This window comes from Paenarthrobacter nitroguajacolicus (assembly GCF_029952445.1).
Lineage (GTDB): Bacteria > Actinomycetota > Actinomycetes > Actinomycetales > Micrococcaceae > Arthrobacter > Arthrobacter nitroguajacolicus_B.
In genome coordinates this window covers 54,408-110,375 of sequence record NZ_JAQPPK010000008.1, presented here as the reverse complement: position 1 = coordinate 110,375, position 55,968 = coordinate 54,408, and the positions used below count along the sequence as shown (strand labels likewise).

General features: G+C 63.0%; 54 protein-coding genes, 4 tRNA genes, 1 pseudogene and 1 riboswitch (2 of these 60 running past the window's edge). Of the genes and pseudogenes, 31 read left to right on the top strand and 28 right to left on the bottom strand.

The window, feature by feature from the left end; genetic code table 11:
* From PJL15_RS07650 to PJL15_RS07620, 7 genes and pseudogenes are all read left to right on the top strand, one after another.
* Positions 1–1,757 carry the 3' portion of an FdhF/YdeP family oxidoreductase gene (locus tag PJL15_RS07650; RefSeq protein ID WP_281450580.1) on the top strand. It extends 562 nt beyond the left edge of the window, so only the last 1,757 of its 2,319 coding nucleotides appear in the window; its start codon lies beyond the left edge, outside the window; it ends in the stop codon at positions 1,755–1,757.
* Between the two features lie 179 nt (positions 1,758–1,936).
* Positions 1,937–3,154: a formaldehyde dehydrogenase, glutathione-independent gene (fdhA, locus tag PJL15_RS07645; protein ID WP_281450579.1), complete on the top strand. Its 1,218-nt coding sequence runs from the start codon at positions 1,937–1,939 to the stop codon at positions 3,152–3,154.
* A gap of 121 nt (positions 3,155–3,275) precedes the next feature.
* The gene (locus tag PJL15_RS07640; RefSeq protein ID WP_281450578.1) at positions 3,276–4,550 is read left to right on the top strand and encodes a molybdopterin molybdotransferase MoeA; all 1,275 of its coding nucleotides are present in this window, start codon (positions 3,276–3,278) and stop codon (positions 4,548–4,550) included.
* Positions 4,538–5,415 (top strand): annotated as a pseudogene (gene fdhD / locus PJL15_RS07635) (formate dehydrogenase accessory sulfurtransferase FdhD). Before PJL15_RS07640 ends, fdhD begins: the two are co-directional and overlap by 13 nt.
* Before the next feature lie 129 nt (positions 5,416–5,544).
* On the top strand, positions 5,545–6,351 hold the full coding sequence (locus PJL15_RS07630) for an IclR family transcriptional regulator (RefSeq protein ID WP_281450577.1): 807 nt from the start codon (positions 5,545–5,547) through the stop codon (positions 6,349–6,351).
* 372 nt (positions 6,352–6,723) lie between these two features.
* The gene (locus tag PJL15_RS07625) at positions 6,724–8,607 is read left to right on the top strand and encodes a BCCT family transporter (protein ID WP_281450645.1); all 1,884 of its coding nucleotides are present in this window, start codon (positions 6,724–6,726) and stop codon (positions 8,605–8,607) included.
* 53 nt (positions 8,608–8,660) lie between these two features.
* On the top strand, positions 8,661–8,837 hold the full coding sequence (locus tag PJL15_RS07620; protein WP_281450576.1) for a hypothetical protein: 177 nt from the start codon (positions 8,661–8,663) through the stop codon (positions 8,835–8,837).
* Between the two features lie 94 nt (positions 8,838–8,931).
* Here the strand turns inward: PJL15_RS07620 and PJL15_RS07615 are convergent, their stop codons facing one another.
* Positions 8,932–9,624 carry a fasciclin domain-containing protein gene (locus PJL15_RS07615; protein ID WP_281450575.1) on the bottom strand — a complete coding sequence of 231 codons (693 nt, stop codon included), beginning with the start codon at positions 9,622–9,624 and terminating at the stop codon, positions 8,932–8,934.
* Positions 9,625–9,852: 228 nt separating this feature from the next.
* Entirely contained in the window at positions 9,853–10,227 is a 375-nt protein-coding gene (locus PJL15_RS07610; protein WP_281450574.1) for a VOC family protein, read from the bottom strand.
* Positions 10,228–10,412: 185 nt separating this feature from the next.
* Between PJL15_RS07610 and PJL15_RS07605 the strand changes: the two genes are divergently transcribed.
* Complete coding sequence (locus PJL15_RS07605; RefSeq protein ID WP_281450573.1) at positions 10,413–10,985, top strand: GNAT family N-acetyltransferase; 573 nt, start codon at positions 10,413–10,415, stop codon at positions 10,983–10,985.
* Here the strand turns inward: PJL15_RS07605 and PJL15_RS07600 are convergent.
* Positions 10,982–11,743, bottom strand: coding sequence for an IclR family transcriptional regulator (locus tag PJL15_RS07600; RefSeq protein ID WP_281450572.1), 762 nt, complete (start codon positions 11,741–11,743; stop codon positions 10,982–10,984). The genes PJL15_RS07605 and PJL15_RS07600 overlap by 4 nt on opposite strands.
* A 178-nt stretch (positions 11,744–11,921) precedes the next feature.
* Between PJL15_RS07600 and PJL15_RS07595 the strand changes: the two genes are divergently transcribed.
* Genes PJL15_RS07595 through PJL15_RS07585 form a run of 3 tightly spaced genes read left to right on the top strand, consistent with a single transcriptional unit; the run spans position 11,922 to position 14,572 of the window.
* On the top strand, positions 11,922–12,638 hold the full coding sequence (locus tag PJL15_RS07595) for a CoA transferase subunit A (protein ID WP_281450571.1): 717 nt from the start codon (positions 11,922–11,924) through the stop codon (positions 12,636–12,638).
* A 21-nt stretch (positions 12,639–12,659) separates the two neighbouring features.
* Positions 12,660–13,358 (top strand): CoA transferase subunit B, encoded by a 699-nt coding sequence (locus PJL15_RS07590; protein WP_281450570.1) that lies wholly within the window; start codon positions 12,660–12,662, stop codon positions 13,356–13,358.
* Entirely contained in the window at positions 13,355–14,572 is a 1,218-nt protein-coding gene (locus tag PJL15_RS07585) for an acetyl-CoA acetyltransferase (RefSeq protein ID WP_281450569.1), read from the top strand. The genes PJL15_RS07590 and PJL15_RS07585 overlap by 4 nt, the downstream gene beginning before the upstream one ends.
* A gap of 78 nt (positions 14,573–14,650) precedes the next feature.
* On the opposite strand, the gene PJL15_RS07580 is transcribed toward PJL15_RS07585, so the two are convergent.
* Both PJL15_RS07580 and PJL15_RS07575 read right to left on the bottom strand, forming a co-directional pair.
* Complete coding sequence (locus PJL15_RS07580) at positions 14,651–15,418, bottom strand: ankyrin repeat domain-containing protein (protein ID WP_281450568.1); 768 nt, start codon at positions 15,416–15,418, stop codon at positions 14,651–14,653.
* A gap of 32 nt (positions 15,419–15,450) precedes the next feature.
* A complete protein-coding gene (locus tag PJL15_RS07575) occupies positions 15,451–16,044 on the bottom strand; it encodes a GlcG/HbpS family heme-binding protein (RefSeq protein ID WP_281450567.1) in 594 nt (197 codons plus the stop codon).
* Positions 16,045–16,238: 194 nt separating this feature from the next.
* Between PJL15_RS07575 and PJL15_RS07570 the strand changes: the two genes are divergently transcribed.
* The 5 genes from PJL15_RS07570 (at position 16,239) to PJL15_RS07550 (ending at position 20,407) form a co-directional block, all read left to right on the top strand.
* Positions 16,239–17,399, top strand: a complete 1,161-nt coding sequence (locus PJL15_RS07570; protein WP_281450566.1) for a sensor histidine kinase — start codon at positions 16,239–16,241, stop codon at positions 17,397–17,399.
* The gene (locus PJL15_RS07565) at positions 17,396–18,022 is read left to right on the top strand and encodes a response regulator (protein ID WP_281450565.1); all 627 of its coding nucleotides are present in this window, start codon (positions 17,396–17,398) and stop codon (positions 18,020–18,022) included. The genes PJL15_RS07570 and PJL15_RS07565 overlap by 4 nt, the downstream gene beginning before the upstream one ends.
* Positions 18,023–18,049: 27 nt before the next feature.
* Positions 18,050–18,616, top strand: coding sequence for an HdeD family acid-resistance protein (locus tag PJL15_RS07560; RefSeq protein ID WP_281450564.1), 567 nt, complete (start codon positions 18,050–18,052; stop codon positions 18,614–18,616).
* Positions 18,617–18,679: 63 nt separating this feature from the next.
* The gene (locus tag PJL15_RS07555) at positions 18,680–19,486 is read left to right on the top strand and encodes an exodeoxyribonuclease III (protein WP_281450563.1); all 807 of its coding nucleotides are present in this window, start codon (positions 18,680–18,682) and stop codon (positions 19,484–19,486) included.
* Positions 19,487–19,522: 36 nt separating this feature from the next.
* The gene (locus tag PJL15_RS07550; RefSeq protein ID WP_281450562.1) at positions 19,523–20,407 is read left to right on the top strand and encodes a hypothetical protein; all 885 of its coding nucleotides are present in this window, start codon (positions 19,523–19,525) and stop codon (positions 20,405–20,407) included.
* Positions 20,408–20,431: 24 nt separating this feature from the next.
* Here PJL15_RS07550 and PJL15_RS07545 read toward each other — a convergent pair whose 3' ends face one another.
* The 5 genes from PJL15_RS07545 to PJL15_RS07525 form a co-directional block, all read right to left on the bottom strand.
* Complete coding sequence (locus tag PJL15_RS07545) at positions 20,432–21,505, bottom strand: LacI family DNA-binding transcriptional regulator (protein WP_281450561.1); 1,074 nt, start codon at positions 21,503–21,505, stop codon at positions 20,432–20,434.
* Between the two features lie 144 nt (positions 21,506–21,649).
* Positions 21,650–21,856, bottom strand: a complete 207-nt coding sequence (locus PJL15_RS07540) for a hypothetical protein (protein ID WP_281450560.1) — start codon at positions 21,854–21,856, stop codon at positions 21,650–21,652.
* Between the two features lie 86 nt (positions 21,857–21,942).
* Positions 21,943–22,827 carry a carbohydrate ABC transporter permease gene (locus PJL15_RS07535; RefSeq protein ID WP_281450559.1) on the bottom strand — a complete coding sequence of 295 codons (885 nt, stop codon included), beginning with the start codon at positions 22,825–22,827 and terminating at the stop codon, positions 21,943–21,945.
* Between the two features lies 1 nt (position 22,828).
* Positions 22,829–23,848, bottom strand: coding sequence for a carbohydrate ABC transporter permease (locus tag PJL15_RS07530; protein WP_432443804.1), 1,020 nt, complete (start codon positions 23,846–23,848; stop codon positions 22,829–22,831).
* A gap of 88 nt (positions 23,849–23,936) precedes the next feature.
* A complete protein-coding gene (locus tag PJL15_RS07525) occupies positions 23,937–25,229 on the bottom strand; it encodes an ABC transporter substrate-binding protein (protein WP_281450558.1) in 1,293 nt (430 codons plus the stop codon).
* A 290-nt stretch (positions 25,230–25,519) separates the two neighbouring features.
* Here PJL15_RS07525 and PJL15_RS07520 point away from each other — a divergent pair, with 290 nt between their 5' ends.
* Positions 25,520–25,921 carry a helix-turn-helix domain-containing protein gene (locus tag PJL15_RS07520; RefSeq protein WP_281450557.1) on the top strand — a complete coding sequence of 134 codons (402 nt, stop codon included), beginning with the start codon at positions 25,520–25,522 and terminating at the stop codon, positions 25,919–25,921.
* Between the two features lie 5 nt (positions 25,922–25,926).
* Here the strand turns inward: PJL15_RS07520 and PJL15_RS07515 are convergent, their stop codons facing one another.
* From PJL15_RS07515 to PJL15_RS07480, 8 genes are all read right to left on the bottom strand, one after another.
* Positions 25,927–26,616, bottom strand: coding sequence for a DNA alkylation repair protein (locus PJL15_RS07515; RefSeq protein ID WP_281450556.1), 690 nt, complete (start codon positions 26,614–26,616; stop codon positions 25,927–25,929).
* A gap of 36 nt (positions 26,617–26,652) precedes the next feature.
* Positions 26,653–26,955, bottom strand: coding sequence for a hypothetical protein (locus tag PJL15_RS07510; RefSeq protein WP_281450555.1), 303 nt, complete (start codon positions 26,953–26,955; stop codon positions 26,653–26,655).
* A gap of 88 nt (positions 26,956–27,043) precedes the next feature.
* On the bottom strand, positions 27,044–27,655 hold the full coding sequence (locus tag PJL15_RS07505; RefSeq protein ID WP_281450554.1) for a hypothetical protein: 612 nt from the start codon (positions 27,653–27,655) through the stop codon (positions 27,044–27,046).
* The gene (locus PJL15_RS07500) at positions 27,652–28,299 is read right to left on the bottom strand and encodes a DUF6286 domain-containing protein (protein ID WP_281450553.1); all 648 of its coding nucleotides are present in this window, start codon (positions 28,297–28,299) and stop codon (positions 27,652–27,654) included. The genes PJL15_RS07505 and PJL15_RS07500 overlap by 4 nt, the downstream gene beginning before the upstream one ends.
* Positions 28,296–28,676, bottom strand: a complete 381-nt coding sequence (locus PJL15_RS07495) for a hypothetical protein (protein WP_281450552.1) — start codon at positions 28,674–28,676, stop codon at positions 28,296–28,298. Before PJL15_RS07495 ends, PJL15_RS07500 begins: the two co-directional genes overlap by 4 nt.
* On the bottom strand, positions 28,673–28,864 hold the full coding sequence (locus tag PJL15_RS07490; protein WP_144661797.1) for a DUF2273 domain-containing protein: 192 nt from the start codon (positions 28,862–28,864) through the stop codon (positions 28,673–28,675). The genes PJL15_RS07495 and PJL15_RS07490 overlap by 4 nt, the downstream gene beginning before the upstream one ends.
* Complete coding sequence (locus tag PJL15_RS07485) at positions 28,861–29,307, bottom strand: Asp23/Gls24 family envelope stress response protein (RefSeq protein ID WP_281450551.1); 447 nt, start codon at positions 29,305–29,307, stop codon at positions 28,861–28,863. Before PJL15_RS07485 ends, PJL15_RS07490 begins: the two co-directional genes overlap by 4 nt.
* A gap of 136 nt (positions 29,308–29,443) precedes the next feature.
* Complete coding sequence (locus tag PJL15_RS07480; RefSeq protein ID WP_281450550.1) at positions 29,444–29,947, bottom strand: hypothetical protein; 504 nt, start codon at positions 29,945–29,947, stop codon at positions 29,444–29,446.
* 184 nt (positions 29,948–30,131) lie between these two features.
* Here PJL15_RS07480 and PJL15_RS07475 point away from each other — a divergent pair, with 184 nt between their 5' ends.
* Complete coding sequence (locus PJL15_RS07475) at positions 30,132–30,806, top strand: DUF6318 family protein (RefSeq protein WP_348651478.1); 675 nt, start codon at positions 30,132–30,134, stop codon at positions 30,804–30,806.
* 218 nt (positions 30,807–31,024) lie between these two features.
* Entirely contained in the window at positions 31,025–31,750 is a 726-nt protein-coding gene (locus PJL15_RS07470; protein ID WP_281450549.1) for a hypothetical protein, read from the top strand.
* 25 nt (positions 31,751–31,775) lie between these two features.
* Here the strand turns inward: PJL15_RS07470 and PJL15_RS07465 are convergent, their stop codons facing one another.
* Together PJL15_RS07465 and PJL15_RS07460 are read right to left on the bottom strand one after the other, a co-directional pair.
* Positions 31,776–32,645, bottom strand: coding sequence for a glycerophosphodiester phosphodiesterase (locus PJL15_RS07465; RefSeq protein WP_281450548.1), 870 nt, complete (start codon positions 32,643–32,645; stop codon positions 31,776–31,778).
* Positions 32,646–32,672: 27 nt separating this feature from the next.
* Positions 32,673–33,422: an MgtC/SapB family protein gene (locus PJL15_RS07460; RefSeq protein ID WP_281450547.1), complete on the bottom strand. Its 750-nt coding sequence runs from the start codon at positions 33,420–33,422 to the stop codon at positions 32,673–32,675.
* 551 nt (positions 33,423–33,973) lie between these two features.
* On the opposite strand from PJL15_RS07460, the gene PJL15_RS07455 reads away from it, so the two are divergent.
* The 3 genes from PJL15_RS07455 to PJL15_RS07445 are packed head-to-tail and all read left to right on the top strand — an operon-like array spanning position 33,974 to position 37,107.
* Positions 33,974–34,816 carry a carbohydrate ABC transporter permease gene (locus PJL15_RS07455; protein WP_281450546.1) on the top strand — a complete coding sequence of 281 codons (843 nt, stop codon included), beginning with the start codon at positions 33,974–33,976 and terminating at the stop codon, positions 34,814–34,816.
* Positions 34,813–35,694, top strand: a complete 882-nt coding sequence (locus PJL15_RS07450) for a carbohydrate ABC transporter permease (RefSeq protein ID WP_281450545.1) — start codon at positions 34,813–34,815, stop codon at positions 35,692–35,694. Before PJL15_RS07455 ends, PJL15_RS07450 begins: the two co-directional genes overlap by 4 nt.
* A gap of 48 nt (positions 35,695–35,742) precedes the next feature.
* Complete coding sequence (locus PJL15_RS07445) at positions 35,743–37,107, top strand: ABC transporter substrate-binding protein (RefSeq protein ID WP_281450544.1); 1,365 nt, start codon at positions 35,743–35,745, stop codon at positions 37,105–37,107.
* Positions 37,108–37,240: 133 nt separating this feature from the next.
* Here the strand turns inward: PJL15_RS07445 and PJL15_RS07440 are convergent.
* The 3 genes from PJL15_RS07440 to PJL15_RS07430 form a co-directional block, all read right to left on the bottom strand.
* Positions 37,241–37,316, bottom strand: a tRNA-Phe gene (locus tag PJL15_RS07440).
* A gap of 46 nt (positions 37,317–37,362) precedes the next feature.
* A tRNA-Asp gene (locus PJL15_RS07435) sits at positions 37,363–37,436 on the bottom strand.
* A gap of 84 nt (positions 37,437–37,520) precedes the next feature.
* Positions 37,521–37,593 (bottom strand) — tRNA-Glu (locus PJL15_RS07430).
* A gap of 315 nt (positions 37,594–37,908) precedes the next feature.
* On the opposite strand from PJL15_RS07430, the gene PJL15_RS07425 reads away from it, so the two are divergent.
* Positions 37,909–38,850, top strand: a complete 942-nt coding sequence (locus tag PJL15_RS07425) for a DMT family transporter (RefSeq protein ID WP_281450543.1) — start codon at positions 37,909–37,911, stop codon at positions 38,848–38,850.
* Positions 38,851–38,911: 61 nt separating this feature from the next.
* Here PJL15_RS07425 and PJL15_RS07420 read toward each other — a convergent pair whose 3' ends face one another.
* Positions 38,912–39,835: a PfkB family carbohydrate kinase gene (locus tag PJL15_RS07420; protein WP_189019644.1), complete on the bottom strand. Its 924-nt coding sequence runs from the start codon at positions 39,833–39,835 to the stop codon at positions 38,912–38,914.
* Between the two features lie 90 nt (positions 39,836–39,925).
* Between PJL15_RS07420 and PJL15_RS07415 the strand changes: the two genes are divergently transcribed.
* Together PJL15_RS07415 and PJL15_RS07410 are read left to right on the top strand one after the other, a co-directional pair.
* The gene (locus PJL15_RS07415) at positions 39,926–40,387 is read left to right on the top strand and encodes a metallopeptidase family protein (RefSeq protein WP_281450542.1); all 462 of its coding nucleotides are present in this window, start codon (positions 39,926–39,928) and stop codon (positions 40,385–40,387) included.
* Between the two features lie 10 nt (positions 40,388–40,397).
* Positions 40,398–41,318, top strand: a complete 921-nt coding sequence (locus tag PJL15_RS07410) for a cation diffusion facilitator family transporter (RefSeq protein WP_281450541.1) — start codon at positions 40,398–40,400, stop codon at positions 41,316–41,318.
* On the opposite strand, the gene PJL15_RS07405 is transcribed toward PJL15_RS07410, so the two are convergent.
* Positions 41,315–43,990: a PEP/pyruvate-binding domain-containing protein gene (locus PJL15_RS07405; protein WP_281450642.1), complete on the bottom strand. Its 2,676-nt coding sequence runs from the start codon at positions 43,988–43,990 to the stop codon at positions 41,315–41,317. The two genes, PJL15_RS07410 and PJL15_RS07405, sit on opposite strands and share 4 nt — an antisense overlap.
* 50 nt (positions 43,991–44,040) lie before the next feature.
* On the bottom strand, positions 44,041–45,078 hold the full coding sequence (locus PJL15_RS07400) for a universal stress protein (protein ID WP_281450540.1): 1,038 nt from the start codon (positions 45,076–45,078) through the stop codon (positions 44,041–44,043).
* 417 nt (positions 45,079–45,495) lie between these two features.
* Between PJL15_RS07400 and PJL15_RS07395 the strand changes: the two genes are divergently transcribed.
* A complete protein-coding gene (locus PJL15_RS07395) occupies positions 45,496–46,173 on the top strand; it encodes an FAD-dependent monooxygenase (protein ID WP_281450539.1) in 678 nt (225 codons plus the stop codon).
* 85 nt (positions 46,174–46,258) lie between these two features.
* On the opposite strand, the gene PJL15_RS07390 is transcribed toward PJL15_RS07395, so the two are convergent.
* Positions 46,259–47,044 (bottom strand): NlpC/P60 family protein, encoded by a 786-nt coding sequence (locus PJL15_RS07390; RefSeq protein ID WP_281450538.1) that lies wholly within the window; start codon positions 47,042–47,044, stop codon positions 46,259–46,261.
* 3 nt (positions 47,045–47,047) lie between these two features.
* Positions 47,048–47,215, bottom strand: a riboswitch (cyclic di-AMP (ydaO/yuaA leader).
* Between the two features lie 174 nt (positions 47,216–47,389).
* Entirely contained in the window at positions 47,390–48,025 is a 636-nt protein-coding gene (locus tag PJL15_RS07385; RefSeq protein ID WP_281450537.1) for a copper resistance CopC family protein, read from the bottom strand.
* 115 nt (positions 48,026–48,140) lie between these two features.
* Between PJL15_RS07385 and PJL15_RS07380 the strand changes: the two genes are divergently transcribed.
* The 5 genes from PJL15_RS07380 to PJL15_RS07360 form a co-directional block, all read left to right on the top strand.
* Positions 48,141–49,583 carry an NCS2 family permease gene (locus tag PJL15_RS07380; RefSeq protein WP_281450536.1) on the top strand — a complete coding sequence of 481 codons (1,443 nt, stop codon included), beginning with the start codon at positions 48,141–48,143 and terminating at the stop codon, positions 49,581–49,583.
* An 89-nt stretch (positions 49,584–49,672) separates the two neighbouring features.
* Positions 49,673–50,620 (top strand): formimidoylglutamase, encoded by a 948-nt coding sequence (hutG, locus tag PJL15_RS07375; RefSeq protein ID WP_281450535.1) that lies wholly within the window; start codon positions 49,673–49,675, stop codon positions 50,618–50,620.
* Positions 50,621–50,674: 54 nt separating this feature from the next.
* The gene (locus PJL15_RS07370; RefSeq protein ID WP_281450534.1) at positions 50,675–51,136 is read left to right on the top strand and encodes a hypothetical protein; all 462 of its coding nucleotides are present in this window, start codon (positions 50,675–50,677) and stop codon (positions 51,134–51,136) included.
* 63 nt (positions 51,137–51,199) lie between these two features.
* Positions 51,200–51,270: transfer RNA gene (locus tag PJL15_RS07365), tRNA-Cys, on the top strand.
* Positions 51,271–51,436: 166 nt separating this feature from the next.
* Positions 51,437–55,968, top strand: the 5' portion of a protein-coding gene (locus PJL15_RS07360) for an NAD-glutamate dehydrogenase (protein WP_281450533.1). The gene runs 385 nt beyond the window's last position; 4,532 of the gene's 4,917 nt are visible here — the first part of the coding sequence; it begins with the start codon at positions 51,437–51,439; the stop codon falls past the right edge of the window.

Below are 55,968 nucleotides of genomic sequence, written 5' to 3'. Positions count from 1 at the left end.
CGGACTGCTCCAACATGTGCCACGAGTCCTCGGGTTCCGCTCTGGTGGAAACCATCGGCATCGGCAAGGGCTCCGTAAGCCTGACGGATCTGGAAACGGCGTCGTTGATCTTCGTCGCGGGGCAGAATCCGGGCACCAACCACCCCCGCATGCTCAGTGCGCTGGAGAAGGCCAAGAAGAACGGCGCGGTCATTGTCTCCGTGAACCCCCTTCCTGAAGCCGGGCTCCTGCACTTTGAAAACCCCCAGCACGTGGCTGGCATGGTAGTGGGAACCCAGCTGACCGACGACTTCCTCCAGATCCGCGCCGGCGGCGACCAAGCCCTCTTCCAAGGCCTGGGCAAGTACCTCCTGGAAGCCGAGGCAGCGGGCCGCAAGACCCCTGGACTGGATACTGTCCTGGACCACGCCTTCATCAATGACCACACCGTGGGCATCGACGACTACCTCCGGTTCCTGGAAAAGGTGGAGTGGGACGACATCGTCGAAGCCACCGGCCTCACCTTGGAGCAGCTCCACGCGACCGGTGAACGCCTTCTGGCCTCCAATGCCACGATCGTCTGCTGGGCCATGGGCCTTACGCAGCACAAGCACTCCGTTCCCACGCTCCGGGACGTGGTGAACGTCCTGCTGCTCCAAGGCAACATCGGCAAGCCCGGCGCAGGTGTCTGCCCCGTACGCGGACATTCGAACGTCCAGGGTGACCGCACCATGGGCATTTTCGAGAAGATGCCGGAGACCTTCCACGACCGCCTGGACCAGGAATTCGAGTTCCGCTCACCCCGTGACCACGGCTTTGACACCGTGGCAGCCATCCGCGCCATGCGGGATGGACACGTCCGTTTCTTCATGGGGATGGGCGGCAACTTTGTCCGGGCCGCCCCTGATTCGGAGGTGACCGAGCAAGCCTTGGCCAACGCTGGGCTGACTGTCCAGATCTCCACCAAGCTGAACCACTCGCATCTGTCCACGGGCCGGCGGGCGTTGATCCTGCCCACCCTGGGACGCACCGAGAAGGACACCCAACGGACGGGTGACCAGCGGGTCACCGTGGAAGATTCCATGAGTGCCGTCCACGCCTCGCGGGGCCGGCTCAAACCTGCAAGCGAGCACCTCCACTCCGAAGTAGCGATCGTCTGCAACCTCGCCCACAAGCTGTTCACCGACGGCCACAGCCGCCTGCCGAACACGCCGAAAGCCTCCTGGCTTGCCATGCGGGACGACTACACCCTGATCAGGAAGCACATCGAAGGAGTCTTTGATGGCTTTGAAGACTTCGAAGCCCGGATCCAGCACCCCGGCGGCTTCGTGCTGCCACACCCGCCCCGCGATGCCAGGAAGTTCGACACCACCTCCGGGAAAGCACACTTCACAGGCAATGAGCTGGAGTACATCAAGGTCCCCCCGGGCAAGTTGGTCCTGCAAACCCTGCGTTCCCACGACCAGTACAACACCACCATCTACGGCAAGGACGACCGGTACCGCGGCATCCACGGTGGCCGGCGGGTGGTGCTCATCAACGCCCAGGACATCAGCGAACTCGGTTTCGCCGACGGAGAGATGGTGGATCTCATCTCCGAATTCCAGGGAGTGGACCGCCGCGCCCCGAACTTCCGCATCGTGTCCTACTCGACGCCGAAGGGTTGCGCTGCCGCGTACTACCCCGAAACCAACGTCCTGGTGCCGCTGGATTCCGTGGCCGACACCAGCGGCACGCCAACGTCGAAATCCGTGATCGTCCGGCTGGAAAAGGCCTAGATCCCCAGCAAATTCGTCCAAATATCGGTTTATCCATCTATGTCCAATGGTCCGTGAATGGTGCTTCGGTGGCCTGAAACCTGGGGAGGTATTTCCCATCGAAGCACCACTTTCGGACCGTTGGGCAGCGCAGTCCAACAGCAGCCCAGTCCAACAACAGCAAGGAACAGGGAGTAACCATGTCAGGAAACAGAGCAGTCGCCTACAAGGAACCCGGTGTCGTTGAAATCATCGACACCGACTACCCAACGTTTGAGCTCAAGGACGGGCCGGGCGTCAACCCGGCCAATGTCGGCAGGAAAGTCCCGCATGGGGCCATCCTGCGGACGGTGACCACCAACATCTGCGGCTCCGACCAGCACATGGTCCGCGGACGCACCACCGCTCCGCAGAACCTGGTCCTCGGCCACGAAATCACCGGCGAAGTGGTGGAGGTGGGGCCCGACGTCGAATTCATCAAGGTAGGCGACATCGTCTCGGTGCCGTTCAACATCTCCTGTGGCCGCTGCCGGAACTGCAAGGAACAGAAGACCGGCATCTGCCTCAACGTCAACCCCGACCGTCCCGGCAGCGCCTACGGCTACGTGGACATGGGCGGCTGGGTGGGCGGCCAGGCCGAGTACGTCCTGGTCCCGTACGCGGACTGGAACCTCCTACGCTTCCCGGACCGTGACCAGGCCCTGGAGAAGATCATGGACCTGACCATGCTCTCGGACATCTTCCCCACCGGCTTCCACGGTGCCGTCACGGCCGGCGTCGGCGTCGGTTCCACTGTGTACGTTGCCGGGGCCGGTCCCGTGGGCATCGCTGCCGCCGTCGGCGCCCAACTGTTGGGGGCCGCCGTCGTGATTGTGGGCGACATGAACGAAGACCGGCTGGCCCAGGCGCGTTCCTTCGGTTGCGAAACGGTCAACGTCTCCAAGGGTGACCCCAAGGACCAGATCGGGCAGATCCTGGGCGTGCCCGAAGTGGACTGCGGTGTGGACGCCGTGGGCTTTGAGGCACGCGGACACGGCAAGGATGCCTCCCACGAGGCCCCAGCCACCGTGCTGAACTCCCTGATGGACATCACCGCCGCCGGCGGTGCCCTGGGCATCCCGGGCCTGTATGTCACGGGCGATCCGGGCGGAATCGACGACGCCGCCAAGCACGGTTCGCTCTCGCTCTCCCTGGGCACGGGTTGGGCGAAATCGCTGTCCTTCACCACCGGTCAATGCCCCGTGATGAAGTACAACCGGCAGCTGATGATGGCCATCCTCCACGACAAGGTCCAGATCGCCAAGGCGGTCAACGCCACGGCCATCCCGCTCGAAGACGCGCCGCGCGGCTACGCGGAATTCGACGCCGGAGCGGCAACAAAGTTCGTACTCAACCCCAACGGCTACGTGAAGTCGTAGTAGCCACGGGTTAGGTACGCATCCAACAGAGGCCGGGGACGGCGCGGCAGGAATTACGGGAAGGCCGTGCAGTCCCCGGCATCTGTGTCCCATCAGAAAGAACCCCAGGAAGCGGACACCCATGCTTGCACAAGATGAGATAACGCACGAGGAGAAAACGGGCACACTCCAGCGGAACCATGCCCCCACGTGGGCCGAAGCGCGGCAGCTGGCCTTCCGCTGCGCCGCGCCACTTTCGTCGGTGGCTACCAGCCTGGACCAGGCAATCGGCTGCATCCTGGACCACGATGTCGCGGCCCGGCAGGACCTTCCCCACTACGCGTCATCGGCCATGGACGGCTGGGCCATCAATGGAGAAGGTCCTTGGAACCTCACCGTGGCAGGGCGCCGTCTTTACGCCGGTGAAGCCAGTGTCATCGCCACAGGCGGCCTGATTCCGGCTGGAGCCACCAGCGTGCTCCGCAAGGAAAGTGGATCCGTGTCCGGGGCTGGGTGCCTCTCGCTCAGAAGCGATGCGAAACCGGGTGAGACACTTCCTGGCCGTCACATCCGTCCGGCCGGTGAAGAAGCCACGGCCGGCGATATCCTCATTCCCGCCGGGACACTGATCAATCCGGCACACCTTGCCCTCGCCGCGGTGGCCGGCCACGATCAGCTGCACGTCCAACGCAAGCCGAGGGTCGCCGTCGTGATGACCGGCTCCGAAGTGGTCACCTCAGGTGAGCCCGCGCCGGGCCAGGTGCGGGACGCTTTCGGTCCGCAGCTCGACGCCGTCATCCCGCAGTTGGGAGGGGTGCCCACAGGGCAGCTGCGAATCGGCGACTCGTACCAGGAGTGGCTGACGGCGTTGGACGGCGACGGCGAGGGTCGGCGACCCGAGGTGACGATTACCACCGGGGGAACCGGGAAGTCCGGAACCGACCATTTCCGCGCCGCCGTGGTGGCGCTCGGCGGGCGGCTCCTGCTGGACGGGGTGGCTATGCGCCCCGGTCATCCTGCCGTGCTGGCCGCCCTTCCCGACGGCCACTTCATCATCGGGTTGCCGGGAAATCCCCTCGCCGCGATGCTTGCCCTCATGACCCTGGGCGAGCCGCTGCTGGCCGCGCTCGGAAACCGGACGCCGCAGGAACCCACACCCGTACTCTCCGGGGCAGACCTGGAACCCACCCCGGGAAAAACGCGCCTTGTACCCTGCAGCGTTGTCCATGGGCTGGTGTTCCCTGCCTCCCACACGGGTCCCGGAATGATGCGCGGACTGGCCTGGGCCGATGGCTATATGGCCGTCCCGCCGGAAGGCGCGGCAGCGGGCGAGCCGGTGCCCGTCCTGCCCCTGCCTTGGACTTCGCCTGTCAGTTCCACGATTCCGGACGGAAGGCGGCTCCCATGGCACGGATGACCCAGCGCCGGAAGATCCACCGCTTCGCCTTGGACGGGACGGGCTCCGAACATAGCGTGCGGTTCAAGGAAGACGTCCTGGCTGCCGAGGAACCGTTGGAAATCAGGATTGCAGGCACATCCTTTGCGGTGACCATGCGGACACCTGGAGATGACTTCGACCTCGTTGCGGGATTCCTGGTGTCCGAAGGCATCATCCGCAACCAGTCGGAGCTGATCTCCCTGCGGTTCTGCGCCGGGGAAAAGGACGGGACGAATACCTTCAACGTGGTAGATGCCCAACTGCGTCCGGATGTCCCCCTGCCGGACACCAAGCGCCACGTCTACACATCCAGCTCATGCGGGATCTGCGGCACGGATTCCATAGACGCCGTGCGCAAGACGATCCACTACGACGTGTCCCTGGATCGTTTGCAGGTGCCCGTCGATCTCCTGGCCGGGCTGCCGGAACGCCTTCGCGAAGCCCAGGCCGTCTCGACAGGACAGGCGGCGTGCACGCTGCCGGGCTCTTCAGGGTGGATGGTTCCGAACCGGAACTCCTGTGCCTGCGTGAGGACGTCGGCCGCCACAACGCCGTGGACAAGGTGGTGGGTTGGGCGCTCCGACAGGACCTGATGCCATTGACGGGCCTGGTCCTGCAGGTCTCGGGCAGGGCATCGTTCGAACTTATCCAGAAGGCCGCCTTGGCCGGGATCCCCGTATTGTCAGCGGTCAGCGCTCCCTCGAGCCTGGCTGTAGACCTCGCCGCCGGAACGGGCCTGACCCTGGTGGGCTTCAGCCGCGGATCCAGCTTGAATGTCTATGCCGGAAGGGAGCGGGTGGTGGCCCAGCGTTCCTGCTTGCCGGAGGTGGCCGCCAGCGCATAAATGACGTGTGCCCCATGATGTGAAAGGGTCCGTGGAAAACTCCGTCTAGGATGAGGAACGACGAGGGTGCAGGCCGTTCAGGGCTAAGAAAGCCGAGGGCCGCCTGCCTGGACAACGACACGAGGCACCATGGCCGCACGCAATAACCCGGACTTCGACAAGGACGCGGACGCCCAGGGCGGAGGCGTCCAGTCAGTTGACCGCGCCCTCCAAATCCTGGAAATCCTGGCCCGCGAAGGCGATGCCGGCGTGAGCGAGATCGCGGAAGAGATGGGTATCCATAAATCAACCGTGTCCCGGTTGGTCGGCTCCCTGGTCGGCCGCGAGCTGGTCCGGCAGAACAGCGAGCGCGGCAAGTACCAGTTGGGCTTTGGCATCCTCCGTTTGGCCTCCTCCATCCCGGGCCGGCTCAGTGTGGTGCACGAGGCCCGGGAGGTGCTGGAAGCCCTCGCGAACGAATACAAGGAAACGGTTAATCTGGCCGTTTTGCGCTCCAACTATGCCGTGAACGTGGACCAGGCGATGGGACCGTCAACGCTGGCCACCTACGACTGGGTGGGCAGCCTGACGCCCTTGCACGCCACATCCAGCGGCAAGGTGCTTCTCGCCGCCTTGACTGCTGACGAGAGAACCCAGGTCTTCAAGGCTGTGGGCCTTCCCGCACGGACCCCGCGTACGGTGACGAACCGCGGGGAACTGGAAAAGCAGCTGCTGGACGTTGCCCGCAAGGGGTACGCCACCGTCCACGAAGAGTTTGAAATCGGCCTGACGGCGGTCGCCGTGCCCATCTTCAACCACGCCGGCAGTGTCATTGCCGCTGTGAGTATTTCCGGTCCAGCGTTCCGCTTCTCGCCCGAGGACCAGCCCGGGCTCATCGACGGCCTGCGCGAGGCCGGGCTCACCATCAGCGCCCGGATGGGCTACAGGGCCCGCTAGACGCCTCCTACGCAACAGCCTTCATGATAGGCAACAGCGCACGTCAAGGCCAATTGATATATCAAGCTGCCGTCAAAGACGGAAAACCCTTGACTTTGCTGTGTGACGGGGCGCACTCTGTTGCTTACCGCGAATGTTGTTGATCCATGCGGAACGTTCCCACACCTTCCTCCCAACGCACTCCCTGAGGCCGTGCATCACCGCAAACCCATGACTCGCCGAGCAAAGGACCCGCTCATGGCTACAAACAGTGACACAAAACCGCTAACACCCGAGGACTTACCTGCCGACGAACTCCTGGCAGCCAAGTCCACAGCCCACACCGTCCACGTGGAGATACCTGAAGAAGTCATCAGCGCCTCCCCCGATGCAATGAATCCCGAAGCCCTCAACGACGAGGACGGGGGCGCAGAGACTCTCCCCGATTCTGAAGAGTACGAACAGATCCTGGTGGAACTCCGCAACGCCAAGACCGAGCAGGCCGTATCAGCCCGCCGGAACCGCAAACTTACCCTCGACAAAGTCACCTTCGGGATCACGGGCGCCATCGCCGTCGCCTTCGTGGTCTGGGGCTTCGTCGGACGCGACAGCCTCTCGGAAACGTCCAAAGGCGCCCTGAACTGGGTCATGGAATACACCGGCTGGCTGTTCATGGTCCTCGCCTCCTTGTTCGTCGTCTTCGTCCTCTGGCTTGCCTTGGGCAAATTCGGCAACATCCCGCTGGGCAAGGACGGCGAAAAGCCCGAATTCCGCACCGTCTCCTGGGTGGCCATGATGTTCGCCGCAGGCATGGGCATCGGCCTCATGTTCTATGGCGTGGCCGAGCCGCTCTACCACTACATCTCGCCCCCGCCGGGAACCGTAGACGGCCGCACACCGGCTGCCATCCAAACCGCAATGGCTACCTCGATCTTCCACTGGACCCTCCACCCGTGGGCCATGTACGCGGTGGTTGGCATCGCCATGGCCTACGGCACCTACCGCCTGGGCCGCAAGCAACTGGTCTCCGCGGCGTTCACTTCGCTGTTCGGCATCAGGATGGTTGAAGGCCCCATTGGCAAGTTCATCAACATCCTGGCCATCTTTGCCACGCTGTTCGGAACCGCTGCTTCCCTGGGCCTTGGTGCCCTGCAGATCGGCAGCGGCATGACATCCAACGGCTGGATGGGCGAAATCGGCACCCCTGTACTGGTGGTGATCGTAGCCATCCTGACCTTCTGCTTCGTGGCATCGGCCGTCTCCGGCATCAGCCGCGGAATCCAGTGGTTGTCCAACATCAACATGGTGCTGGCCGTGGTGCTGGCACTCATCGTTTTCGTTGCCGGCCCCACCCTGTTCATCCTCAACCTGATCCCCTCGGCGATCGGAGACTACGCCCGCGACCTCGCCGAAATGTCCTCCCGGACCGAAGCCGTGGGCGACGAGGCACTGCGTAGCTGGTTGACCAGCTGGACCATCTTCTACTGGGCCTGGTGGATCTCCTGGACGCCCTTCGTTGGCCTGTTCATTGCCCGCATCAGCCGTGGCCGCACCATCCGCCAGTTCGTCACCGGCGTCCTCCTGGTGCCCAGCGTTGTCAGCGTGATCTGGTTCGGCATCTTCGGCGGCGCCGCTTTCCACATCCAGCAGGAAGCCGACAAGGCAGGCACACCGGGCCTGGTGACCACCACCAACGGCGTGCCCTCCGTCAACTTCGATGGCGCACTCTTCGATCTGGTCAAGAACCTGGGAATGCCCGGATGGGCCACAGCCGCGGTCATTGTCCTGGCCATGGTGCTCGTGGCAATCTTCTTCATCACCGGCGCAGACGCGGCCTCCATCGTCATGGGCTCGCTCAGCTCCAACGGGGCAGAGCACCCGCGGCGCGCCGTCGTGATCTTCTGGGGAAGCCTCACCGGCGCCGTCGCCGCCGTCATGCTTTTGGCCGGTGGTGACGAACCCTCGGAGGCCTTGGCGGGGTTGCAAAGAGTCACCATCGTGGCGGCACTCCCCTTCGTGATCGTCATGCTGCTGCTCTGTTTCGCCCTGGTCAAGGACCTAAGGCGCGATCCCTTGTCACTGCACAAACGCCTGGCCACATCAGTGGTGGAACGTGCCATCCGCACCGGCGTTGAGCAACACGGCGGCGTCCAGTTCGACCTCGTCACCAAGCACGAATGCGCCGAAAAATGCACCGACTCGGATTGCCCCGGAGGCACAGCCACCGGGACCATCCCGCTGGTCGGCAAACCTCCGCTGCACTCCAGCGACAAGTAACCGGCCCAGCGCCGCGCACCACATCCAGCCGTCCCCACACAGTCAGGTCCCCCATGTCCTACGTATCCACCACCGAAGGAACCCTCCGGCTCAGCAAGCAGTCAAATGATGTGACCCTTACGCTGGACGCTTCCAAGCCAATGACAATCCGCATCGAGGTTGACCATTGCCCCTGCGGCTCGGAACACAATCGTCCCGGATCCTACGTCGACAGCGATCTGAACAGCTAGTACCGCAACACAACAACAAAGCAGGCGCCGGATTCACTTCCGGCGCCTGCTTTTTGTTTGTGCTGCTTTTGTTTGTGCCGCTTTAGGCCAAGGCCTACTTGGGCATCAGTACCGAGTCCACCAGGTAAACCGTGGCGTTGGCGGTGTGGACGCCGCCGCAGATCACGTTGGCGCCGTCAACCGTGAGGGCGTCCTTCGTGCCGGCAACGGTCACTTCGCCACCCTGGACAGTCTTGTGGGTGCCGACGATCTGGTCCGGGCTCAGCTGGCCGGGGACTACGTGGTAGGTGAGGATCTTGCTCAGCAGGGCATCGTCCGTCTTGAGCGTCTCAATGGTTGCGGGGTCGATCTTGGCGAAAGCGTCGTCAACAGGTGCGAACACCGTGAACTCGCTGCCGTTCAAAGTGGAAACCAGGTCCACCTTGGGGTTGAGCTTTCCAGAAACCGCGGCGGTCAGGGTCTTCAGGAGCGGGTTGTTGGACGCAGCTACTGCTACCGGGTCCTGGGCCATGCCCGTAACCGAACCTGCGCCGTCGGGAACCTGGGCGGCGTAGCCGGCGCAGCCGGGGCCAACGAGGTCACGGGCCGGGTCCATGGCGGTGCTTGCCATGGCGGACGACGACGGCGACGGCGCCATCGACGACGGAGCCGCGGAGGAACTCATCGGAGCGGGCGAGGAAGAGGAAGGCGTGCTGGAGGTGCTGGATCCACCACAGGCAGTGAGCCCGAGAAGGGTGGCTGCAGTGAGGCCAACGAAGGCGAGGGCGGGGCGCTTTGTGGACAACATGTCATTCTCCTTGTTTTTGGAACCAGGGCGTTGGGTCCATTGGGTGGTGGGACACGGGCTGCAGATGCCGCTGTTGCTGCATCTCCGGTTTGTGTCTCACCAGCTATTCGGAGAGTGGGACGGGGTGGATGGGTGCGGATTGAAGAAAGTTTTGAACTCCGTGCAACGCGGGGTCACTTATGGCCCATTGAGGGCGTATTTTCGGGCCATAAGTGACCCCGCGTTGTTCTAGAAGTACGGCTTGGTGATCAGCTCGAGCGCATGGCCGGAAGGATCCTTGAAGTAGACCCCGCGGCCGCCATGTTCCGTATTGGTCTCACCTGGCCGGGTCATCTGCGGATCCGCCCAATGTTCGACGCCGGTACTCACCAGCTGCTGGTAGGCGCGGTCAAAGTGGGCCTCGTCCACCAGGAAGGCGTAGTGCTGCATCTGGATCTCCACCGGTGGTTCGGCAAACTGAAGCATCACGCCACCGGCCAGTGAGAGGTTGCTGAACGGACCCCAGGCGGGGGCTTCGTCGGCTTCGAGGATCGAACGGTAAAACTCTGCGGACACGGTGCGGTCACGCGAGGCGATGATGGTGTGGTTGAAAAGTGCGGGCATGCAGGTCTCCTGTGTTCAGTGGAATGTCTGATGGGTTCATCGATCCACAAGGAGGTGCACGCGCAGCACCCGCGAAGCGCGTCAGTGGTCGGCCGGGTAGCCGATCCGTGCAGGGCCGCGGCCCGATCCGGTCATCACGCTGGACAGTCTAGCGGAGCGTGTGCACCGGTGGCAGGATGGTCGGCATGGCTATCGAGGTCCGGCCGGCAACGGTGTTCGACGACGTGAAGACCATGGTGGGGCCCAAACGCCCCGACTCCAACGTGTGCTGGTGCCTGAGTTACAGGATTCCCTCCAAACTGAACCTGAGCCTCCAGAAACAGGAGCGGGGAAAGTATGTTCAGAAGCTTGTGGCGGAGGACCCGCCTCCCGGCGTTTTGGCTTACGACGGCGACGAAGTGGTTGGGTGGGCAGCTGTCCACCCGCGCGCAGACACCAGTTTCGCGAAGAACCGCAGGATTCCCAGTGCGGACGAATCAAATGTCTGGTCAGTCTGGTGCATCCGCGTCCGGCCCGGACACCGCGGGAAGGGGATCTCCCACGAGTTGCTTCGGGGAGCGGTCGACTTCGCAAGGAGCCATGGTGCGCCAGCCATCGAGGGCTACCCGGTGGACAACAAAGGCGGCAAGGTGGACCTGACCATGGCGTATGTGGGCACGCGGAGGCTGTTCGAGAAAGCCGGTTTCAAGAAAGTGGCTGAAACCACGTCCGTCCTTAACGGCTTCCCCCGGGTCTTGATGCGCCTGGAGCTGGGCTAACCCTGCAACCGCGCGGTCATCCTGTGCGCCTCCTCCAGCAGCAGCTTTCCCAGGAACTCCTGCCGGTCCGGGCGGAACCGCGGCTCGATGCCTGTCAGGGAGAGAGCCCACGCCGGCCGCCCCTGCGTGTCAAAGACTGCGGCACCCATGCCCCAGCTGCCTTCAAGGATGAGCCCGGGATTCACTGAGTAGCCTGCCAGTCGGGTCCGTTCCAGATTGCCCCGCACCACGTCTTCGGGATGGCCGGCAGCAAAGTCACCGGCGTGGATGGTCCAGTCCGCCAGCAAGGACTCTTGTTCTTCGTGTGGGAGGAACGCCATGATCGCCGTTCCGGCAGACGCAATGCCCAGCGGGAACCGGACTCCTTCATGCAGGACGAAGGAGCGCACCGGGAACGCACCTTCTTCACGCAGGACGCAGACGGTCTCATTGCCACGGCGGATGGAGAAAAACGCGCTCTCCCCGGTCTCGGCCGCGAGCCTGCGCAGCGACGGCCGGGCAAGGTCTTCCATGGGAAAACGCGCCGCGGCCACCGACCCCAGCAGGAAGATCTCCGGGCCCAGCACCCACTTTCCGGTTCTTGAGTCGTGTTCCAGCAATCCCTCCGCGGCCAGGGATGTCAGGAGCCGATGCACGGTTGGACGGGTCAGGCCGGATTCGCGGACCAGTCCTGCAAGGGACATCCCTCCGGGCTTGCGGCCCACCAGCCGCAGGAGCAACGCCGCGCGGCCCACCACCTGGGCACCCTGCACTGCCACGACCGCCTCCTGAAGTTTCGTCCACAATATGGATACTGTTCAGCCTAACGTCCACACCATGAGTAGCCAAGGGTCTGGCGCATTGACCGCCACGCACTCCAAATCTAGGCTCCAGAGTACGGCCCAGATAGTCCACAAAGTGGATAGTCCAGCAAGCACACTCAAAGAGGAGTCAGCAATGACCAAACTGCACGTAAGCGCCGCCCAAGCGCTGGGTGACCTGATGGTGGACGGCCTGACCATCGCCGTCGGGGGCTTTGGCCTCAGCGGCATCCCGGCCGACCTGATCGACGCCGTCCGTGAGTCGGGCGCCAAGGACCTGACCATCGTCTCGAACAATATGGGCGTGGACGGCAAGGGTCTGGGCGTGCTCATCGAAGCAGGCCAAGTCCGCAAGGTCATAGCCTCCTACGTGGGCGAGAACAAGCTCTTCGCCGAGCAATTCCTTGCCGGAAAACTCGAGGTTGAGTTCACGCCGCAGGGGACGCTCGCTGAGCGCCTTCGCGCCGGCGGCGCCGGCATCCCGGCGTTCTACACACGGACGGGCGTGGGAACTTTGGTCGCCGAAGGCAAGGCGCATGAGGAGTTCGACGGCGTCACGTACGTCCGCGAGCGCGCCATCACCGCCGACGTCGCACTTGTCCACGCCCACACAGCGGACACCGACGGCAACCTGATCTACCGCTACACCGCGCGAAACTTCAACCCCGTGGTGGCTACGGCCGGCGCAGTGACCATCGCCGAGGCCGAGGTCATCGTGGAGCCGGGGCAACTGGATCCGAACCACATCGTCACCCCGGGCGTCTTCGTCCAGGGGCTTGTCCAGACAAGCGACAGGGTGAAGGACATCGAGCAGCGGACAGTCCGCCAGCGGCGTGAAACCGCTTCCGTCTAAAGAGCACTGAGGAGCACAACCATGGCTTGGACACGAGACCAAATGGCCGCCATCGCGGCCGAAGAACTGAACGACGGCGACTACGTCAACCTCGGCATCGGCATCCCCACCCTGGTGGCCAACAACCTGCCCGACGGCGTGCGGGTAATCCTGCAGAGCGAGAACGGCCTGCTGGGCATGGGTCCCTTCCCGTTCGAGGGCGAGGAAGACGCGGACCTCATCAATGCAGGCAAGCAGACAGTCACTATCACTCCGGGTGGCAGCATCTTCGACTCCGCCACCTCGTTCGGCATGATCCGCGGCGGCCACGTTAAGGTGGCCATCCTCGGCGCCATGCAGGTCTCCGGCGGTGGCGACCTCGCCAACTGGACCATCCCCGGCAAGATGGTCAAGGGCATGGGGGGCGCCATGGACCTGGTGGCCGGCACGCCCCGTGTGGTGGTCCTGACCGAGCACAATGCCAAGGACGGCTCGGCGAAGATCGTCAGCGAATGCACGCTCCCGTTGACCGGGCTGAAGTGCGTGGACCGGATCATCACGGACCTCGCCGTTTTCGACATCGTGCCTAACGAAGAAGCGCACGACGGCGGCACCCGCCTGCTGCTGACCCGCCTCGCCCCAGGCGTCACCGCCGAAGAGCTTCGCGGAAAGACGGAAGCAGAATTTACGCTGGCGCTGGAAGACGCCGCTGAAGAAGCATTGGAAGGAGCCAACGCATGAGCCTCAAAGAACAGTTCGGCAAAGACATCCTGCTGACCGGCTGGGGCCACAGCAAGTTCGGCAAGCTGACGGACCAGACCCTGGAATCATTGATCGTCCAGGTCGCCGGTGAAGCAATCCGGAACTCCGGCTTGGACCCCAAGGACATCGACGAGATCTACCTGGGCCAGTTCAACTCGGGCATGCAGCCCTTGGGCTTCACGTCCTCCCTGGCGCTCCAGCTCTCCGCGGACCTGGCCAACGTCCCCGCGACCCGCACGGAGAATGCCTGTGCTTCGGGTTCGGCGGCGTTCCAGCAGGGCGTGAAGGCGGTGCTCGCAGGAACGGCACGCAACGTCCTGGTGATTGGTGCGGAAAAGATGACCGACGCCGGCGCGGACGTTGTGGGAGCTGCGCTGTTGGGCGCCTCCTACGAAATGGCCGGTAAAGCCTCCACCACGGGGTTCACGGGATTGTTCGCGGAGGTGGCCAAGCACTACGACAAGCGCTACGGATCATCCATTAACGGCCCGGGTTACGAGGCCGGGCTTGGCGATGTCCTGGGCTCCATTGCTGCCAAGAACCACCGCAACGGCATGGACAACCCCTACGCCCAGATGCACCGGGATTTCGGTGAAGAGTTCTGCCGGACCATTTCGGACAAGAACCCCATGGTGGCCGAACCCTTGCGCCGCACCGACTGTTCGCCGGTTTCGGACGGAGCTGCCGCCGTCGTGCTTTCAACCTCGGCAACAAGCGACAGTGCAACCGCGCCTGTGCGCCTTGCGGGGTTCGGCCATGCGAACGACTTCTTCCCTGCGGAGAAGCGCGACCCCACCGAATTCGCGGCCACCCGTGCCTCGTGGGAGCGCGCGCTGGGAATGGCCGGAGTGGGCGTGGATCACCTTGACTTCGCCGAAGTCCATGACTGCTTCACCATCGCCGAGCTCGTGATGTACGAGGCCATGGGCCTGACTCCGCGCGGCGAGGGTTCCCGGGCCATCAAGGAAGGCTGGGTATACAAGGACGGGAAGCTGCCGGTCAATGTGTCCGGCGGACTGAAAGCCAAGGGCCATCCGGTGGGCGCCACGGGAGTGTCGCAGCACGTCATCGCGGCCATGCAACTCACGGGGACCGCTGGCGGCATGCAATTGGCCAATGCCCGCCGCGGAGCGGTCCAGAACATGGGCGGGGTGGGCATCGCGAACTACGTGAGCATCCTCGAAGCCCTGTAGCAACCCAACCAGGTGACAGCAAACGTTCCACTGGGCGTTCAATGGAACAAGTGCTGTCACCTAGTTGGGCAGGCGAGTTCAGCGGGTCCGGATCAGCGCCGCGATCTCCGTAAATCCGAGCCGCTCTGCATTCTGCAGGGCGGTTCGGCCTTCGGGATCCCGGATATCCGGATTCGCCCCTGCTGCAAGGAGCTGCCGGACGACGTCCTGCTGGTTGGGACCCCCGTTGTTGAGCAGGATCGCCTCCTGCATGGCCGTCCAGCCCAGGTTGTTGACGTGGTCCACGGGCACCCCCGCGGCGATGAGGATACGCACTGTCTCCGTGTGCCCATGTTCGCTGGCCGGGATCAGGGCAGTCCCGCCGTACCGGTTGATGCTGCGCATATCCGCGCCGGCAGCCAAGGTCAGCTGCAGGACCTCGTTGAAGCCCTCCGCCCCGGCGTACAGGAACGCCGAGTCCTGGATATCGTCCTTCGCGTTGACATTGCCGCCCGCCGCGATCAGCTCACGCACGCGGGCGGGATCGTTGGCTTTGGCGGCCAGGATCAGGAGTCGGTCGGTTTCCATTTGAGTCTCCGGTGACAGTTTGGGTGGCACAACAGCCGACGACGCCGGGCCGGGACCCGCGTTCGACGCCGCGGTTGGGGCAGGGGCTGCTTGAGTCGTGGCCGGGCTGGAAGGCGAGGCAGCGCTGGAGGCCTGCGCAGCCCTGGAAGCCTGCGCAGCGCTGGAAGGCGCGGGCGCCGCCGTCGTACATCCGGACAGCAGCCCAAGCACAACCAGACCTGCGCCCACTGCCGGAGTTTTCGTACAGATAACGCCCCTAAAACGCTCCCCAAAGGCCATTACGTGTACAAAAACTCCACGGGGATCCATGGCTACTTGGCCGCAACAGCCAGGGCGTCGGCACCAGCGGTGGCGCAGGCTTCATCGAGGGCACCGTCCGGGGCACCCCCGACGCCGATGCCCGCCACCGAAACACCGTTGACCTTCAGCGGGACGCCGCCGGCCAGGAAGAGGGTGCCGGGGAGGTCCGCGATGGACGGGCCGTTGCCATTGACGCGCTTGGCGAGCTCGCTGGTGGGAGCGCCGAAGGCCGCCGCGGTGTAGGCCTTCTGTTTGGCGGCCTCGATGGTGTGCTCGGCGGCATTGTCACCACGGAGGATGGCCTGGACGGTACCGAAACGGTCCACCAAGGCGACGGTCACGAACGGCAGTTTGTCCGCCTGGCACTTTGCCAGCGCCGCGTTGACGGCCTTGCTGGAGGCTCCCACGGTGATGCGGTTCTGGGCCACGACGTTTTCCGGTGCAGGCTGGACATCGGCGGCTACTTTCGCGGTGGCGGCTTCCGGTGCAGCGGCGGGAGCGACGGCATTGGCCACGGCAGTGATCCCTCCGGTGAGCAACAATGCTCCGGCAGCGGCGGCGGCGATGGTCTTGTTGGACTTCGTCGCGATATTGAACTTCTTCACGGTTTCTCCTGGTCATAAGCAGCGGGTACACCTCCATGCTTCCGGGGCGAGGCCGCGGCCACATCGGCCCGAAGCAGGCCACGGCCTCATACTTTCCGCAGGCCATATCAGCCAAAAGGTGGAGAGACCAATAACGGCGGGACATCTAGCATGGAAAGATCGCCCACCCAGCAAACTGAAACGGGAACCACCCCATGCCAAGTGCCCCCTCACGGCCCGCGCCGAGCAGCCGCTTCGATGGCCGCATCGACGCCGTGGTGCATGCTGGCTTCGCCGTCCTGATGGTGGCTTCCGGCGTCCGGTACGTCATGCGGCACTCCCCCGCGGACAACCTCTGGACTGTCGTGTTGGCGCTCGCGGTGTGCGCCCTGTACGCCGTGACGGCGGCGTTGGCACGGCTGCGCCTGCCGGGCCGCCGCCTGTGGATCCCGTGGATGATCGCCCTCGTGGCTGCTTGGGCCGCGCTGGTGATCGTGGCTCCGAGCTTTGCCTGGTGCTCGTTCGCCATCTTCTTTCTGACGCGCCGGGCCTTCCGCGGCTTGATCGGATACGCCGCCAGCGGCGTGACCGCAGCGGCCACCGCCGTCGGGCTCTTCCGGATGAGTGGCTGGACAGACGTCGCCATGCTGCTCGGCCCGCTCGCCGCAGGCGCCCTGCTGACCTTGATCTACGACAAGATCGAGCGCGACCAGGAACAACTCGCCGCCACCGAACGGGAAGCCGGAATCGCCACGGAACGCGAGCGCGTTTCACGGGAAATCCACGACACCGTGACCCAAGGGCTCGCCAGCAGCCTGCTCCTCCTCGAGGCGGCGCAGCGCTCCTGGCCGGACGGCTCGGCCCAACACGACGTCGCCAAAGCATCCGGGCTGCTGCGGCGCAACCTCGCCGATACCCGCAGCCTGGTGCACGAACTTTCCGCGCCCGGACTGGAAACCGGCCCCCTCCCGGAGGCCCTCCAGCACGCCGCGCGCCAGTATGTGGACACCATCCAGGTGCAGGTCACCGGGCACCTGCGCCCCTTGCCTGCCGAGGTCCGCCATGCCCTGCTCCGCGTCACCCAGAGCGCGGCAGCCAACATTAAGCTCCACGCGCACGCGGACCACGCCAGCGTGACTCTTGGATACCTTCCGGAGGCGGTCACCCTGGACGTGTACGACGACGGCCGCGGCTTTGATCCTTCAGCGGTACCTTCGCCGTCGGAAACCGGGGGGTACGGCCTGCGGGCCATGCGGCAGCGGGTGGAACAGTTGGGTGGAGAATTGTCGGTGGAGAGCTCGCCGGGTGAAGGAACCATCATCGCGGCGCAGCTGCCGCTCAGCCAGCCTGCCGATTCGTCAAAGGAGGGCCTGTGACCGCTATTTCCGTGCTGCTCGTGGACGACCACACCGTGGTCCGGAGCGGGTTGAAGGCGCTGCTGGGCACCCAGGCCGATATCGCCGTCGTCGGGGAGGCATCCTCGGGTGAGGAAGCGCTGGAAGCTGCGCAAGTGCACTCGCCTGCCGTGGTCCTGATGGATCTGGCCATGGGAGACGGGATGGATGGAATCGAGGCGATCAAGCAGCTGCGGCAACGCAACCCGAAGCAGGCGGTGATCGTATTCACCACCTACGACTCGGATGCCGATATTGTGCGCGCCGTGGACGCCGGGGCCATGGGCTACCTGCTCAAGGATGCCGCCCCGGAAGAGATCTTCGCGGCAGTCCGCGGCGCCGTGCAGGGGAAGAGCGTGATGAGCGCGCCCGTGGCCTCACGGCTGTTCCAGCAATTGCGGAATCCCGACGAAATCCTCACGCCCCGGGAAGCTGAATTGTTGAGCCTGCTGACCCAGGGACTGAGCAACCGGGATCTCGGGAAACGGCTCTTCATTTCCGAGGCAACCGTGAAAACACACCTGGCCCACATCTACGCCAAACTGGGCGTGGAGACACGCGCGGCAGCCATCGCAACAGCCATCCGGCGCGAAGGGATGCGGTAAAGGCACGCGGTTGGTTACGCTGTCCGTATGTCGGACACAACGGGTCGCAGAATGTTCACCACTCCAGGGACGGCTTTGTTGGTCCGCGGAGCCCTCGCCATCGTTTTTGGCCTTCTGGTCCTGGTTCTGCCCAGCGCCACAGTGTTCGCGGTGGTGGTGGTGTTCGGCTTCTTCGCCATCGTGGACGGCATCACCAGCGTGGCCCACTATTTCTACGATCCCGCCGGCCGTTCCCGTTGGAGCGTAGTGGGTGGCCTCATCTCCATAGCCGCCGGCGTGCTGGCCATCGCGTGGCCCGGAATCACAGCGGCTGCCATCGGAGTCCTTATTGGATTGTGGGCCCTTGTACTGGGGATCTCGCAGATCATCCTGGCCCTGGCAGCCCGCAGCTTCATCAGCGGCTGGGGCTTATGGCTCCTCACCGGGCTCATCACCACCGTGTTTGGGATTGTCGTTTTGGTGAACCCTGGGGTTGGCCTCCTTGGGCTCATGGGAATGTTGTCCGCCTTTGCCATCCTCACGGGCCTGCTGCTGATCGCTTCGGGCATCGGGCTCCGCAAGCTGGCCAACACACGGACGCTGTACGGCCACTAGCTGCGGCACGGTAAAAAGCCGCAGGGGGATGCGCTCAGCGCCAAGTTCGGTAAGTTAGTGGCTGTGAAGATAGCTACCTGGAATGTGAACTCCCTCCGTGCCCGAGCCGACCGCGTGGAAGCCTGGCTTGAGCGCAGCGACTGCGATGTCCTGGCCATCCAGGAGACCAAGTGCAAGGACGATAACTTCCCCTGGGAACTCTTTGAGCGCATGGGCTACGAGGTTGCGCACTTCGGCGTGAACCAGTGGAACGGCGTTGCCATCGCCTCCCGCGTGGGTCTCGAAGACGTGGAGCGCACCTTCGTGGACCAGCCCGCTTTTGGCAAGGCCGGCAAGGATCCCGCCCAGGAAGCCCGCGCCATTGCAGCCACGTGCGGCGGAATCCGGGTCTGGAGCCTCTACGTCCCCAACGGCCGGTCCCTGGACGACGAACACATGCCATACAAGATCAAGTGGCTGGAGGTCCTCCGTGGCCAGGCCGCCGAATGGGTCCAGGCCGAACCCAACGCGCAGATCGCCCTCATGGGTGACTGGAACATCGCACCGTTCGACGACGACGTGTGGGACATCCAGCTCTTCCGCGACAACAACTTCACCCACGTCAGTGAACCCGAGCGGGCAGCGTTCCACGCGTTCGAAACCGCCGGTTTTACCGACGTCGTCCGTCCCTATACGCCTGGCCCCGGCGTCTACACCTACTGGGACTACACACAGCTACGCTTCCCCAAGAAGGAAGGCATGCGGATCGACTTCTGCCTGGCCTCCCCGGCGCTGGCTTCGCGCGTCACTGGCGCCTCCATTGACCGCGAGGAACGCAAGGGCAAGGGCGCCTCGGACCACGCTCCCGTGATCGTGGAGCTTGCCGACTAACCACCCAACGACTCGGATGAAAGGGGCTGGCTGGAGATGAGCGGAAACCTGTACCGGGGTCAGGCCGGCCTGCCCTTTTCTTCGTCCCTGCGCGTTTACGAGCCCCTCGAAGCCTTCCCACCCGAGCAGCAGCGCCAGCTCGTGGCGGAGAGCAGCAGGGCAGGTTCCCGGGCCGCCGTCGAAAATGCCGAACTCCAGGCCTCGCTGGGGCGCATCACGCGCTCCGGCGGCGATCCTTTCCCCACCGGCCGCACCGACCTGGTGCGCATGACGCGCGTCCCCACCGGGCGGCACGCCGCGCCGGGAAAAGATGACGACGACGCCGGACGGGTCCTTTACTGCCCCAGCCAACTGGTGATTCGGGCCGGTTTGGCAGCCAACGCGCTCATGGACGGGGTGCACAGTCCCCTGGCCGACCTGCTCATTCCGGTATCCCAACGGGACAAGCACCAGATGCGGATCGACCGGATCAATGCCCGGGAAGATGCCAAACGCGTCCACACCCGGGCCTCCACCTGGGGAATCCCGTTCAGCTGGTTCTCGCTGTTTGCCGAGTCGGACCGCAAGGACGTGGTGGAAGCCGAGGGGCGGATCCTTACGGTACGGGTGTGGACGCCGCTGACCGAAGCCTTGGAACGGGCCCGTTTTTCCGTGGCCCACCTGGCGCTGGCGGCTCCTGACCTGGACATGCTGGATGACCTGACCCAGCTCACTGAATGGCTGGAGCTGTTCCACGTCCAGTCCATGGTGGAGCTCGATTACGGCGCTGTGGCTGACAAGGTGTACCCGGACGACTCCCCCATGGATGTTCGCTTGGGGATTGAGTGCTTGGCCGAGGGCGACATGACAGGGGCCGCAGCAGCCTACCGGCGCCTTGCCTCCCGGTGGATTCCCATCCGGCAGTTGGCGCGCGCTTCCTAGCTTGGGCTTCCTGGCTGCCGCTTCCTAGCTTGGGCTGGTTGTGAACTTACCGTTGGGCGGCGCTGTTGTTTCCCGGACGATCAGCTCATGCGGTGCCACCTCGGAGTGAACCGCGCCGCTGTGCCCGTCCAGTTCGTCCAGCAGCATCCTGGTAGCCAGTTCGGCTTGGTTGTCCGGACGTTGGCCCACGGTGGTCAAGCCAAGCGACGACGAGAAATCGTGATCATCAATGCCGATGACAGAGAGATCCTCCGGCACCCTGACCCCGTGCCGTCCCGCTTCAAAAATGACTCCCATGGCCATTTCGTCAGAGGAACAGAAAATCGCTGTCGGCTTGCGGCCGGGCTGGGTCCATAGCCGGTTGAAGGCCTCTTGCCCACTTGCCACGGTGAAGTCGCCCCACTGGTCCCATTCGGAGCGGACTTCCAGGCCGGCGTCGGACATGACTTCCTGGAAGGCGCGGATACGCACGCGGGGAACGTCGAAGTTAAGGTCCGTTTCGTCGTCGCCGTGGAGAAGGGCTATGTCCTTGTGCCCCAGGTCCAGCAAGTGCTTCACCGCGGTGGACGCGGCGTCGTAGTCGTTGATGCCGATGTAGGGGCAGTCCTCAACGTGGCCGCCCACCACCACCAGCGGAATGTCGATCTTGTGGAGGTGTTCCAGTTCGTCCTCGGTCAAGGACATGCAGAGCACCAGCAGCGCATCGATCTGTTTGTAGACCATGGTGGAGCTGAAGAGCCGCTCCCGGTTGCTGCCGTGGCCGCCGAGGTTGAACAGTGAAAGGTTGTACTTCCTTGAATGCAGTTCGCGGTCAGCGCCTTCGATGGCTTTGGAGAAGAACCACCGGCTGACGAACGGAGCGAGGACGCCAATGGTGCGGGTGCGGCCCGTCGCCAGCCCTGAAGCCGACGACGACGCCACGTATCCCAAAGAACTTGCAACTTCCAGGATCTTCTCGCGGGTTGCGGGAGAGACCCGCGGCAATCCCCGCACTGCCCGGGAAACGGTTGCCGTTGAGACGCCAGCTGCTGCGGCAACGTCCTCAATGCTGACGCCGGCATGGCCGCCACGTTGGGACCGTTCGTTCGTCTTTGCCACTCAAGCCCCCTTTTTGGTGCATGCCGAAAGCCGAGGGCTCGTTCCCGGACGGCACGTTACAGCCTATTCCGCCTGCCTGCCGTTCGCCGACTTCGCGCGGGTTGTTTCGACGCCGGTCAGGTACTTGTCTTCTCCCTGGGGCACCTAGCCAAGCCGTCGCGTAGTGCGCTTGGGCAGTTTGCTGCGCAAGCGCAGCATGCCCCAGAGCGCCAGAACCACTGCCAGGAGACCCAATGCCCAGCCGAGGGCCTGCTGGCCCGTGACTTCCATCCAGACGGTGGCTATCAGGAGCACCAGGCCCCAGAAAGCCAGGAAACCGATGATGATGTCGAAGTCCTCCGCAGAACGCACCCGTTTAGTACCCGGATCGGGTTTTGCTGTGGGTCTTGCTGTGGGTCTTGCTGTGGGGGACGCCCGCCGTCGATCGTTGTAACTCGTCACTTGACTGCACCCGCCGTCAGGCCGGCCACGATCTTGCGTTGGAAGACCAGTACCAGGATCACAAGCGGAATCGTCACCACGGTACCCGCGGCCATGACTGCCGTGTACGGTTCCTGGTGTGGCTGCGCACCTGCGAAGTACGCAATGGCAACTGTGACGGTTTTGGTTGAGTCGTTCGACAACTGGCTGGCGATCAGGAATTCATTCCAGGAGGCGATGAAGGCCAGGATTGCCGTGGTGAACGTGGCCGGGGCTGCCAGGGGAAGGATCACCTTCCGGAAAGCCTGTCCCTGCGTGCAGCCATCAATCCTTGCCGCTTCTTCGAGCTCCCACGGCATCTCGCGGAAGAACGAAGTCAGCGTGTACACCGTCAGCGGGAGGACGAACGAGATGTTCGGAATGATCAGCGCCTGGTAGGTACCGAACCAGCCGATGTTGGTGAACAGCTGGAAAAGTGGGGTAACCAGGGCAACGCCGGGGAACATCGAAGCGCCCAGGATGAAGCCGAGGACCACGAACTTGAACCGGAAATTCAACCGGGCTAAGGCGTAAGCGGCGAATACACCAACGAGCAAGGCCACCACTGTTGTCACAGCGCCAACGATCAGGCTGTTCAGCAGGTTGCGGCCAAAGTGGTTGCCCAGGCTCTCGTCGAACACCGTAGCGAAGTTGTCCCACGTGATGTGGGTAAAGAAGGGCGTGGTGTCGAACGTGTATCCCACATCGCGGAAGGCCGTGACCAGCATCCAGTAGAAGGGTGCCAGGCACCAGATAAGGATGATGACAGCACTGATGTAGGTGCGCAGTGACCCCCAGTTGAAGGGTCGCTTCGGCTTTTCGGCCGGGGCGGTGGAAGTCTTCGAAGCTGTGGCTGTGCTCATCTCACTTCGCCTTTCCGGAAGATGTGGCCGCATCCACCGCGTTCGCCCCAAGGAAGCGGACGAAGATAAACGCCACCAGGAAGATCACCAGGAATGTAATGGTCGATAGCGCCGCCGCTGTATTGAACCCTTGCCTGATTTGTTGGACCACCAGGATGGACAGCGTGGTGGTGCCGTTTGCGCCCTGGGTCATGATGGCGGGGAGGTCGTACATACGTAGTGCGTCAAGTACACGGAACAGGATGGCTACCATCAGCGCCGGCTTCACCAGAGGCAGGGTGATCAAGCGGAACCGCTGCCAAGTGGATGCACCGTCAACCTTGGCGGCTTCATAGACTTCGTCGGGAATCAGTTGCAGGCCTGCCAGGATCAGGAGGGCCATGAAGGGCGTGGTCTTCCAGACGTCGGCAATGATGATGGCCCACTTGGCCGGCCATTCCGAACCAGTCCACAGGATCTGGGTCCCGAACAGCTTGTTGGCAATGCCTTCGAAGGCGAAGATGAAGAACCAGAGCTTGGCGGTGACGGCCGTCGGGATGGCCCACGGCACCAGGACGGCTGCACGGATCAGGCTGCGGCCACGGAAGGCGCGGGCCATGATGATTGCCATCCAGAAGCCAAGGACAGTTTCAAATGCAACGGTGACCACCGTGAAGAAGAACGTGGTGCCCATGGAGTCCCAGAACTGGGCTCCCAGTGTTCCCGGAGGGCAAGCAACCGAGCCGCCGCCGGGGGCCGTGCATTGCTGCAGCAGCCAGTGCGTGTAGTTTTCAAATCCGGCGGGACCGCCTTCGGAGAAGAAGCCCGTGGCCGGATCGAGGCCGGAGTCCTTCTGGAAGGACATGATGATGGCGTTGAGCACCGGGTAGATGATCACAACCGCCAACAGGATGAGCGACGGCGCCAGGAGGGTGTACGCCCAGCGGCCCTGCGTGAGTTGTTTCCGATCGGCGCTTTCGCGACTCGGCATCGTATGCCCGGCGGTCGCCGTCGCATCTGGTTTTTGTAGTTCTGTTGACATGTCAAGACTCCTGTCAGGGAGAAGGCCGTGGCCGGCAGTCCGGCTGCCCGCCCCTCAGGGACAGGCAGCCGGACTGAAGCCCGGGTGGTTACTTAGCTCCGGCCGACTCAATAGCCGCTTGCATGTCGGAGATGGCCGAGTCCACGGTCTTCTCTCCCTTGAGGGCGGCGTAGGCGTTATCCTGCACAGCCTTGGTGACGGCGGGGTAGAACGGCGTCACGGGACGCGGAACCGCGTTCTCGATGGACGTCTTCAGCACCGGGAGGTACGGCAGCTTGGTCACGAGTTCCTGATCGTCATACAGCTTGGTCAGGACCGGGGCCAGCGAACCCTGGGTGGCGTAGAAGCGCTGGGTTTCCTCGCTGGTGATGAACTTGATGAAGTCCGCAACCGTTGCCTTGTTCTTGGAGTACACGCTCATGGCGATGTTGTGGCCACCAAGCGAGGAGGCACCGGGGCCGTCCTTGCCCGGGAGGGGAGCCATCTTGAACGTGTCCTTCACCGTGGACGAGCCATCGGTCTTGGCCAGGTTGTAGACATACGGCCAGTTGCGGAGGAAGAGGAGCTTGCCGGCTTCGAAGGCTTGGCGTCCCTGTTCTTCCTGGAACGTGATTGCTTCGGTGGGGATGTTTCCATCCTTGTATGCCTGGACCAGGTTGTTGAGGCCGGCCTTGGCTTCAGCGGAGTTCACAGCTGCCTTGCCGGAATCGTCAACGATCTTGCCGCCGGCGGAGTTGATGGCTTCCGCGGCGTTAACCGTCAGGCCCTCGTACTTCTGGAACTGGCCGGCATAGCAGCCGATGTTGTTCTGCTTGGCGATGTCGCACATCTTCATCATCTCGTCCCAGGTCTTGGGCGGGGTGGTGACCAAGTCGCTGCGGTAGTAGAGGATGCCACCGTCCGAGCTCTGTGGGGCTGCGTAGAGGGTGTTGTTGTACGTGGCGCTCTTGACCGTGGACTCAAGCATGCCGTCAGTCGAGATTGCGGTCTTGTCCTTGAGCGGCTGCAGCCAGCCCTTGGCGGCGAATTCAGCCACCCAGATGAGGTCTACGCTCATGACGTCGTAGTTGGCGTTCTTTGCCTGGAAGTTCTGAACCAGGTCGTCGTGCTGCTGGTCGGCCTGGTCAGACTGCTCCTTGAACGTTACTTTCTCGTCCGGGTGTGCAGCGTTCCACTTTTCGATGAGCGGCCGGACAACGTTGCTGTTGTCCTTGCCTTGGACGTAGGTGATCGGCCCGCGGCCGTCAAGGTTGTTGGCTGCGTCGCCGCTGGCACCTCCGGAGCTGGTGCCGCCGCCACCCCCGCCGCCACCACAGGCGGTCAGGGACAGAGCCAGGACTCCGGCGACAGCTGCCGGAAGCAGGAACTTTTTGGATTTCATGCTGGGAACTCCTCGGTGAGTGGACCAGGTTTTTCCGCGGTGCGGTTGATGTGGTGAGGCTCACAATAGTCATGACGCGACGGAAAATGCAAGCGCTTACACGCGCCGTGACCACAACGATACAAAGTAGCCTGATAATTTCCGTCGCGAGGCTCACGGAGGGTGGCCATATCGCGGCGATTTGCATAGCGCTCGAGCCTGCCGGGATACGGCTGAGGTGGCCAATTCCCGCCGAACGAGATCCGACCCCGATTTGTTTACCCAGTATTGCCTATGGAACAGTGGGAAGCGTGGATGAACTCGAAGCATTGCAGACCATTGGACGGCTCATCAAAGAAGAGCGCCTCGCCCAGGGTCTTAGCCAGGTGCAATTGGCCAAACAGGCAGGAACTGCCATCAAGACCGTGCGGACGCTGGAATCGGGTACCCGGCGTACCCAGGAAATCAACCAGCGCAAGCTTGAGCATGCCCTGGGTTGGCGGGCAGGATCGGTGTCCGAGGTCCTCAAAGGCAAATCGAATTTCGCTCCCGACATGATCACCCCGGACGACATGCGCTCCAGCGACGACGCCCGGCAAGGACCACCCCGTGTTGCCGTTCCCGCAGCTCCCGTCGCCCGGGCTTCCCACCTCTCCGACGAAGAGCTCCTCGCAGAGCTCACCTACCGGATGATGCACCGCAACAGGGGCTGATCGTTTCAGGTGCCCGCTTGGCGCCTGACCATCTCGTTGATCCAGATGGGCGCAAAGGGGGACGTGCAATTGGGCGGTGTTGGATAGTCCTTCAACACTTCCAAACGCTCGCCAATGTCCAACGCACGGGAGCGATAGTCCGGATATCCAATGCCTATTTGTGCCAGGCAGTTGTTCATTGCCCACTGAAGACGCTCCGGGGCGTCCTTCATTTCGGCCTCAATAATGTCCAGCAGTTTCCCCAGGTCCAAGCCTTCGGGCTTTTTGACCACACGTTCGGCGGTCAAAGCCCAGCCCGCACTCGCCACCACAGGATCCGGGTCGGCAAACCATGAAACCCTCAAGCCCTCCGCGAACGGGCTTTTCTTGACGACGTAATTCACCAGCCAGTCATGGACCTTGGGTATCCGGGCTTCCCGTAGCATGGTGTCCAGTTCGCCTTGTTTGAAGGCCTTGGGCCGGCAGATTAGCAGTGACAGGAGCCGGGCGGCGGTGTCGCCTGTACCCCACAGTTCACGGGCCAGGTCCGGCTGTACCTTCACGCGTTTGGCAATGGCCCGCAGCTTGCCGAGGTTAACCCCGTGATCATCGCCGTGCTTCTCGTTGACCTCGCGTGCGCGGGGATCTTCCAGGGCAGCAAGCTCCGCCATGACATCTTCCACCATGGACGAGTCCAGCACGTTTGATCCAGCCATTACAATCTCCAGTCCACCAGTTGGCAGAAATCCGCCCTATTTACCGCCCTTGAATAGGCCGGCAATCTTCGATCCGATATCTTTGACGTTTTCGGCCACATCGCCGACAATTTCCTTTGACTTTTCCGCGACGTCGCCGGCCAAATCCTTGGCATTTTCACCAACATCCCCGGAGAAGAATTCCTTGACATTCTCCGCAGCTTCGCCAGCGAATTCCTTCACGTTCTCCACGGCCTCACCAGCAAATTCCTTGGCGTTCCCAAGTGCTTCGCTTGCGGCGTCCTTCGCGTTCGATGCCCCGTCATTCACGGCGTCGGCTCCAGTGTTTTCTTCAGTCATGGTTTTCTCCCCAGTCGCGGTGTTGCGTTGCCTTCCAAACGGAGGTTGTCCCCCGTTGGTTTCAAACTGTTGTGCAGGCTCCCCATCGTCAGCGGACCCGTTCGGCCTTGGTAAACCGCGACCTCGCTCCGGAAACCATGTGGACGAGGACAGGCGTCTTTTGCCCGATGACGAGATCCAGCGCTTCAACCAGTTGCGAGACTTCAGCTGCAAGGAGGTGTGGTGCCACGCCTTGCCGCGGTTGAATCCGTATTCGAAGGCCCGGTTGACCCCTGAATTCGTACGTCGCTACCGACGCCCCGGCAAGGTCGGTTCTCTCCGATAAGGCAGCCCTGAGCGCCTGTTCGGCCACGCCACCGCCAATCCTGACTTCGCCGTCGACGTCGCTGTCATCCTCGCTGGCCACCAGGAGGTTGGCCCGCCCTTTGCCCTGCTGCGAGAGCCACGCAATCATGGCGACGATGATGGCCACCAGGACCACGCCCGCCACGATCCACAGCCAGCTTTCTTCACGTCCGGGAAAGCGGGTCTGCCGGAAAGCGTCCTCTGCCCCGGCCCAAACGCCGGCAGCCCAACCGTGCCACCATGTGGCCACCGCAGGGACAGTAGCCAGCAGCACCAGCAGAAGACCCACGGCCAGCAGTTTTATGCCAATGATGAAGAGCAATACGCGGTTCAGCGCCCGAGGTGTCCCGTTCACGCCCCGATCACCCCCGACGACGAAAGGTTGACCCGCACAGCAGGCATGGGCACCGGCGACATTTCTTCAAGTTCAGCCTGCACTGCCGCGAGCACGGCCTCCTGGCTCACCCGGCTCCCCGACGTCGGCCGTACGTTGACCACAACTGTCTGGCGGGAAACCACCACCATGACCTGCTCCTGGGTAACATTGGCCGCCGTCCGCGCCCGACGGGCCAGCGACGATGCCAGCACCTCGTCATCAACCACGACGGCGGTGCGCGGGTCACGCAGCAAATGGCGCGCGCGCCTCCCCGGCAGCACGGCCTGGAGGAAGAAGAAGAGTCCCACCATCGCGATCACGGCGCCGCTGGCACCCAGCAGGAGGGGCGAAATGCCCGCAGGAAGGGCGATGATCCGTTGCGCCGCAGTAGTGGGATCCACGAGCCAAGGCGGCTGGCCGACAGCACGAACCCCTGCTTCCAGCAAAGCGTAAACGCAAAGAATGATGACGAGCACCGCGGCAATGACAGCTGCAGCGGCCCGCGATGAATGGGTCTCGCGACGCAGAATGCGGCTCATTTCCGCGTCTTCTCCCGCTACAGGCGTAGCGCCGTGGTCCGGGCCGGCTGCCCGGAAGTTCTCTGTTTCCTGGTCCTGGGTCATTGAACGCGGCCTCCCTCCCTGACGTGCGCCCCGCTGATCCTGATGTCCACCCTGCTTAGCTGGGAGCCGCTGAGCCGGGTTACCGTCTCCAGGACTCGGGCCTTGGCAGCCACGGCACGGTCCCAGATGGAGCCGCCAAAACCTTGGACGCGCCTTGGGTCCCGGAGTACTTCCGTCAAAGCCGGGACGCTGATGGGCGCGACAATCGACAAAGCCAGCAAGCCGTCGTCGTCCGTCCAGTCGGCGCGGATGTCACTGGCCTCAACGCCGAGTGCCTCGGCGGCAGCGGCGCGGGCCAGGGAAGTCAAAGCCTGGGTACTGATCCGGTTATGGCCGGCCAGGCTGGTGGTGTATTCCACAGCCTCAGCCACGCTCATGACGAAGAGCGCCGGCCCGTAATGGCGTCAAGGACGCTTCGGAGATCCAGTTTTCCGTCGGCGGCGCGGCCCAGCAGTGCTCCGATCCCCATGAAGAGAAGGGAGATTACGAAGCCCCATAGCCCGAACGAGAACGACATGAACGCCACAAAGGCCCCGATCGCGATTCCCACAACGGTCATGCTCACTGGAGTGCCTCCCTTTCCACCACGACTGTCTTGGCTCCGGCCTGCTTGGCCGGCGGCGCAATGAAGACATCGGTGATTTCGATGTTCACTTCGATCACCTGAAGGCCTACGAGTTCTTCGACGGCGCGGAACACCGCAGCGCGGACCTGGTTGGCGACGCCATGCAACGGATGGCCGTAGAGGGCCACCAGGGTGATGTCCACGGCCACTTGCGTTTCGCCCACCTCGGCGCGTACGCCCGCTGCGTGGTCCGAACTGCCCACGGCATCACGGATTGCGCCTAGAGCCCGCGATGGCCCTGAACCCAAAGAGTAGACCCCGGGCACTGAGCGGGCCGCAATGCCCGCCACTTTCGCCACCGCCGCCTCGGAGATGATAGTGCGTCCGGTACCGGAGATCTCGCCCCCAGGCACAGGATCCGGCTGCACGTTCTGGACTTCCATGGAGCACTCCCCTTCTCTTGAGTACCACCCTAGCGTCTAGTTACGACGCTTTGGAGACAAGGGGCGCGCGCGGCGCTGGCGGCTGCGGCTTGCGCGGCGCTCCCGCGCAGACGCGCAGGCCTGCAGGTGCTCAGACCTAGGAGCAGTTCTTTTCTGTCCAGTCCTGGATGGGCTTCATGAGTTCCTCGAACTGGCCGTCACCGTACTTGCTGAAGTCCGATCCCGCGGACTCCGTGAACGTCCTCAGTTTCTCGAACGACGGCTTCAGTTCCTCAGGGACCTTGCCCTGCATTTTCGACAACTCGTCCTTGGCCTTCTGGATGTCGTCCGGATTTCCGCCGGTCATGGCAGCCAGCGGGAGGATGGTGACGCTCAGCATGGTGGCGCTGACGGACAGGCACGCTTCCGACATGGACGTGAATTGGCCATAGATACCGTCCGTTCCTCCCGACGGGTTCGAGCTGGGGGCGCTGGCGGAGGCAGAGCTTGAACCCACTTCCGCGGCGGGAGCTTCGGACGACGGCGTCGTCGTGTTTTGGGCGGCCGGTGACGGCGCGGAACAAGCGCTGAGCGTCAACATTGCGGCAAGTCCCGCAGCGGCTACAACGCGACTGGATTTGGACAGGCGGGACCGTTCCATGGTGATCATAATTCCCCCAAAAGGATGCATGCGGTGACAAGCTGGCGAGCCAAGAATACGTCGGCGACAGCCCCGAGGCCATAGACGAGTTATCCACAACCGCCATTTTTGGGCTGGGAGGCGGCTGAAGACCACGCCTAGACTGGCCGACACGTCACCTGAAACAGCTGCTGGGGAGCTTGCCATGCCACGCGTTCTGTATGCCTTTTTATTGTCCTTACGTGCGCGAACCTTGGTGCTCTTCGTTGGGATAGCGATGCTTCTCAGTGGTTGCCAGGGCGGCTCCAGCCCCAGCGCGCCTCCTTCGGATATAAGCACGACGACGGCGTCGCCCACCTCAAGCGAGTCTGTCACCCCTGTTTTAGCTGCTTCGGGCAGTCCCGGTGTTTACAAGCCCGCAGATGCGAATGGCAGGGCGCAGAACGTGCCGGTTCCCGTGATGCCCGAGCTCGCGAAGGAGAACTCAAAGGCGGGGTTAGAGGCGTTTATTGGGTACTGGTATGCAACCTACTCCTACGCGATAGAAAGTGGTGACCTTACGGAATGGACAAAGATCACTAATACGACGCTTCCGGTGGCCATCGCCCACTCTGACTCGGTCCGACAGAACTACATCGAAGGCAGGTGGCTAGCAGGAGGCCGGCTAACAACGCCTGTAGTTGATGTCACGTGGATCAACGGCGCAGCTCAGATTCAGTCAGCTAAGGTCCAGGTTATCCAAGAGGCAATCCAGTATTACGATGCCGTTGGCACCAAGGGGCAGGCGGATTCTGCTGCAACCAATACGGCCGACGCCGTCTTCTCAAAATTTGTTGAAGGCCGCTGGCAGGTTGCCGACTACGGATCGATAGTGGGCTAGCTATGAAGCGACTGACATCGTCTGGCGCTGTTCTACTCCTACTTCTTCTTCAGATCGTATTCGTCTCCAGCGCCGCAAAGTCAGACGAGACACGAGTAAGCGCCGACCGACACAAACGACAGATAGAAGTCGGCGCCACATTTGTCTTCAACCCCGAAACCGGAAAATCTGAACCGAAGCCCGGGACGTCTCCCACCACTGAGGATCCCTATCAATACATGGCCGACGTTCACTGCCGCTCCGGGGGCTCCGACACTCCTGACAAGGGCTGCCTCACTTTGAACTGCCCGCCTAACACCCCCGGCGGCGAAGAAGGCACACCCGTGATCTGGCGGCAGGCTCCAAAGTCGATCACGAATCCAGTGTGGACCGACTACCCCGCCATCAGCGGACCTACCTGCCTGTACGACCCCCAACCCGAGAACGTCCTCGCCAACATCGCAGCCCGGATCCTGAATGACTTCCGCCAACTCCCCATCAACCCAGGAACCCTCGAAGCCCAGCCCTTCCCCCACACCCTCAAAGGCGGACCCACCAACTTCTACACCACCGCCAGCACCCAAACCTTCGACCTCACCATCCTCGGCCAAACAGTCCACCTCACAGCCACCCCCACCAACTACACCTACACCTTCGGCGACAGCACCACCCTCGGACCCACACCCACCACCGGCTACCCCATCCCCCAAACCGAATGGCTCACCAGCCAAACCCGCACCAGCCACAGCTACACCGAAACAGGCAACTACCCAGCCACCGCCACCACCAACTTCACCGGCACCTACTCCGTCAACAACGGCCCACCCCTACCCATCAACGGAACCCTCAACCTCACCACACCACCGATCACCATCCACGTCTGGAAAACAGAACGAGCCCTCGTCGCCGATACCTGCCAACAAAACCCCAACTCCTGGGGCTGCCCCAGCACAGAAGACAAATGACAGAACCCCAATAACCGGGAACGGTTCAGGAAGGCGGGCCCTCCAACATCGGCAGGCAAATCGGCCTGCTCTCCGGTACGGCCTGCCCCAAGCCCTGCAGCGAGTCCCTGGCCAAGGCGATGTCGTTGACGCAGATCCCGTCTACGCCGAGTCCGACAGCCTCAGCGATTTGTGCGGACGTTGTTAACGTCCACGGATACACCTTCAAACCCGCAGCGTGGGCCATGGCCACGAGCTGAGGGTTCAGAAGATCGACGTTGGGCGCCACCGCGGAAGCGCCGCTGTTGATCGCAGCCTCTATGAGCAATCCGGACTCAAAGGGGTACAGGCCAGGAGAAGGAACCAACACTCGCCGGCTTAGGGCGACCATGGGGATATCGGGCAACATGGCTGCCATTGCCCTGACAATTTGTGGATCGAAACTCCGGACGCGGATGGCCTGTTCGTGCCGGTGGGCTTGCAAGACAGCGGACAATGCCGTCACGATCCTCTGGCCGTATTCGTCGAAGAGGACGCCCTCAGTCTTGATCTCGATGTCAAGGACCACGTCGGTGGCGCCTGCAAAACGCAGCAGGGCCAGAAGCTCGGAGAGCGTCGGCGTTCGAATTTCGATGTCGACGTCGGTCGTCGTGGCCGGGTGCTTTTCAACCACTGAGTGACGGAGAAGGCTCTGCCGGATGTCCAGGCCACCGACAATGGCATCGTGGCGCAGCGCAAGTTGAGCATCTGAAGTGAGCCAAATGTCGACTTCGATCGCGCCCACGCCAAGCCGCAAGGCTTCGACAAAACCGGCCATCGTATTCCCATGGCGCGTGGCGAGTACGCCGCGATGTCCCTGGATTTCAATCGCGGACGCGACCCCTCGGGGTGAGGTGGAAACGGTCATCTCGGACATGGATGGTCCTTTCACGGGCGACGATCCCTAATCGGTTTCGTCTACGAGGGAAACTTCGGTAACTGAAGGGAGTTGAGACAAACGGCCAACGATATTCGCTGGCGCCAAGGCCCCTTCTATTTCCAATTCGATCTCGATGAACTCCGCCATTGTCAGGGCCTCATTTATTTGTATCCGGCTTTCCACAGCACGTTTCGTTTCTTGTGAACCTCGCGTTGTAGTGAATCCTTGGACACGGAATCCTTGCTCCGTGCACGTACGAAGCACGTCGCGCAATGCTCCAACTCCGTCCAGATAGGTGACACGCAGGAGCCATTGGTTTGGCAGACCAAACCGCAGCCTCCCGGTCACCCAAGGGTAGAAGTACACGATCACAAAGTGGGCTGACGTTACAAAGACCGCGGGCACGACCAGCCCAGCGCCAGCAGAGGTACCGACGGCGGCCGTCACCCAAATGGAGGCCGCTGTCGTCAGGCCCCGGACTTGGTTACGCCGAACGAAGACCAGGCCCGCCCCAATGAAGCCGATGCCGGACACTACCTGCGCGGCAAGCCGCGACGGATCGAGTCGCACGAGGTCGACCATCAGGACATCGCTGAACCCGTATTTGCTCACCACCATGAACAGCGCTGCCCCCAAGCCCACCATGGCATGAGTTCTCATTCCGGCGGACTTGTTCTTGCTCTGCCGTTCAAACCCAATAGCTGTGGACAACACGAGTGCTACGGCAAAAGCCACACACATCTGCCACCACTGGGTATCTGCACTGAAAATCACCGAATTTGCTCCTGTTCATGAACTCCGCTCGCAAACCCCCGTCGGCACAGCCATCCGAGGGGAATTCCTTGGGGCGACGGGAATTCCAAGATGGCTGGCGGAGCGATTGAGCGCCGGCTACTACCGGAGCCACCATCGGCGAAAGGTCTGGAAACTTTCACCGACTGGCTTGACCATGTGGCGGCTACAAGCCCGGCGGTTTTGTAAGGACGTTAGCACATGTCCGCCGAGCCGTACCTCCGGCTATTTCTGAGTCGGTCTTGCGCTTATCGGCTGCAGTGGGTAATTTGACTCACGACACAAAGTTAGATTGTCAGGTCAACCGCCCAAAGACCTCATCTGGCTTCCAATGAACGCTGCCCAGACTGCGATGACGATGAAGTCAGAGGTCTGCGGTGAGCGTTGTTGACGCTAATCATTTAGGCGAAACCGGCACTGAGCCGCCGGATAAGGCAAGTAGTCATTCCCCGGCGTCAGGTGCCACCCCGGCGAACAGTCTTCGGAAAAACCGCCGTTGGAACGGACGTACCCGACGCGATGCATGGACTTTTGTGGCCTTCGCGGCCCCGAACGTCATCCTGATCATTCTCTTCACCTATCGTCCGTTGATCACCAACATCTACTTCTCCACCCTCGACTGGACGCTCGGGGCGGCTTCCGCCACGAGTGTGGGGCTGGGTAACTACGTTGAGTTTTTCAGCTCCCCCGATGCGGCCAACGTGTTGGGCGTGACCGCCATTTTCACCGTGACAACCGTGGGCGGTGCAAGAGCGCTGGGACTGCTGGTCGCGTTGGCTCTGAACCAGAAGTTAAAGGGGCGCACCTTCGCGCGAGCCGTGGTCTTCGCGCCGTATGTCTTATCAGGCGTCGGCGTCGGGCTGGTGTGGCTCTTTATCTTCGACCCAACTTACGGCGCATTGTCGTGGTTCCTTCGTTCCCTCGGTCAAATCAGCCCACAGTGGGTCAATGATCCAAAGTTGGCCTTGGTCATGATCATCGTCGTCTATATCTGGAAGAACCTTGGCTACTGCGCGGTGGTGTATCTGGCGGGCCTCCAGTCGATTCCTCCCCAGTTGATGGAAGCTGCTTCTTTGGATGGGGCCACCAGCTTCCGCCGTTTCCGGACAATTGTGGTTCCGCTCCTTTCGCCGACGACTTTCTTCCTGCTGATCACGTCACTGCTGAGTTCGCTGCAGGCCTTCGACATCATCCGGATCATGACACCCTCCGGGAACGGGACAAGCACACTCATCTTCGACTCCTACGTCCAGGCATTTGGCTCCTACAACAGGGCAGGCTACTCGGCCGCCATTTCGGTTGTGCTGTTCGCTGGTTTGCTCATAATGACGGCCGTGCAGTTGAGGTTCGTCGAACGAAAGGTTCATTACTCATGAGAACGAAACCCGCCCAAGACCCTCCTCCACGCGTCCGGTCCCTGTCCTGGCGGAACCTGGGCATGACAATCGCCGGCGGCTACATCCCGCTCGCACTCGCAACCCTCGTTGTCTTTGTGCCGCTCCTCTGGATGATGATGTCTTCGCTAAAGGCACCGGGTGAGATTGTGACCACCGGCCTTGCGCTCCTGCCCAAAAATCCCGGCCCCCAGAACTATCTGGACGCGACCTCGACTGTGCCCTTCCCCAGGTTTTTCCTCAACAGCGTCATCGTGACTGCTGTTGGTTCAGCGCTCAAGTGTGTTCTGGCAATTTTCACAGCCTATGCGCTCGTCTTCGTCCGGTTCCCCTTCAAGAGAGTTATTTTCCTTTTGATTCTCGTGGCCCTCATGGTCCCGCCACAGGTTTCCGTGCTCCCGAACTACGTGCTCATCGCGAGCATGGGCGGTCTGAACACGTACTGGGGAATAATCCTCCCCGGTTTGGGCACGGCCTTTGGCACGTTCTTGCTTCGCCAACACTTCCTTACCCTGCCGCCCGCAATTCTCGAATCTGCCGAGATCGATGGTGCCGGCCATTGGCGAAAGCTGTGGAAGATCGTGGTTCCGGTTTCCGTGCCAAGCATCGCGACAGTCGGCCTGGTAACCATCGTTTCCGAGTGGAATGAGTACATCTGGCCCCTCATCGTGACCGACCATCCCGACATGATGACCCTGCCCGTTGGGTTGACACAGCTGGTCAACAGTGACGGAAGCACCCAGAACTGGGGCATGCTCATGGCCGGCGCCGTCATCGTGTTGCTTCCGATCCTCGTCATATTCGCGGCCTTGCAGCGATACATCGTCTCAGGACTTACCCAGGGATCAGTCACCGGCTGACAGGCACCCTCACTTATCTTCAGCAACCAACAGAAAGGCAACTTCCGCATGTCCAAAGAGTATTCGCGCAAGCAGTTCCTCGCCGTCGCAGGAGCAAGCCTCGGCACCCTGGCAGTCGCAGCGTGTGCAGGACCGTCCACCGACGGAAGCTCAGCGGGTAAGCCGTCGGCGTCAGTGGATTGGTCCAAAATCAAACCGGCCGCAAGTATCAGTTTCATGTCCAGCCATCCCGGGAAATCGCGGGATACAGAGCTGAAGCTGATTGAGTCCTTCCAAAAAGCCCATCCGAACATCACAGTGAACTTGATCACCGGCGGTGCCAACTACGAGGAAGTTGCTCAGAAATTCCAGACATCCCAGGCCGGGAACGAGGTTCCTGACGTTGTTGTGGCCTCGGACGTGTGGTGGTTCAGGTACGCGGTTTCGGGGACCATCCTACCTATCGATGATCTCCTCAAAGCCGTCAACGTGAGCTCCTCCGACTACGTCGCCGGCCTCATCAGTGACTACAAATACGACGATTCGCAGTGGGCCGTCCCATATGCCCGGTCGACGCCACTGTTCTATTTCAACAAGGATCATTTCAAGGCGGCGGGAGTACCGGAGCAAGCGCCCAAGACGTGGGCGGAGTTCGCCGAGTGGGCCCCCAGGATCAAGGCCGCGAACACGTCCTCCCCCGGGTACCAAAATGCGTACCAGTACCCCGCAATCGCCGGATATGCAGGCTGGACTCTCCAAAACGTGCTGTGGGGCCAGGGCGGCGGATGGTCAAAGGAATGGGACATCACGGCCGACTCCGAGGCTTCGGTAAGGGCACTCCAGTGGGTGCAGGACTCCATTGTTAAAGACGCTTGGGCCGGTGTTTCGTCCAAGAATGCGATCACGGATCTGCAGGCAGGGGCGGTCAGTGCCACCATCAGTTCCTCCGCGGATCTCGCGACGACGCTTAAGGCGGCCAAAGAGGCCAACATGCGGATCGGCGTCGGATTCCTGCCGGGCGGCTCAGCGAGCCAGTCTCCCGTGTGTCCCACGGGCGGTTCGGGCCTGGTGATCGCCACCAAGACATCGCCGGAGCGGCAGCTGGCGGCCGCCATGTTCATAACGCACATGACAAATGCCCAGAACACAGCAACGCTGTCTGCGGCCACCGGATACGCTCCTGTGTCGGAAGCTGCGGACATTTCAGCCATCCTCAGCCAGACACCGGAGTTCGCAACCGTGGTGGACCAACTGAAGGTCACCAGGACCCAGGATTTTGCCCGCACATTCCTGCCCGGTGGCGACCAAGAACTAGCCAAGGCGGCAACGCGGATCATGAACGAGAAAGCAGATGTCAAAGCAACGCTGACAGATCTCAAAGGAACTCTGGAAGCCATCTACACCAAAGATGTGAAGCCGAAGCTGAAGTCGTAGCAGCGGCGCACCAGAATCGGTTGACGCCGGCACCACCCGGGTGCCGGCGTCGGCCGTTTTGCATGACAGCTTTTAACCCAAGCCAAGTGTTAAAGAAGAAAAGCACCAGTTCCGAAGAACTGATGCTTCCCAGTGGTGGCTCCGACCGGCGTCGATCCGGTGACCTTTCGATTTTCAGTCGAACGCTCTACCAACTGAGCTACAGAGCCTAGGTGACATGTCACCTTGAGAACCGAATTTCTTCGGCACTCAGAGCGACCCTGACGGGACTTGAACCCGCGACCTCCGCCGTGACAGGGCGGCGCGCTAACCAACTGCGCTACAGGGCCTTGCGTTTGCAGTATCTCTACCGCGTTTTTTTCAAGGCTTCTAGCTTACCAGACTTTTTTCATCCGATTTACCACTTCCTTGCGTACCCCCAACGGGATTCGAACCCGTGCCGCCGCCGTGAAAGGGCGGTGTCCTAGGCCGCTAGACGATGGGGGCCTGAACTCAATTCGGATTTCGCAAAGAAAAAGGACGCTCTACGCGTTCTTTCCGTGTCTCGCTCGTCCGAACTGGACTCTAAAACTTTAGAGCATAGATGCCGATATTCCCAAATCGAGGCTTGAGCGCCTCCCCGGACGCTCGATGCAGAGGGCGGTGAGGGGTGAGGTCCCACCCTTTTGAGGGCTTGAAAGAGTTGAGAGGTCACCCCTCGTGGCGCCCTCGGACCGGCGACGCCGAACATTGGCAGGATCTTGTCCTACCGCGTCCGAAAACCGCCAGCCGCCCTGGCCGATCCCCGGATAGATTTGGCTCATGACAACCACCTCCCCGGCCGAACCCGGCCAACCATCCCCAGGCTTGCCCCCGCGCACCACCCCCGCGCCGGGCGCAACCATCAGCAAAGCCGGCATTGCGGCCGTCATCGTCACAGTTGTCCTTTGGGCTTCGGCCTTCGTGGGCATCCGCGCGGTCGGCCCAAGCTTCTCCCCCGGGTCCTTGACCCTGGGACGGTTGGCGGTCGCCGCCGTCGTGCTTGGCATCGTGGTGCTGCCGACGCTGAAAGTCTGGCCGCGCGGCCGGGAGTGGTTGCCGATCGCGGCCTACGGGGTGATGTGGTTCGGTGGCTACAACGTTGCCCTGAACGCAGCCGAACACCTCCTCGACGCCGGAACCAGCGCGATGCTGATCAATGTCTCGCCCATCCTCATCGCCATCCTCGCCGGGTTCTTCCTCAAGGAGGGCTTCCCGCGGTGGCTGCTGATCGGCAGCGGGGTAGCGTTCTGCGGCGTCGCGATGATCGCCTTGGGTTCCGGACAACGTTCGACGGCGGATGTCGCCGGAGTGTTGTTGTGCCTGCTTGCCGCTGTGCTCGCCTCGGTGAGCGCGATCCTGCAGAAACCGGTGCTCCGCAAATTCTCCGCGGGCCAGGCAACCTGGTTCGGCATCATGGTCGGTGCCGTTTGCTGCCTGCCATGGGCGGGCCAGCTGGTGTCCGAGGTCCAGGCGGCACCGCTTCCAGCCACGCTCGGCCTGGTGTATCTCGGCATCTTCCCCACCGCAATCGCCTTCACCACCTGGGCCTATGCGCTCTCGCTGATCTCGGCTGGGAAGCTGGCTGCCACGACGTACCTGGTCCCGGGCACGACAATCCTGATTTCCTGGGCCGTCCTCCAGGAAGTCCCCAGCATTTGGGGACTGATCGGTGGCGTGGTGTGCCTGGTTGGCGTGGGACTCACGCGGCGCCGCTCGGGCTGACCAGCAGACAGCGATAACCCAGCCGCCCTGGCTGACCCCACAGCCAGGGCCAATCCTGCAGCTAGCGGGCCATCTCCGCCAAAAGCTCCCGGTGTGTGGGCGGGTTGGCCCCTGGCCGCCCAACAGTAATGGCCGCTGCCATCGACGCGATGTTGCCGATCCGTTCAAGCACAGTCGGCGCCAGCCCGTCACTGCCACGCAACAAGAGCCCCATGATGAGGGCCGACATGTAGGAATCGCCCGCGCCGATGGTGTCGGCCACCGTGGACGGCACGGCGCGGACACGGAGCTGTATGTGGCGGGTGGCCATCAGGGAGCCTTTCGCCCCCTCCGTCATGACCGCCAAGGTGGTTCCCAACGTCAGCAGGTGGCTCGCGATGTCCTCGAGCGCCTTGCCCGGATAAAGCCAGTGGGCGTCAGAAGCGCTCATCCTGACGACATCCGTCAACGGCACAATCTCCTCAAACAAAGCCAGGGCCTCGTGATGGCTGCCCAACAGGTCGGTGCGGATATTGGGGTCATAGGTGACCAAGCAGCCACCCTGCGCCTGCTCCAACAAACTCCGGACCACCCCTGCCCCTGGTTCCAGGAACGTGGCGATGGACCCGGTGTGAAGGATCCTCGGTGCATACGGCAGGGCGAGCGGCGCCAGCGCCCACTCGATGTCGAACGTATAAGCGGCCGAGCCGTCGGCAGCTATCCGGGCTGTCGCCGTCGCCGTCTTGCCCATCGATTGGGACCCGGGCAGCAGCACCACGCCGGCGCTCTGGAGGTGTGCTGCAATCGCGTCACCCCGCTGGTCGCGGCCGATCGCCGTCAAAAGGCCGGCTTTCACATCCAGCCGGCCCAGCCCGTAAGCGACGTTGGTGGGCGAGCCGCCGGGGTACTCGGCTTGTCCGTCGGGCGACTGCACGATATCGATCAGCGCCTCACCCACAACGACGACGTCGAGGGGTTCAGACAGGGGGGAAGCGGTGGAAGTCATGCGGTTCCTGTGTCTATCGGAAAGGGACTGAGTTCAGTATCCCTCATCACACGGGGCGCCATTACTGCCACGGGAGACTAAAGTCGAGTCATGCCCGCGAATCTTCCTCCCGGACTTCCCATAGTTCCCGACGGCGAGCGGCCGTTTTCGCCGTTGCCGAACCGAAGCGGCGCGCACCTCCCTCCGTTCGAGATGTCGCCGGAGGATTTTGAGGAAGCCGTCAGCGATGCCCTGCAACTGATTCCAGCCAAAGCCGCCCGTGCCATGGACAATGTGGCAATCTTCATTGAGGACGATTACACGCCGCAGCCGGGCGAGAACCCGGACACCGTGTTGTTGGGGCTGTACGAGGGCGTGCCGCTGACCGAACGGGATTCGTGGTGGGACGCCGGCTCCCTACCGGACCGGATCACCATTTTCCGCCAGCCCATTTTGAATATCTGCGGTAGCCGGCAGGAAGTCATCGACGAGGTTGCCATCACCGTGGTCCACGAGATCGCGCACCACTTCGGGATAGACGACGACCGCCTGCATGAGCTCGGCTGGGGCTAGCCTTATAACCATGGGGCATGATCACAACCACTCGCACGGCGTCACTGCAACCGGCAAGCACCGAAAACGGCTGATCGCCGTCTTGTGCATCACGCTGGGCGTGGTGGGCATCCAGGTGATTGGCGCCGTCGTCTCCGGTTCGCTGGCACTGCTGGCCGATGCCGGACACATGCTTTCCGACGCCGCAGGCGTCTTCATTGCGCTGATGGCCGCATGGATCGCCACCCGACCGGCCAGTGATCAGCGGACCTACGGCTACCAGCGCGCCGAGGTCCTCGCGGCATTGGCCAACGCCCTGATCCTCATCGTGATCGCGGTGGTGATCATGATCGAAGCGATCAGGCGGTTTGGTGAAACCACCGAGATCCATACTGACGTAATGCTGTGGGCCGCCATTCTGGGCGCTGTTGCCAACCTGGTCTCACTGCTGATCCTGCAAGGAGCCCAAAAGGAAAGCCTCAACGTGCGGGGCGCCTACCTGGAGGTCCTGGGCGATCTCCTGGGTTCCATCGCCGTCATCGTGGCAGCGATCGTCATCATGACCACCGGATTCTCGGCGGCCGACCCCATCGCCTCGGTGCTCATAGCCCTGATGATCATTCCCCGTGCCTGGCATCTGCTCCGCGACGTCGTGGATGTACTCCTTGAAGCCACGCCAAAGGGCGTGGATGTGAACATGATCCGCGAACACATCATGGCCGTTGACGGCGTGGTGGAGGCGCACGATATCCACATCTGGACCATCACTTCAGGGGTTCCCGTGTTCTCAGCGCACGTGGTGGTGGAAGACGACGTCCTTAACGCCACTGGAGCAGACAGCATCCTGGACCAGTTGGGATCCTGCCTCGGCCGGCATTTTGACACCGAACACTGCACGTTCCAGTTGGAGCCCGTCAGCCATTCCGAGCACGAATCGCACCAGCACGCTTAGACGGTGCTGTTTTCTGCGCCTTCCGGGTCTTCCGTGCCGACCGTTCCGGCCCCGCCGTCGACGGTGATGAGCTGGCCAGTGCTTAGCCGGATTGTTGCGTCCGGAACTCCCACCACAGCCGGGATTCCGTACTCACGTGCCACCACAGCGCCATGCGAATTCGGGCCGCCCATCTCCATGACCAAGCCGCCGGCGGTGAGGAACAGCGGGGTCCAACCCGGGTCCGTGGACGGAGCCACGAGAATCTCGCCTGGCTCCAAATGCGCCCCGACCGGGTCCATGATGACCCGTGCAGGTGCGGTTACCAGCCCTGCCGACGCCGGACTGCCGGACAGGGTGCCCGGGCGCTGTTGAACGTTGGCCCCCGCTGCGGCCTCAGGCTCCGTGCCGTCGGACAACAGCAACCGGGGAATGTGCCTGCGCCGGAGTTCTTGTTCGTAGGCCGCCCGGTGCCCGGCAACTGCACCACGCCGGTCCTCGCCCGCCAAGGCATTTTCAACGGCGTCCAGGTCCAGGAAGAAAACGTCCTCCGGCTGCTCGATCCGTTGCGATGCTGCAAGTTCCTGCCCCACCAGGAGCAGCTGTTCCCGGGCCGCGGCGATTCCCAGAATGAGGTTGTACTTGGGCAACTCCCGCAAGCCTGCGAATCTTCGCGTCCGGTCCAACGCTGCGCGCACCACCAGCGCATGGAGCGGGCTGATGGATCTGGCACGGGCCACGAACCTGGCCACTTGCTTGTCGGCTTCCCCGGCTGCCTTCCGGAACTGCTGGTGGGGGTCCCCGGAACCTGGCTGGAGCCTCAGATAGTTGGCGAGAACGCCCAGGATGTGGGTGGGATTATCTACCCATCGGGGCATGCCGAGATCGATCTCCGCAACGGCGCGAAGCCCGAAGGTACGCAGGAACCTATCCAGGCCTGCTTGGGCCACCACCGGCAGTGTGGCGTCCCGATACTGTTCCACCAGCGTTTCCGCCGTTTTACCCGCCATGGAGGCAGCGGCGTCGGGATCTTCCCGGATCTCCGAAGCGAGCTGCCATAGGGCCAGATCCATCTCCGTGGTGACGTTGTTCGGCAGTCCACGTATCACGGCCTGAAGTTCGTCGTACGAGGCTTGTTCACCAAGAATCCGCCCCACAAGCGCCAGCAGAGCAAAGCCCAGGACCGGAAGGGGCAACACCTGGGGCACTGTGGCAAAGACTTCCGCGCCAAGGATTCTTTGGACATGGGCTACCCGCTGATGGGCGGTGGCCTGGGCTGGGACTGTGATGGTTTTCCGGAGATCCGAATTGAGTCGCTCCACACGGTCCATGGCAGCTTCCGGGCGGAACAAGCCCAGGAACAGCGTTTCCGGAACGCGGTATTTGGCGGCCACGGGGGCAACGTGGCGGATGAGCTTCAGCGGTGTCCTGCTGGTCACCGAAAAACGGGGGTCACCGAACAAGCCCCGCATCAACATGGCTGACCGGGCTTCCATGACATCGAATACCCGGGGCACAATTTTCCGGCCCACCCGACTCCGCAGCGCAGACGTCAGATCGAAGAAAATACGCTGGCCGGCCTCGTAATAGGGCGACGGCCCCGATCTGGGATCCGGGACAGCGAAACCTGCGGTTTTGGCAACACACGAAGCTATGAGGCGGATGCCGGCCAGGCCCATGGGCGTCAGCGGCCTGGTGAGGCCTTGGGCGAGGCTGAAGTTCAAGAAGGCATGGACTTCGGGCGCCGGAGGCCTGCGCGTGGTTTGCGGGTAAAGGGTGGTGATGGGCCGGGCCTGGGTCAGCCATAGTTTTCCGTCGGCATCCAGGGCCCATTCCGTGTCCTGGGGAGCCCCATAGTGTTTTTCCACCACTTGGCCCAGCCCGGCAAGATCCCTGATCTGCAGGTCACTGAGGCAGGGTTGAATAGCTGCTTCCTGGCGGGCTTCCTGGCGGGTTCGTTCCACCCGTTGCGTGCCACCTCCCGGCATGGACCGGATCTCCACCTGCCGGTCGCCTACCGCACGTTTCAGAATGGAACCACTGACCGTGTCCACGATGTACTGGTCCGGATTCACGGCGCCCGACACCACGGCCTCCCCCAGACCGGGGCTCGCATCGATCACCGACTCGGATCTTTTGCCCGTTACGGGATTGGCTGTGAACATGACACCTGCAACGGTGGAATCCACCATCTCTTGGACGACGACAGCCAGGGCCGCAGAAGCGTGGTCAATGCCGTTGGTGGCCCGGTAGGTCACGGCACGGTCAGTCCACAGCGAAGCCCAGCAGCGGCTCACAGCGTCCAATACCGAGTCCACGCCCACGATGTTCAGGAAAGTGTCCTGTTGACCGGCGAAGCTGGCGAACGGCAGGTCTTCGGCTGTTGCGGAGGATCTGACTGCAACCGGGACCTCATGCCCCAACGCCGCATAGGCGGACCGCACCGCTTCAGCGATCTCCGCAGGGACACCGACGTCGAGCACCAGGGAGCGGGCCTGCCCGGCGAGCTGGTTCAGCTGCGGAAGGTCCACTGTGCTGGTCGACTCCAAGGCCGAGCAGACCTCGTCCAGGCCACTGGTGGACAGTGCGCGCCGGTAGGCATCCGTGGTCAGGCAAAAGCCCGCTGGCACGGGCAAGCCGGCGCTGGCCAACTCGCCCAGGTTCGCGGCTTTCCCACCCACCTGGGGAAGCATGGTCCCACGGATGTCCGTAAGGTCCAGCGTGAACACCGGAAGCCCGTTTCCTAAGCCGCGCCGAGCATCGGCCCAAACTTATCGCGGTCCGCCAGCCGGGGATCCTCACGGTCAGGAACCACCAATACCGGTCCCTTGGCATGGTGCAGGACACCGTCGGAGGTGGAGCCCAGAAGCATGCCCGCAAATCCGCCGCGGCCACGCGTGCCCAGAACCACCAATTCCACGCTGCGGCTTGTTTCCACCAGTACGTCGACAGGTGAACCGTCCCGGAGGTCCGTCTCGATGGTCAATTGCGGGAAGTGGCTCTTCAACCAAGCGACCCCTGCTTCGAGCTGGACTTTGATATCGGCAAACAGGGCGTCCCGGTCCAATGGAGCCGGTACCCAGGCCAACGAGCCGCTGTACTGCGGGACAGCGCAAATAACCCGTAGCGTGGCCCCCATTCGCTGGGCCTGCTCAGCTGCCTCGAGCACGGCGACGCGTGCCTGCTCGGAGCCATCGACGCCCACTGCGACCACATTTTCCACTGTGCGGGGACCGGATTTGGCGTGCTCCGCCTTGATGTGGCGGTCCTCGGTATTTTCGCCCAGACGGTCGGCGCAATACAGCGGAACAGTAACTGTGGGGCACTTGGCGTGCGCAGGCAGGGCGCTGCTGACCGATCCAAGCAACCGTCCGACGAAACCACCACGGCCGCGGCTGCCGAAAACCAGGAGCGCTGCCTCTGCCGAAAGATCCAACAGCACACCGGCTGCGTCGCCGTTTTCAACTGACGCATCGACGTCGATGGAATACCTTGAGACCTTGTCCAGAGCCTGCCTGACAATGGCTTCCGCGCCCTCGCGAATGACCGAATCGTCAACGGTGGCGTAGCCGCCGTCCAGTCCGGAGGCGGCGAAAATGGGAACCGAGTACGCCGTGACGATGTGCAGGGGAAGCTGCCTGCGTTCTGCTTCACGCGCGGCCCACACCAAGGCGCACTGCCCGTGTTCCGAACCGTCCACTCCAACGACGATGCCGCCCGGTGCCACCGTCACGCCTTCGCCGTCCTGTGGCTCTTCACTGTGTCTGCCGTGCTGGTCCATTTGGGGCCCGCCTCTCCACCTACTGCTTGATGTTCCGGCCATTCTGCCAGAGGTTTTCCGCATCGGATTCCCTGATGGCTCCATTGTCAATGGCCAGGGCCGGAGAAATCAGGAATTTCTCCGTCCAATGCCCACTATTCTCGGTCGGCAGGACCGAATCAAGGCAGGTTGGCGCTATGTGTATAACAGTCGGAGCTCGGTTCCTGGAGCGCGATTTCGTGCTTCCGATGAACACCCGGAACACGCTGCCACGAGAGGCTATCCATGGGCGAAAAAGTTCGGTAGTGTTCGAGGCACCGAATGGCCGGTGAACGTGTCCTACAGCACACTCCGGCCATTTATTTGCGGCCGCTTGGGGAACTCGGACGCGATCCCACGCGATGCCGCAAGGCACACACGTCAAGGAGGAACCAAGCAGTGTCACACGCGCCTGATTCCGGCACGGAACGCACTACTACCGTGGTCATCGGAGCCGGCCTGTCCGGCTTGGCAGTTGCAAGTGAACTCAGCCGTTACGGGGTGGGCTCCATAGTGGTGGATGGCTTCGGCGCACTGTCGGCCTCCGGCCCTGCCGTACATACAGGCATGCTTCAACGCTGTGAGGTCACCGATCCCGCCTCCATGCAGGAACGCAACGAGATCCTCCGCCATTTACGCAATTACGCGGCCAGCCACCACTTGGACGTCCGCAACACCACCAGGGCCGTGCGTTTGGACTTCCTGGGCGCGGACGCTTCCCAGCACATCGGCTACGGGCTGGCTGCGAGCATGACCCGGAACGGGCACGCCGCGGGCCCCCTTGAATCCACTCCCCGCCAGTGGGCAGTCCACACCGCCAACGGGATCCTTTTGGCTGACCATATTGTGGTGACACGCTGCGCTCAAAGCCAGTTGCGCCGAATGCTGGCCGAACTTGGAATAGCGGTGGGGCAGAACCTGGCCTCCGCGATGCGCGCGGTTGGAATGCACCTGGTGGGCGTGGGCGAGCTCATCACCCCAAGCCCCAAGGAAGTCCTGCGGCAGGCCAAGGCCGTGGGCCAGGCAATCTCCTCCAAGGTGGCGCTGCCTGGCGGCCCAGGTATCGCCATCGCCTAGCATCGGAACTTAAAGCCCAAAGGCCGGTGTCTTTCGAAGAATCTTCTCTTCGAAAGACACCGGCCTTTGCGTTGAAGCTTGAGGCTTATGCGCCAGCGCGTACGTACGTGATGGGACCCGTTGCGGTCAACCAGCTGATCGGGTGGATGCCCGTCTGGTTGCCGTTGATGCCACCGCTGATGGCCTGGCCGTTGCCGATGTAGATGGCAACGTGGCCGGACTGGACGATCATGTCGCCGGGCTGGGGGTCGCTGACAACCTTGCCGTAGTTCATGAACTGCATGGGGGCGAGGTCGCCTACCGGGATGCCGGCGGAACCGAGGGCCCGCTCGACCATGGCGGTGCAGTCCTGCATAATGCCGATCTGGGCGTAAGCCGATGCAACCATGGCAGCGTTGACGCCACCGGCAGCGGGAGCAGCAGCTACCGGAGCGGCAGCAGGAGCAACAGCGGCCGGAGCAGCAACTGCAGCCTGGGCGGTGACAGGAGCCGATGCGGCGGTGACGGCCGCAGTCTCAGCCACGGGGGCTTCAACGACAGGGGCCGGCTTTTCGATGACCGGAGCTGCAACGGAAGCAACAGCGGGACGCTCGAAGTTGATGGTGGCCGTCGCGAGGGCGGTAACAACCTTGGTGGGAGCCTCGGATGCGGTCTCGGCCACCGTGGCGGGGCTGGAGTCGCGCTGTACAGGAGCCTCAGCTGCGTGGGCAGCGACGGAGCCGGTCAGGACGAGGCCCGAAGCTGCTGCGATAACGGCTGCCTGGCGGCCAGCGCCGGAAGCGTTGCTGGCAACTGCCTTGGAGATGGAGATGAACGGATTAGGACGTACGCTGTCCGCCTTACGACGGCCGCGAAGAATGCGTGAAGACATGAAAGAGCCTCTCCCGATGCCTGCGAGGTTAGCTGTCGGATTCGGATGGGAGTCACCCGGCCACTATCTCCCGCTGTTCAGCGGAAGCTTCGTGACTTCACCCCAAGGCACGCTCGAAAGCGGCCCAAAATGGGTTCCCCGTCTCTGCCGTAGGTTTGTCTGCGAACGGATTCCGGACTGCGGCAGAGCTAGGCAATCAGGCCGGAAGTGCCCGCTACGTGGAACAGGCACAGGTACTACCGTACGCGATGATCCCGCCGAAGTCACATTTAAGTAACGAGAACTGCAGCTTTGGCGTGTCGCAGTAACCCAAACGAGATATTCGCAGCTACGTAGAAAAGCGCGCTATTCTGCGGAATCCCGGGTATTTTCCTCATCAGATGCGGCGAGTTTCCTGCGGGCTGTCACAGCCAGGAAGATCACGAGGGCAACAGCCACAACCGCTATCACGACAATGCTCCACGGGAATGGCTGGGAGGCGTCCGCGGCAGGGGCGCTGGTTCCCGTTCCCGGAGGTGCTGTCCCCGCTGACGGCACCGTGGCCGACGTCGACGATGTCGCCGAAGGTGAGGGAGCCGCCGGGCCGCTTCCCGCCGTCGTGCTTCCTGCTGTGGCCGTGAACTTGAAGGTGCCCTCGATGGGGTGCGAATCGGAGCTGACTACCCGCCAGGTGACCGTGTATTCCCCTGCCGGGGCGCCCGTGCGCAGCTTCTGCACGGCTTGGCTGTCGATGATCTCGACGGGCCCGTCGGCCCAGTTCTCGCCGCCGGAGGTCACAGTGACGCCCGAACCGATGGCCAAGGGCCGGTTGTTGAACGTAATGGAGACCGACGCCGGTACTTCAGCCACGGTGGCACCGTCCGCCGGCGCTGTGGACTCCGCGACGTCGTGCGCGGAGGCCGGTGCCGCGGAAAACAGCAGGGCAGACGCAAAGGCAAGGGCTGCGACGACGGCGGCCAGAAGCGGGCGGATGGTACGCATGGGGCGGTTTCTCCTAGTGTTGGCTTCCTTACAGACTAGGGGAATGGTCCGTCGCGCCTGAACCGGACGGCATAGGATTTGAGAGCACACTCCCCCCCGAAACCCGGAGACCTTCATGCTTAAACAAGGTTCTGCAGTGGACCGCTACTTCAAGATTTCCGAACGTGGTTCCACCTATTCAAGGGAAATCCGTGGCGGTTTCGCGACATTCTTCGCCATGAGCTACATCGTTGTGCTGAACCCGCTGATCCTGTCGGGCGCCGACTCCAGCGGAGCATCCCTGGGCTTCACGGCGGTCGCAGCCACCACGGCTTTCGTCGCTGGCATCCTGACCATCCTGATGGGCGCTTGGGCCAAGCACCCGTTCGCTGTGGCCACGGGCCTTGGCGTCAACGCCTTCGTTGCAGTCACCGTTGCCTCCCACCCGCAATTGACCTGGCCGGACATGATGGGCCTGGTGGTGCTCTCCGGCGTCACGATGCTGATCCTGGTCCTGACCGGCTTCCGGACCGCCGTCTTCAAAGCCGTGCCCGAAGCCCTGAAGACGGCAATCGTGGTGGGCATCGGCCTGTTCATCGCACTGATCGGACTGGTCAACGCAGGATTCGTCCGGCGCATCCCGGACGCCGCGGGCACCACGGTTCCGCTGGGCCTCGGTGTTGACGGCAAACTCATGGGCTGGCCCACGCTGGTGTTCGCAGTCGGCCTGATCCTGACCATCGCCCTGGTGGTGCGCAAGGTCCGTGGCGCGATCCTGATTGGCATCGTCGTTTCCACCGCCTTGGCCGCCATCCTTGAATTCACCCTCCACATTGGGCCGAGCTTCGACGGCAAGAACGTCAACCCCCGCGGCTGGTCCCTGGTGGCTCCCACACTGTCCGAATGGGGCGCCCCGGACCTCTCCCTGATCGGCAAGGCCAACCCGTTCGGCGCGTTCGAACACCTTGGCTTCATCGCCGCCGCCCTGTTGGCTTTCGTGATCCTGCTCAGCATCTTCTTCGATGCGATGGGCACCATGGTGGGCCTGGCCAACGAGGCCGGAACTGTGGACGAGCACGGCAACATCCCGAACGTGGACCGGGTCCTCCAGGTGGACGCCCTCGGCGCAATCGTGGGCGGTGGAGCTTCGGTTTCCTCCAACCAGATCTTCGTTGAGTCCGGAGCGGGCATCGGCGAAGGCGCACGTACGGGCCTCGCCTCGATCGTGACCGGCATCCTGTTCCTCATTGCCATGTTCTTCACGCCCCTGATCAATCTGGTGCCGTTCGAAGCGGTCGCACCCGCGTTGGTGGTTGTCGGCTTCATGATGGTCTCCCAAGTGGGCAAGATCGATTGGCAGGATTGGGGTGTGGGGATTCCCGCGTTCCTGACCATCGCCCTGATGCCGTTTACGTACTCCATCGCCAACGGCCTGGGCGCCGGCTTCATCTCCTACGTCCTCATCCGCACCTTCCAGGGCCGCGCCCGCGAAGTCCATCCCCTGATGTGGGCTGTGGCTGCAGCGTTCCTGCTCTTCTTCGGAATTGGAACCGTTGAGGAACTGCTCGGCGTGAAATAGGACCCTGCGCCGACGGGTATTCCGGTATTTCAGACACTCCGGACTCGGAACTGCTGGTTTTGGCAGTCCGGGTCCGGTCTGCTTTAAGGATGGAAACAAGCGCCGCCGCCGTAGATGTCAGCCCCACCCCATGGACCGGCCGTTTCGACGGCGACGGCGATGCCCACCGCCGCTGGTGGCAGGCCATCGCCCCGCACACTCCCCAAGCGGCCAGCGCGTCCTCGCGTCCCGCCGTCGTGCTTGGTTTCTGCAGCGACGCCGGCGTTCTCCGCAACAAGGGCCGGGTGGGCGCAGCTGCGGCCCCGGCCGCCATCCGTGCGGCGCTGGGTCCTCTGGCCTTCCACCTGGACCGGGACGTGTTCGACGCCGGCGACGTGGTTGTGGAGGACGACTTGCTGGAGTCGGGCCAACAGCGTGCCGGTCGCGCCATTTCAGGACTGCTCGACGACGGCAACCTCACCGTGGTGCTCGGCGGCGGACACGAGACCGCGTTTGCCAGCTACCTCGGAGTTGCCGGCTCCGAAGTGGTTCGGGGCAAGCGACTGGGGGTCCTGAACCTCGATGCCCACTTTGACCTGCGCGACGAGCCCACGCCGAGCTCTGGTACGCCGTTCCTTCAGATGGCCCACGCGGAAGCTGCCGCGGGGCGCGAACTGCAGTACGCCGTCGTCGGAATTTCCGAGCCGAACAACACGCGGACGCTCTTCGACACCGCCCAACGCCTGGGGGTGAAGTACCTGCTCGACGAAGAGTGCTCACTGGAGACCGTGGAGGTGTTCGTCGCGGACTTCCTGGCCGGTGTTGACGTGCTCTATCTGACGATCGACCTTGACGTGATGCCGGCTTCGGTGGCTCCCGGAGTCAGCGCACCTGCGGCCTATGGCGTGCCGTTGCCGGTTATCAGCGCGATCTGCCGGCAGGTGGCTGCCAGTGCAAAACTGCTGCACGTGGATGTCGCGGAGCTGAACCCGGAGTTCGACATCGACTCGCGCACCGCGAAAGTTGCGGCCCGACTGGTGAACACGCTCCTTGCATAGCCCCTGTTCCCAGGTGCCACCCTGCCCGTAGCCTTTGTGGAGGGAAGGATGGCGATGCGCGCAGCTCCTGTGCAGGACAAGTGGGCCTGGGTATCCGGGCTGTTCGCTGTTGGCCTCGGCCTGGCAGCCCACATGACCGCTGGCGGCAGCGCTCCTGCCCTCCCCGTCCTCCTGGGCTTCGCCGCGTTGTGCTGCCTGGCCGCGCAACTCCTGGCCCACTGGGTTCACGGGCCCTTGTTGTTGCTGCTGGCGTCCGGTGTGGCGCAGCAGCTCCTGCACTTTGGGTTCGCAGCGTTCGGAGGCTACTTCCCTGGCAGCGGGCTCGTGGACCACCTTCATGGTGCCAGCCAAAGCCTCAGCGATGCGCCCGCGCTGGCAGCCTCCGGTGGGGGTTCGCCGCACATCATGCTGTACACCCACATGGCGGCAGCCATCTTGACCCTCGCGCTGACTGCCGGGGTAACAGGACTACTCAGGCGGGCGTCATTGACAGCAACCAGGGGCAACACTGCGTAGCCCTGCGAAAGCCTGCGTAGCCAATGTTGAAAGCCCTGCCGCGGGTACCTAGTGTCGATTGCACGTGGTGTACCCAAGAGGCCAGGGAGCTGCCTGCAAAGCAGCGCACGCGGGTTCGAATCCCGCCACCACGTCTAACAGTCCCGCCGCGAGTTGGCACTTCGCCAGGCAAACCACACGCAGGCGAACACTGCCTTTAAGTGCCAACTCGCGGTGGTTTAAGCCATGATGAAGTGAGGCGCAGGGACTTCGCCGACCGCTACAGCACGGCCGCTCCCTCGCGCAGCGGAGGCGCAGCACATGTCACCCAGGATTGAGGCCGCGGACGAATTCCTGACGGACTACTACCGGCATGTGGCCGACGACGACGTCCGCAACTACACCCCCGAAACCCTCGTGGAACGAGCCCGTTACCACCGGTCCCTGGCCGAACGCCGCGAACCCGGGCAGGCCGTGATCGGGGTCCTGAACGAGACAGACGCCAGCCTGGTGGCCATCGTCGCGGATGACATGCCCTATCTGCTCCCCTCGGTCACCGCCGAGATCGCCCGCGACACCGCTTCCATCCGGCTCCTCGTCCACCCCATCTTCACGGCCACTCGGGACCCAGCCACCCACCGCCTCACGTACCTCGGCCGGGGACCACACCGCGAGGGCCTCCCCACCGGCGTCGAACCCTCCGGCCCAGCGACTTCCGGCCCAGCGACTTCCGGCCCAGAGCACGACGGCGGATTGGTCACCGAGGCGTGGATGGCGATCGACATCCCCAGGCTGCCGGACGAGGCGAGCGCCCGGAACCTTGTTGCGCGGCTTCAAAAGGTGGTGAGCGACGTAAAGGCAGCCGCCGAGGACTCCTCGGCCATCCACGATGAGCTGGAGCGGACGGTCAGTGCGTTGGCTGATGCGCGGAATGATCGGCCGGCGAAGGAAGCCCACGATCTGCTGCAGTGGCTGGGCCAGGGGAATTTCGTGTTCCTGGGGTATCGGGGACGGCGGAGTAGTTTGGGGCTGCTGCGGGAGACACGGTTGCCGGAAGCCACCCAAGCGGAATCTGCGCGCCCCGGGACAGCGGCGCCCATCCTCACCCTGAGCAAATCTGCCCGGCGCTCCACGGTGCTGCGTCGCGCGTACCTTGACGAGATCAGCATCGTCGCCAGGGCGGCCGACGGCATGGGTGCCGCCGAGCACACCTTCGTGGGCCTGTTCTCCCCGAGTTCCATGGCGCACTCGGCGCAACAGATTCCGGTCATCCGCGACACTGTGGAGGAAGTGTTGCAGGCCTTCGGCTACCCGCCGTCCTCGCATCATGGCAAGGAACTGCTGGCCGTCATGGAGGCGTATCCACGGGACGAACTTTTCCACATCGATGCGGAGCAGTTGGCCGAACATGCCCGCGAAATACTGCGTCTCCAGGAACGCCACAGCACGCGGATGTTCCTGCGTCCGGACTCGTACGGCCGGTTCATGACAGCACTCGTCTACCTTCCCCGGCACAGGTACAGCACCGCTGTCCGCCTCAGCATCGAGCGGGAACTTCGGGAGGCCTTCGGATCCGATGCCATTGAGTTCGAGCTTCGTTTGGGCGAATCGGCCATGGCGCGCGTATTCTTCCGTGTCCTGCTCCCCGAGCAGGCGTGGCCGCAGCAGCCGCCACCATCCGCATCGGCGACCCTCCCACCCAGCGGAGCATCCGCCGTCGTGGATTCAGCGGCACTGGAGCATCGGATCATTGCCGCCACCAGATCCTGGGCGCAAGGCCTGGACGAGGCGCTCCAGGCGAGGTATCCGCATCATGAGGCTGCGCGGCTTTCCCAGGAGTGGGCGGCTGCCTTCCCGGCCAGTTACAAGGCGGATTACGAGGTTGAGGATGCTGTGGAGGACATCTCGAAGTTCGAGAGCTTCCCGCCGGAAAACCCGGACACCACGGACCCCCTGTTGACCGTCTACAAGCGGCCAGGTACGGCTGTCCTGACTGAGGATGCCCGGATCCGCTTGTACCTGACCCGCCCGCAAAGCCTTACCCAGATCCTGCCGTTTTTCCACAACCTGGGCTTGAAGGTCCTGGACCAGCGGCCGTTCGATGTCCAGCGTGCCGACGGCCGGCAGTTCTTCCTCTACGACCTCGGGCTCAACTACCCGCGCGGCGTGGATCCCCTGGTCACCGCGGACCTGCTGACCGGCGCGTTCTGTGCTGCGATGCGGGGCGACGCGGAGTCGGATGCTTTCGATGCGCTGGTGGTCAGGGAGGGGATCGATTGGCGGCGGACTGCCATCCTTCGCGCCTACGCAAAGTACCTCCGGCAGCTCGGCAGCACCAATTCGTACGGCTTCATCGCCGATACCCTGCGCGGGAACGCCGCGGCCACCTTGGCGCTCCTGGAGTTGTTCGAAGTGAAGTTCGACCCCGACAGGTTCACTCCCGACCTCTTCGATCCGGAGCTCTTCACGGCCCCTGTTGAGGGCGATGTCTTCGATGGGGCCAGCGACTACAACTCCCGGGCGCACGCCATCCACGCCGCCAAGACCACCCTATATGAGGCCATCGACGCCGTCCCGAACCTGGACGCCGACCGGCTGCTGCGCTCCCTCGCCACCCTGGTGGAGGCCACCTTGCGCACCAACTTCTACTTGGCCAAGCCGTACATCAGCTTCAAATTAAATCCCTCCATCATTCCGGCTGCGCCCTCCCCACGACCGAAATACGAGATCTGGGTGTACTCGCCCCGGGTGGAGGGTGTGCATTTGCGCTTTGGCCCGATCGCGCGCGGCGGCTTGCGCTGGTCGGACCGGCGGGAGGACTTCCGCACGGAAATCCTGGGCCTGGTCAAGGCGCAAACGGTCAAGAACGCGGTGATCGTTCCCACTGGCGCCAAGGGCGGCTTCTTCGCCAAGCACTTGCCGGAGCCAGGGGAAGACCGTGCGGCGTGGCTGGCCGAGGGGCAGGACAGCTACCGGACTTTCATCCGCGGCCTCCTGGACATCACCGACAACCTTGCGGAGGATCCCGACGGCGGCACGAACGGGCGCGTGGTTCCTCCCCCGCGCGTCGTGCGGCACGACGGCGACGACTACTACCTGGTTGTGGCGGCAGACAAGGGCACGGCTGCTTTCTCGGACATAGCCAACGAACTGGCGGCTGACTACGGATTCTGGCTGGGGGACGCTTTCGCTTCGGGCGGTTCAGTGGGCTACGACCACAAGCAGATGGGCATCACCGCGCGCGGGGCGTGGGAGTCGGTGCGGCACCACTTCAGCGAACTCATGATCGATTCGCGCACCGAGGATTTCACCGTGGTGGGCATCGGCGATATGAGCGGCGACGTTTTCGGCAACGGCATGCTCCTCTCGGACCACATCAAGTTGGTGGCCGCCTTCGACCACCGGCATATCTTCCTCGACCCCAACCCCGATCCGGCCGCCTCTTACCTGGAACGCGAACGGCTCTTCGCCCTCCCCCGGTCCTCCTGGGCCGATTACGATCCCGGCAAAATCAGCGAAGGCGGCGGCGTCTTCTCCCGCACGGAAAAATCCATCGCAATCACCGAGCAGGTCCGGCTTGCCTTGGGTTTGGAGGAAGGCGCTGGCCCAAACGGCCAGTTGGCCATGAGCCCACCCGAGCTTCTCCGGGCAGTTCTTACAGCCCCTGTGGATCTCCTCTATAACGGCGGAATCGGCACCTACGTGAAGGCATCTGCAGAGTCCCATGCCGACGTCGGGGATAAATCCAACGACGCCATCCGGGTGGACGCCAACCAGTTGCGGGCGCATATCATCGCCGAAGGCGGCAATTTGGGCGTCACGCAGCGTGGGCGGATCGAGGCCGCGCTGGCCGGGATCCTGGTGAACACGGATGCGATCGACAATTCAGCGGGTGTGGATTGCTCGGACCACGAGGTAAATATCAAAATCTTCCTGGACCGGATGATCGCCGCGGGCAGGATGTCCGTGAAGGAGCGGACGATGTTCCTGCATTCGCTCCAGGACGAGGTGGCGCGGCTGGTCTTGAAGACCAACGATGACCAGAACGTACTCCTGCTGACGGACAAGCAGCTGGTCATGGAGTGGAGTCCGAGTTTCGAACGGACCATGGATTGGTTGGAATCCGTCACGGAGTTGGATCGACGCCTCGAATCCCTTCCGTCCAACGAGGAACTCCGCGCCCGTGTGCTGACCGGGAAGGGGCTGACCACGCCGGAACTATCAGTCCTGGCGGCGTATGCCAAGATCGAGCTCGCGCGTGAGCTGACCGAGGAAGGGTTGTCCGATGATCCCTGGTTCTCGGGGACTTTGCACGAGTACTTCCCCCGGCAGCTATCAGAACGGTTTGGCGAGCACCTGGCTACGCATCCGCTGCGGCGCGAGATCGTTGCAACGGTGGTGGCCAATGACATGATCAACCTGGGTGGTATCGCCTTCGCCTTCCGCGCCATGGAGGAAACCACGGTCTCGGCGTCGGCGGTGGCCCGCGGGTTCGTGGTGATGCGAAGCATCTGGGGTTTGGACTCGGTAACTGAAGCCATCGCCCAGCTCCCCGCGAGCACTCCCAGTCAGCATGGCTCTGCTGTTGCCTTGGACATGCGCCGGCTGTTGGACCGTTCCGTGCGCTGGTACGTGACCCACGATTTCCGGGACAAGCCCCTGGCGGATGCCTTCGCACGGCTGGAGCAACCGATGGGGGCTTTGCGGTCCGATTTCACGGGCCTGCTGCACGGCATCAACCTGGCCCACTCGCTCAAGCGCCTCGCGCACACGGACTCCGTGGGCCTGCCGCACGCCCTGGGTGTCCGCGCTTCCGAGCTCCTGGTCAGCTACGGCCTCCTGGACATTTCCTC

Excerpts from the sequence above, each read along its gene's own strand:
- fdhA (WP_281450579.1), top strand. The coding sequence starts at position 1,937 with ATGTCAGGAAACAGAGCAGTCGCCTACAAGGAACCCGGTGTCGTTGAA.
- PJL15_RS07640 (WP_281450578.1), top strand. The coding sequence starts at position 3,276 with ATGCTTGCACAAGATGAGATAACGCACGAGGAGAAAACGGGCACACTC.
- PJL15_RS07630 (WP_281450577.1), top strand. The coding sequence starts at position 5,545 with ATGGCCGCACGCAATAACCCGGACTTCGACAAGGACGCGGACGCCCAG.
- PJL15_RS07625 (WP_281450645.1), top strand. The coding sequence starts at position 6,724 with ATGAATCCCGAAGCCCTCAACGACGAGGACGGGGGCGCAGAGACTCTC.
- PJL15_RS07620 (WP_281450576.1), top strand. The coding sequence starts at position 8,661 with ATGTCCTACGTATCCACCACCGAAGGAACCCTCCGGCTCAGCAAGCAG.
- PJL15_RS07615 (WP_281450575.1), bottom strand. The coding sequence starts at position 9,624 with ATGTTGTCCACAAAGCGCCCCGCCCTCGCCTTCGTTGGCCTCACTGCA.
- PJL15_RS07610 (WP_281450574.1), bottom strand. The coding sequence starts at position 10,227 with ATGCCCGCACTTTTCAACCACACCATCATCGCCTCGCGTGACCGCACC.
- PJL15_RS07605 (WP_281450573.1), top strand. The coding sequence starts at position 10,413 with ATGGCTATCGAGGTCCGGCCGGCAACGGTGTTCGACGACGTGAAGACC.
- PJL15_RS07595 (WP_281450571.1), top strand. The coding sequence starts at position 11,922 with ATGACCAAACTGCACGTAAGCGCCGCCCAAGCGCTGGGTGACCTGATG.
- PJL15_RS07590 (WP_281450570.1), top strand. The coding sequence starts at position 12,660 with ATGGCTTGGACACGAGACCAAATGGCCGCCATCGCGGCCGAAGAACTG.
- PJL15_RS07585 (WP_281450569.1), top strand. The coding sequence starts at position 13,355 with ATGAGCCTCAAAGAACAGTTCGGCAAAGACATCCTGCTGACCGGCTGG.
- PJL15_RS07580 (WP_281450568.1), bottom strand. The coding sequence starts at position 15,418 with ATGGCCTTTGGGGAGCGTTTTAGGGGCGTTATCTGTACGAAAACTCCG.
- PJL15_RS07570 (WP_281450566.1), top strand. The coding sequence starts at position 16,239 with ATGCCAAGTGCCCCCTCACGGCCCGCGCCGAGCAGCCGCTTCGATGGC.
- PJL15_RS07560 (WP_281450564.1), top strand. The coding sequence starts at position 18,050 with ATGTCGGACACAACGGGTCGCAGAATGTTCACCACTCCAGGGACGGCT.
- PJL15_RS07550 (WP_281450562.1), top strand. The coding sequence starts at position 19,523 with ATGAGCGGAAACCTGTACCGGGGTCAGGCCGGCCTGCCCTTTTCTTCG.
- PJL15_RS07535 (WP_281450559.1), bottom strand. The coding sequence starts at position 22,827 with ATGAGCACAGCCACAGCTTCGAAGACTTCCACCGCCCCGGCCGAAAAG.
- PJL15_RS07530 (WP_432443804.1), bottom strand. The coding sequence starts at position 23,848 with ATGTCAACAGAACTACAAAAACCAGATGCGACGGCGACCGCCGGGCAT.
- PJL15_RS07525 (WP_281450558.1), bottom strand. The coding sequence starts at position 25,229 with ATGAAATCCAAAAAGTTCCTGCTTCCGGCAGCTGTCGCCGGAGTCCTG.
- PJL15_RS07515 (WP_281450556.1), bottom strand. The coding sequence starts at position 26,616 with ATGGCTGGATCAAACGTGCTGGACTCGTCCATGGTGGAAGATGTCATG.
- PJL15_RS07510 (WP_281450555.1), bottom strand. The coding sequence starts at position 26,955 with ATGACTGAAGAAAACACTGGAGCCGACGCCGTGAATGACGGGGCATCG.
- PJL15_RS07500 (WP_281450553.1), bottom strand. The coding sequence starts at position 28,299 with ATGACCCAGGACCAGGAAACAGAGAACTTCCGGGCAGCCGGCCCGGAC.
- PJL15_RS07495 (WP_281450552.1), bottom strand. The coding sequence starts at position 28,676 with ATGAGCGTGGCTGAGGCTGTGGAATACACCACCAGCCTGGCCGGCCAT.
- PJL15_RS07485 (WP_281450551.1), bottom strand. The coding sequence starts at position 29,307 with ATGGAAGTCCAGAACGTGCAGCCGGATCCTGTGCCTGGGGGCGAGATC.
- PJL15_RS07480 (WP_281450550.1), bottom strand. The coding sequence starts at position 29,947 with ATGGAACGGTCCCGCCTGTCCAAATCCAGTCGCGTTGTAGCCGCTGCG.
- PJL15_RS07475 (WP_348651478.1), top strand. The coding sequence starts at position 30,132 with ATGCCACGCGTTCTGTATGCCTTTTTATTGTCCTTACGTGCGCGAACC.
- PJL15_RS07470 (WP_281450549.1), top strand. The coding sequence starts at position 31,025 with ATGGCCGACGTTCACTGCCGCTCCGGGGGCTCCGACACTCCTGACAAG.
- PJL15_RS07465 (WP_281450548.1), bottom strand. The coding sequence starts at position 32,645 with ATGTCCGAGATGACCGTTTCCACCTCACCCCGAGGGGTCGCGTCCGCG.
- PJL15_RS07450 (WP_281450545.1), top strand. The coding sequence starts at position 34,813 with ATGAGAACGAAACCCGCCCAAGACCCTCCTCCACGCGTCCGGTCCCTG.
- PJL15_RS07445 (WP_281450544.1), top strand. The coding sequence starts at position 35,743 with ATGTCCAAAGAGTATTCGCGCAAGCAGTTCCTCGCCGTCGCAGGAGCA.
- PJL15_RS07425 (WP_281450543.1), top strand. The coding sequence starts at position 37,909 with ATGACAACCACCTCCCCGGCCGAACCCGGCCAACCATCCCCAGGCTTG.
- PJL15_RS07420 (WP_189019644.1), bottom strand. The coding sequence starts at position 39,835 with ATGACTTCCACCGCTTCCCCCCTGTCTGAACCCCTCGACGTCGTCGTT.
- PJL15_RS07415 (WP_281450542.1), top strand. The coding sequence starts at position 39,926 with ATGCCCGCGAATCTTCCTCCCGGACTTCCCATAGTTCCCGACGGCGAG.
- PJL15_RS07410 (WP_281450541.1), top strand. The coding sequence starts at position 40,398 with ATGGGGCATGATCACAACCACTCGCACGGCGTCACTGCAACCGGCAAG.
- PJL15_RS07405 (WP_281450642.1), bottom strand. The coding sequence starts at position 43,990 with ATGCTTCCCCAGGTGGGTGGGAAAGCCGCGAACCTGGGCGAGTTGGCC.
- PJL15_RS07400 (WP_281450540.1), bottom strand. The coding sequence starts at position 45,078 with ATGGACCAGCACGGCAGACACAGTGAAGAGCCACAGGACGGCGAAGGC.
- PJL15_RS07390 (WP_281450538.1), bottom strand. The coding sequence starts at position 47,044 with ATGTCTTCACGCATTCTTCGCGGCCGTCGTAAGGCGGACAGCGTACGT.
- PJL15_RS07385 (WP_281450537.1), bottom strand. The coding sequence starts at position 48,025 with ATGCGTACCATCCGCCCGCTTCTGGCCGCCGTCGTCGCAGCCCTTGCC.
- PJL15_RS07380 (WP_281450536.1), top strand. The coding sequence starts at position 48,141 with ATGCTTAAACAAGGTTCTGCAGTGGACCGCTACTTCAAGATTTCCGAA.
- hutG (WP_281450535.1), top strand. The coding sequence starts at position 49,673 with ATGGAAACAAGCGCCGCCGCCGTAGATGTCAGCCCCACCCCATGGACC.
- PJL15_RS07370 (WP_281450534.1), top strand. The coding sequence starts at position 50,675 with ATGCGCGCAGCTCCTGTGCAGGACAAGTGGGCCTGGGTATCCGGGCTG.